The sequence below is a fragment of the Leifsonia soli genome (genome assembly GCF_013408745.1).
In the GTDB taxonomy this organism is placed as follows: Bacteria; Actinomycetota; Actinomycetes; order Actinomycetales; family Microbacteriaceae; genus Leifsonia; species Leifsonia soli.
Genome location: NZ_JACCBJ010000001.1, coordinates 2088183 through 2143359 on the forward strand (window position 1 = coordinate 2088183; position 55177 = coordinate 2143359).

At 71.4% G+C, this 55177-nt stretch carries 54 protein-coding genes, 1 tRNA gene and 2 pseudogenes (2 of these 57 only partly in view); 31 read left to right on the forward strand and 26 right to left on the reverse strand.

Annotation, left to right across the window (positions count from 1 at the left end; all coding sequences use genetic code 11):
• Positions 1 to 20: the 5' end (the start) of an EVE domain-containing protein gene (locus BJ963_RS10145; protein WP_218857054.1), read on the reverse strand. 478 nt of this gene lie to the left of the window's left edge; only the first 20 of its 498 coding nucleotides appear in the window; the start codon lies at positions 18 to 20; its stop codon lies beyond the left edge, outside the window.
• Positions 21 to 120: 100 nt separating this feature from the next.
• Here BJ963_RS10145 and BJ963_RS10150 point away from each other — a divergent pair, with 100 nt between their 5' ends.
• From BJ963_RS10150 to BJ963_RS10165, 4 genes are read left to right on the forward strand one after another with little or no spacing between them, the layout of a single operon-like run.
• Positions 121 to 456, forward strand: a complete 336-nt coding sequence (locus BJ963_RS10150) for a YciI family protein (protein WP_089908452.1) — start codon at positions 121 to 123, stop codon at positions 454 to 456.
• Entirely contained in the window at positions 453 to 1733 is a 1281-nt protein-coding gene (locus tag BJ963_RS10155; RefSeq protein WP_179456360.1) for an RNA polymerase sigma factor, read from the forward strand. The genes BJ963_RS10150 and BJ963_RS10155 overlap by 4 nt, the downstream gene beginning before the upstream one ends.
• Before the next feature lie 53 nt (positions 1734 to 1786).
• On the forward strand, positions 1787 to 2353 hold the full coding sequence (locus BJ963_RS10160; protein WP_179456362.1) for a hypothetical protein: 567 nt from the start codon (positions 1787 to 1789) through the stop codon (positions 2351 to 2353).
• A complete protein-coding gene (locus tag BJ963_RS10165) occupies positions 2350 to 3060 on the forward strand; it encodes a DUF1684 domain-containing protein (protein WP_246298025.1) in 711 nt (236 codons plus the stop codon). The genes BJ963_RS10160 and BJ963_RS10165 overlap by 4 nt, the downstream gene beginning before the upstream one ends.
• A gap of 107 nt (positions 3061 to 3167) precedes the next feature.
• Here the strand turns inward: BJ963_RS10165 and BJ963_RS10170 are convergent, their stop codons facing one another.
• Entirely contained in the window at positions 3168 to 5396 is a 2229-nt protein-coding gene (locus BJ963_RS10170) for a HelD family protein (RefSeq protein ID WP_179456364.1), read from the reverse strand.
• A gap of 258 nt (positions 5397 to 5654) precedes the next feature.
• On the opposite strand from BJ963_RS10170, the gene BJ963_RS10175 reads away from it, so the two are divergent.
• Entirely contained in the window at positions 5655 to 7247 is a 1593-nt protein-coding gene (locus tag BJ963_RS10175; RefSeq protein ID WP_179456366.1) for a DEAD/DEAH box helicase, read from the forward strand.
• Positions 7248 to 7307: 60 nt separating this feature from the next.
• On the opposite strand, the gene wsfD is transcribed toward BJ963_RS10175, so the two are convergent.
• The 4 genes from wsfD to BJ963_RS10195 all read right to left on the reverse strand — a co-directional run bounded on the left by wsfD (position 7308) and on the right by BJ963_RS10195 (position 11102).
• Positions 7308 to 8873 carry a glycan biosynthesis hexose transferase WsfD gene (gene wsfD / locus BJ963_RS10180; RefSeq protein ID WP_179456368.1) on the reverse strand — a complete coding sequence of 522 codons (1566 nt, stop codon included), beginning with the start codon at positions 8871 to 8873 and terminating at the stop codon, positions 7308 to 7310.
• Between the two features lie 139 nt (positions 8874 to 9012).
• Positions 9013 to 9597 (reverse strand): WHG domain-containing protein, encoded by a 585-nt coding sequence (locus BJ963_RS10185; RefSeq protein ID WP_179456370.1) that lies wholly within the window; start codon positions 9595 to 9597, stop codon positions 9013 to 9015.
• A complete protein-coding gene (locus BJ963_RS10190) occupies positions 9590 to 10453 on the reverse strand; it encodes an alpha/beta fold hydrolase (protein WP_179456372.1) in 864 nt (287 codons plus the stop codon). Before BJ963_RS10190 ends, BJ963_RS10185 begins: the two co-directional genes overlap by 8 nt.
• A 67-nt stretch (positions 10454 to 10520) precedes the next feature.
• Positions 10521 to 11102, reverse strand: coding sequence for an NUDIX hydrolase family protein (locus tag BJ963_RS10195; RefSeq protein WP_018192021.1), 582 nt, complete (start codon positions 11100 to 11102; stop codon positions 10521 to 10523).
• 115 nt (positions 11103 to 11217) lie between these two features.
• Here BJ963_RS10195 and BJ963_RS10200 point away from each other — a divergent pair, with 115 nt between their 5' ends.
• From BJ963_RS10200 to BJ963_RS10210, 3 genes are all read left to right on the forward strand, one after another.
• Entirely contained in the window at positions 11218 to 11868 is a 651-nt protein-coding gene (locus tag BJ963_RS10200) for an alpha/beta hydrolase-fold protein (RefSeq protein ID WP_179456374.1), read from the forward strand.
• A 63-nt stretch (positions 11869 to 11931) separates the two neighbouring features.
• On the forward strand, positions 11932 to 16686 hold the full coding sequence (locus tag BJ963_RS10205) for an Lhr family ATP-dependent helicase (protein WP_179456376.1): 4755 nt from the start codon (positions 11932 to 11934) through the stop codon (positions 16684 to 16686).
• Positions 16687 to 16713: 27 nt separating this feature from the next.
• Positions 16714 to 17490: an Fpg/Nei family DNA glycosylase gene (locus BJ963_RS10210; protein WP_179456378.1), complete on the forward strand. Its 777-nt coding sequence runs from the start codon at positions 16714 to 16716 to the stop codon at positions 17488 to 17490.
• 27 nt (positions 17491 to 17517) lie between these two features.
• On the opposite strand, the gene BJ963_RS10215 is transcribed toward BJ963_RS10210, so the two are convergent.
• On the reverse strand, positions 17518 to 18105 hold the full coding sequence (locus BJ963_RS10215; RefSeq protein ID WP_179456380.1) for an NADPH-dependent FMN reductase: 588 nt from the start codon (positions 18103 to 18105) through the stop codon (positions 17518 to 17520).
• A gap of 80 nt (positions 18106 to 18185) precedes the next feature.
• On the opposite strand from BJ963_RS10215, the gene BJ963_RS10220 reads away from it, so the two are divergent.
• The 3 genes from BJ963_RS10220 to BJ963_RS10230 all read left to right on the forward strand — a co-directional run bounded on the left by BJ963_RS10220 (position 18186) and on the right by BJ963_RS10230 (position 21112).
• Complete coding sequence (locus BJ963_RS10220; protein WP_179456382.1) at positions 18186 to 18731, forward strand: hypothetical protein; 546 nt, start codon at positions 18186 to 18188, stop codon at positions 18729 to 18731.
• Between the two features lie 25 nt (positions 18732 to 18756).
• Positions 18757 to 19263, forward strand: a complete 507-nt coding sequence (locus BJ963_RS10225; RefSeq protein ID WP_089908414.1) for a MarR family winged helix-turn-helix transcriptional regulator — start codon at positions 18757 to 18759, stop codon at positions 19261 to 19263.
• A 130-nt stretch (positions 19264 to 19393) separates the two neighbouring features.
• Complete coding sequence (locus BJ963_RS10230; RefSeq protein ID WP_179456384.1) at positions 19394 to 21112, forward strand: LCP family glycopolymer transferase; 1719 nt, start codon at positions 19394 to 19396, stop codon at positions 21110 to 21112.
• Here the strand turns inward: BJ963_RS10230 and BJ963_RS10235 are convergent.
• Together BJ963_RS10235 and poxB are read right to left on the reverse strand one after the other, a co-directional pair.
• A complete protein-coding gene (locus tag BJ963_RS10235; RefSeq protein WP_179456386.1) occupies positions 21109 to 22566 on the reverse strand; it encodes an SGNH/GDSL hydrolase family protein in 1458 nt (485 codons plus the stop codon). The genes BJ963_RS10230 and BJ963_RS10235 overlap by 4 nt on opposite strands.
• A 162-nt stretch (positions 22567 to 22728) precedes the next feature.
• A complete protein-coding gene (poxB, locus tag BJ963_RS10240) occupies positions 22729 to 24462 on the reverse strand; it encodes a ubiquinone-dependent pyruvate dehydrogenase (protein ID WP_179456388.1) in 1734 nt (577 codons plus the stop codon).
• Between the two features lie 130 nt (positions 24463 to 24592).
• On the opposite strand from poxB, the gene BJ963_RS10245 reads away from it, so the two are divergent.
• On the forward strand, positions 24593 to 25222 hold the full coding sequence (locus BJ963_RS10245) for a ScbR family autoregulator-binding transcription factor (RefSeq protein ID WP_179456390.1): 630 nt from the start codon (positions 24593 to 24595) through the stop codon (positions 25220 to 25222).
• A 207-nt stretch (positions 25223 to 25429) separates the two neighbouring features.
• The gene (locus BJ963_RS10250; RefSeq protein ID WP_179456391.1) at positions 25430 to 25810 is read left to right on the forward strand and encodes a DUF3566 domain-containing protein; all 381 of its coding nucleotides are present in this window, start codon (positions 25430 to 25432) and stop codon (positions 25808 to 25810) included.
• Here BJ963_RS10250 and BJ963_RS10255 read toward each other — a convergent pair.
• Positions 25791 to 26333: a TetR/AcrR family transcriptional regulator C-terminal domain-containing protein gene (locus BJ963_RS10255; protein WP_246298243.1), complete on the reverse strand. Its 543-nt coding sequence runs from the start codon at positions 26331 to 26333 to the stop codon at positions 25791 to 25793. The genes BJ963_RS10250 and BJ963_RS10255 overlap by 20 nt on opposite strands.
• A gap of 152 nt (positions 26334 to 26485) precedes the next feature.
• Between BJ963_RS10255 and BJ963_RS10260 the strand changes: the two genes are divergently transcribed.
• Genes BJ963_RS10260 through BJ963_RS10275 form a run of 4 tightly spaced genes read left to right on the forward strand, consistent with a single transcriptional unit; the run spans position 26486 to position 28783 of the window.
• On the forward strand, positions 26486 to 27130 hold the full coding sequence (locus BJ963_RS10260) for a biotin transporter BioY (protein ID WP_179456395.1): 645 nt from the start codon (positions 26486 to 26488) through the stop codon (positions 27128 to 27130).
• 14 nt (positions 27131 to 27144) lie between these two features.
• On the forward strand, positions 27145 to 27861 hold the full coding sequence (locus BJ963_RS10265) for an energy-coupling factor ABC transporter ATP-binding protein (protein WP_179458098.1): 717 nt from the start codon (positions 27145 to 27147) through the stop codon (positions 27859 to 27861).
• A complete protein-coding gene (locus BJ963_RS10270; protein ID WP_179456397.1) occupies positions 27855 to 28466 on the forward strand; it encodes an energy-coupling factor transporter transmembrane component T family protein in 612 nt (203 codons plus the stop codon). Before BJ963_RS10265 ends, BJ963_RS10270 begins: the two co-directional genes overlap by 7 nt.
• Positions 28463 to 28783 (forward strand): CHY zinc finger protein, encoded by a 321-nt coding sequence (locus BJ963_RS10275; RefSeq protein WP_179456399.1) that lies wholly within the window; start codon positions 28463 to 28465, stop codon positions 28781 to 28783. The genes BJ963_RS10270 and BJ963_RS10275 overlap by 4 nt, the downstream gene beginning before the upstream one ends.
• 79 nt (positions 28784 to 28862) lie before the next feature.
• Here the strand turns inward: BJ963_RS10275 and BJ963_RS10280 are convergent, their stop codons facing one another.
• On the reverse strand, positions 28863 to 33626 hold the full coding sequence (locus tag BJ963_RS10280; RefSeq protein ID WP_179456402.1) for an ExeM/NucH family extracellular endonuclease: 4764 nt from the start codon (positions 33624 to 33626) through the stop codon (positions 28863 to 28865).
• Between the two features lie 165 nt (positions 33627 to 33791).
• Here BJ963_RS10280 and BJ963_RS10285 point away from each other — a divergent pair, with 165 nt between their 5' ends.
• Together BJ963_RS10285 and BJ963_RS10290 are read left to right on the forward strand one after the other, a co-directional pair.
• Entirely contained in the window at positions 33792 to 34667 is an 876-nt protein-coding gene (locus BJ963_RS10285) for a LysR family transcriptional regulator (protein ID WP_179456404.1), read from the forward strand.
• Positions 34668 to 34783: 116 nt separating this feature from the next.
• A complete protein-coding gene (locus tag BJ963_RS10290; protein WP_089908377.1) occupies positions 34784 to 35266 on the forward strand; it encodes a DUF805 domain-containing protein in 483 nt (160 codons plus the stop codon).
• 47 nt (positions 35267 to 35313) lie between these two features.
• Here the strand turns inward: BJ963_RS10290 and BJ963_RS10295 are convergent, their stop codons facing one another.
• Both BJ963_RS10295 and BJ963_RS10300 read right to left on the reverse strand, forming a co-directional pair.
• Positions 35314 to 35796: a nucleoside/nucleotide kinase family protein gene (locus tag BJ963_RS10295; RefSeq protein ID WP_179456406.1), complete on the reverse strand. Its 483-nt coding sequence runs from the start codon at positions 35794 to 35796 to the stop codon at positions 35314 to 35316.
• A gap of 77 nt (positions 35797 to 35873) precedes the next feature.
• The gene (locus BJ963_RS10300) at positions 35874 to 36236 is read right to left on the reverse strand and encodes an META domain-containing protein (RefSeq protein WP_089908372.1); all 363 of its coding nucleotides are present in this window, start codon (positions 36234 to 36236) and stop codon (positions 35874 to 35876) included.
• A 219-nt stretch (positions 36237 to 36455) separates the two neighbouring features.
• Here BJ963_RS10300 and BJ963_RS10305 point away from each other — a divergent pair, with 219 nt between their 5' ends.
• The 3 genes from BJ963_RS10305 to BJ963_RS10315 all read left to right on the forward strand — a co-directional run bounded on the left by BJ963_RS10305 (position 36456) and on the right by BJ963_RS10315 (position 38318).
• The gene (locus tag BJ963_RS10305; RefSeq protein WP_218857055.1) at positions 36456 to 37625 is read left to right on the forward strand and encodes a toxic anion resistance protein; all 1170 of its coding nucleotides are present in this window, start codon (positions 36456 to 36458) and stop codon (positions 37623 to 37625) included.
• A 49-nt stretch (positions 37626 to 37674) separates the two neighbouring features.
• A complete protein-coding gene (locus tag BJ963_RS10310; protein WP_179456408.1) occupies positions 37675 to 38049 on the forward strand; it encodes a DUF2200 domain-containing protein in 375 nt (124 codons plus the stop codon).
• A 95-nt stretch (positions 38050 to 38144) separates the two neighbouring features.
• Entirely contained in the window at positions 38145 to 38318 is a 174-nt protein-coding gene (locus tag BJ963_RS10315) for a hypothetical protein (RefSeq protein WP_172824167.1), read from the forward strand.
• A gap of 6 nt (positions 38319 to 38324) precedes the next feature.
• On the opposite strand, the gene BJ963_RS10320 is transcribed toward BJ963_RS10315, so the two are convergent.
• The 3 genes and pseudogenes from BJ963_RS10320 to BJ963_RS10330 all read right to left on the reverse strand — a co-directional run bounded on the left by BJ963_RS10320 (position 38325) and on the right by BJ963_RS10330 (position 41197).
• The gene (locus tag BJ963_RS10320) at positions 38325 to 38993 is read right to left on the reverse strand and encodes a class I SAM-dependent methyltransferase (protein ID WP_179456410.1); all 669 of its coding nucleotides are present in this window, start codon (positions 38991 to 38993) and stop codon (positions 38325 to 38327) included.
• Positions 38994 to 39094: 101 nt separating this feature from the next.
• Positions 39095 to 40150: an alpha/beta fold hydrolase gene (locus tag BJ963_RS10325; RefSeq protein WP_179456412.1), complete on the reverse strand. Its 1056-nt coding sequence runs from the start codon at positions 40148 to 40150 to the stop codon at positions 39095 to 39097.
• A pseudogene (locus tag BJ963_RS10330) lies at positions 40137 to 41197 on the reverse strand (NAD(P)H-dependent flavin oxidoreductase). The gene BJ963_RS10325 and the pseudogene BJ963_RS10330 overlap by 14 nt, the downstream one beginning before the upstream one ends.
• A gap of 125 nt (positions 41198 to 41322) precedes the next feature.
• On the opposite strand from BJ963_RS10330, the gene BJ963_RS10335 reads away from it, so the two are divergent.
• Together BJ963_RS10335 and BJ963_RS10340 are read left to right on the forward strand one after the other, a co-directional pair.
• Positions 41323 to 42021: a GAF and ANTAR domain-containing protein gene (locus tag BJ963_RS10335; protein ID WP_179456414.1), complete on the forward strand. Its 699-nt coding sequence runs from the start codon at positions 41323 to 41325 to the stop codon at positions 42019 to 42021.
• Complete coding sequence (locus BJ963_RS10340) at positions 42018 to 42728, forward strand: GAF and ANTAR domain-containing protein (RefSeq protein WP_179456416.1); 711 nt, start codon at positions 42018 to 42020, stop codon at positions 42726 to 42728. The genes BJ963_RS10335 and BJ963_RS10340 overlap by 4 nt, the downstream gene beginning before the upstream one ends.
• Before the next feature lie 9 nt (positions 42729 to 42737).
• Here BJ963_RS10340 and BJ963_RS10345 read toward each other — a convergent pair whose 3' ends face one another.
• Entirely contained in the window at positions 42738 to 43088 is a 351-nt protein-coding gene (locus BJ963_RS10345) for an ArsR/SmtB family transcription factor (RefSeq protein ID WP_089908358.1), read from the reverse strand.
• A 113-nt stretch (positions 43089 to 43201) separates the two neighbouring features.
• Here BJ963_RS10345 and BJ963_RS19400 point away from each other — a divergent pair, with 113 nt between their 5' ends.
• On the forward strand, positions 43202 to 43333 hold the full coding sequence (locus tag BJ963_RS19400) for a hypothetical protein (protein WP_281363850.1): 132 nt from the start codon (positions 43202 to 43204) through the stop codon (positions 43331 to 43333).
• Here BJ963_RS19400 and BJ963_RS10350 read toward each other — a convergent pair.
• Together BJ963_RS10350 and BJ963_RS10355 are read right to left on the reverse strand one after the other, a co-directional pair.
• A complete protein-coding gene (locus BJ963_RS10350) occupies positions 43317 to 43703 on the reverse strand; it encodes an SHOCT domain-containing protein (RefSeq protein ID WP_179456418.1) in 387 nt (128 codons plus the stop codon). The two genes, BJ963_RS19400 and BJ963_RS10350, sit on opposite strands and share 17 nt — an antisense overlap.
• Before the next feature lie 96 nt (positions 43704 to 43799).
• A complete protein-coding gene (locus BJ963_RS10355; RefSeq protein WP_179456420.1) occupies positions 43800 to 44312 on the reverse strand; it encodes a GNAT family N-acetyltransferase in 513 nt (170 codons plus the stop codon).
• A gap of 54 nt (positions 44313 to 44366) precedes the next feature.
• Between BJ963_RS10355 and BJ963_RS10360 the strand changes: the two genes are divergently transcribed.
• Positions 44367 to 45221, forward strand: a complete 855-nt coding sequence (locus tag BJ963_RS10360) for an SDR family oxidoreductase (RefSeq protein WP_179456422.1) — start codon at positions 44367 to 44369, stop codon at positions 45219 to 45221.
• A 32-nt stretch (positions 45222 to 45253) separates the two neighbouring features.
• Here BJ963_RS10360 and BJ963_RS10365 read toward each other — a convergent pair whose 3' ends face one another.
• Complete coding sequence (locus BJ963_RS10365) at positions 45254 to 45550, reverse strand: DUF7882 family protein (RefSeq protein WP_484497034.1); 297 nt, start codon at positions 45548 to 45550, stop codon at positions 45254 to 45256.
• A gap of 133 nt (positions 45551 to 45683) precedes the next feature.
• Here BJ963_RS10365 and BJ963_RS19595 point away from each other — a divergent pair.
• Both BJ963_RS19595 and BJ963_RS19140 read left to right on the forward strand, forming a co-directional pair.
• Positions 45684 to 46079 (forward strand): annotated as a pseudogene (locus BJ963_RS19595) (GNAT family N-acetyltransferase); the annotation flags it as partial.
• A 324-nt stretch (positions 46080 to 46403) separates the two neighbouring features.
• A complete protein-coding gene (locus tag BJ963_RS19140) occupies positions 46404 to 47048 on the forward strand; it encodes a DUF1269 domain-containing protein (protein ID WP_246298026.1) in 645 nt (214 codons plus the stop codon).
• A gap of 78 nt (positions 47049 to 47126) precedes the next feature.
• Here BJ963_RS19140 and BJ963_RS10375 read toward each other — a convergent pair.
• Both BJ963_RS10375 and BJ963_RS10380 read right to left on the reverse strand, forming a co-directional pair.
• A tRNA-Ser gene (locus BJ963_RS10375) sits at positions 47127 to 47216 on the reverse strand.
• A gap of 61 nt (positions 47217 to 47277) precedes the next feature.
• Entirely contained in the window at positions 47278 to 49317 is a 2040-nt protein-coding gene (locus BJ963_RS10380) for an acyltransferase family protein (RefSeq protein WP_179456428.1), read from the reverse strand.
• Positions 49318 to 49448: 131 nt separating this feature from the next.
• On the opposite strand from BJ963_RS10380, the gene BJ963_RS10385 reads away from it, so the two are divergent.
• On the forward strand, positions 49449 to 50240 hold the full coding sequence (locus BJ963_RS10385; RefSeq protein WP_179456430.1) for an SGNH/GDSL hydrolase family protein: 792 nt from the start codon (positions 49449 to 49451) through the stop codon (positions 50238 to 50240).
• 15 nt (positions 50241 to 50255) lie between these two features.
• Here the strand turns inward: BJ963_RS10385 and BJ963_RS10390 are convergent, their stop codons facing one another.
• Positions 50256 to 51182: an alpha/beta fold hydrolase gene (locus BJ963_RS10390; RefSeq protein WP_179456432.1), complete on the reverse strand. Its 927-nt coding sequence runs from the start codon at positions 51180 to 51182 to the stop codon at positions 50256 to 50258.
• A gap of 166 nt (positions 51183 to 51348) precedes the next feature.
• Here BJ963_RS10390 and radA point away from each other — a divergent pair, with 166 nt between their 5' ends.
• Both radA and BJ963_RS10400 read left to right on the forward strand, forming a co-directional pair.
• Positions 51349 to 52713, forward strand: coding sequence for a DNA repair protein RadA (gene radA, locus BJ963_RS10395; protein WP_089908337.1), 1365 nt, complete (start codon positions 51349 to 51351; stop codon positions 52711 to 52713).
• A 70-nt stretch (positions 52714 to 52783) separates the two neighbouring features.
• Positions 52784 to 53131, forward strand: a complete 348-nt coding sequence (locus BJ963_RS10400) for a YciI family protein (RefSeq protein ID WP_179456434.1) — start codon at positions 52784 to 52786, stop codon at positions 53129 to 53131.
• Here BJ963_RS10400 and BJ963_RS10405 read toward each other — a convergent pair.
• The 3 genes from BJ963_RS10405 to BJ963_RS10415 all read right to left on the reverse strand — a co-directional run.
• A complete protein-coding gene (locus BJ963_RS10405; protein ID WP_179456436.1) occupies positions 53118 to 53753 on the reverse strand; it encodes a hypothetical protein in 636 nt (211 codons plus the stop codon). The genes BJ963_RS10400 and BJ963_RS10405 overlap by 14 nt on opposite strands.
• A 95-nt stretch (positions 53754 to 53848) precedes the next feature.
• Positions 53849 to 54367 (reverse strand): amino-acid N-acetyltransferase, encoded by a 519-nt coding sequence (locus BJ963_RS10410; protein ID WP_089908328.1) that lies wholly within the window; start codon positions 54365 to 54367, stop codon positions 53849 to 53851.
• Positions 54368 to 54455: 88 nt separating this feature from the next.
• On the reverse strand, positions 54456 to 55177 hold the 3' portion of the coding sequence (locus BJ963_RS10415; RefSeq protein ID WP_089908325.1) for an ATP-dependent Clp protease ATP-binding subunit. 1801 nt of this gene lie beyond the right edge of the window; 722 of the gene's 2523 nt are visible here — the last part of the coding sequence; its start codon lies beyond the right edge, outside the window; it ends in the stop codon at positions 54456 to 54458.

The following is a 55177-nucleotide window of genomic DNA, read 5'->3' on the forward strand; positions in this document are numbered from 1 at the left end:
AGCCAGTAACGGATCGCCATGCTCCCGTTGTAGCGCACACCACCGTCAGCCGTGTCGAAACCGGCGCATCCCGTTCGACGCAGGGATGACTCCACACGCGTTCGACGAGAGGATGGGACCATGCGTTACGTGCTGATGGCGCAGGCCGAGGAGGGCGACGGCGCCGAGCCGGCCGTCCGGGACCGCGCCGCGCTCGACCGGTACGAGCAGGAGCTCGTGCGCGCCGGTGTGCTGCTCGCGGCCGAAGCGTTGGAGCCCGTCGGGACCGGCGTGCGCATCCGCTTCGACGGCGAGAGCCCCACGCCGGACCGCTCTCCTGACGCGGGCACCCGGGTGACCGCCCTGTGGACGCTGCAGACGGCCGGCGAGGACGAGGCGCTGGAGTGGGCCCGCCGGCTGCCGCTGACGAGCGGGAGCGTGGAGGTGCGCCGCGTGGCGGGCGACGCGGGGCGATGACCGACGGCGAGCGGCGCGACGAGACCCGTCGCACGGTCGAGTCGGTGTGGCGCATAGAATCCGGGCGCCTCATCGCGGGGCTCGCCCGCTCCACCGGCGACGTCGGCCTGGCCGAGGAGCTGGCTCAGGATGCGCTCGTCGCCGCCCTCGAGCAGTGGCCGGTCAGCGGCATCCCGCGCAATCCCGGCGCCTGGCTGACCACCGTCGCGAAGCGCCGCGCGGTCGACGGATGGCGCAGGCGGGAGCGCCTCGACGACCGCTACGCCGCCATCGCCCACGACCTCGAGCAGGAGCTCGGATCGGACGACCCGGCACGCGTCGCGCAGGAGCCGATCGGGGACGACCTGCTCCGCCTCGTCTTCGTCGCATGCCATCCCGTCCTCCCGCAGGCGGCCCGCGTCGCCCTCACCTTGAAGCTGCTCGGCGGCCTCTCGACGGAGGAGATCGCCCGGGCGTTCCTCGTCCCGCCCGCGACCATGGCGCAGCGCATCGTCCGGGCCAAGCGCACCCTCAGCGCGGCCGGCGTGCCGTTCGAGGTGCCGGAACGCGCGGAGTTCCCCGAGCGGCTCGCCTCGGTGCTGGAGGTCGTCTACCTGATCTTCAACGAGGGGTATTCGGCCACAGCGGGCGACGACTGGATGCGACCCGACCTCTGCCGGGAGGCGCTGCGGCTCGGTCGCGTGCTCGCCGAGCTGACGCCGCGCGAACCTGAGGTGCACGGACTGGTCGCGCTGATGGAGTTCCAGGCATCCCGGCTCGGAGCCCGGACCGCGGACGACGGCACCCCCATCCTGCTGCAGGATCAGGACAGGGCCCGCTGGGACCGCCTTCTCATCGGCCGCGGCGTCGCCGCCCTGGAGCGTTCCGACGCCCTGCGGCTCAGCAGGCGGCCGCCGGTCAGCCGCGGGCCGTACGCGCTGCAGGCGGCCATCGCGGCCTGCCACGCGACCGCCCCGACCCCGGACGCGACGGACTGGGAGGAGATCGTCGCGCTCTACGGCGCCCTCGGCGAGCTGCGGCCGTCCGCCGTCGTCGAGCTCAACCGCGCGGTCGCCCTGTCGATGGCCTACGGACCGGAAGCCGGGCTCGAAGTCGTCGACCGGCTGGCGATCGATGGCACCCTCGCTTCGTACCATCTGCTGCCGTCGGTGCGCGCAGACCTGCTGCTGCGGCTGGGCCGCCGGGACGAGGCGCGGCAGGAGTTCCAGCGCGCCGCCGCCATGACCGGCAACGCCCGCGAACGGGAGCTGCTGCTGGCGCGCGCCGACGAAGCCTGAGGAACCGCCCATCCCTCGGCCCGCTGCGGCCGGGTTGGGGAGACACTGGGATCATGCGCGTGCTCCTCAAGCTGACGCTCGACTGCGATCCGGATGCCGCCTGGCGTGCCCTGCAGAGCCCGACGGCGTTCCGCGAGGTCGCCCTGCCCTGGCTCGACTTCCGGTCGGATGAGCCGGGCGGGTTCCCGACGCGGTGGGGCTCGGAGCACCGCGTGCGGGTGAAGGCGCTCGGTGCGTTCACCGTCGGCACCCAGGCCATCCGGCTCGACACGCTGCGGTCGACCGATCCGCGCGAGCGGGCGACGCGCATCCTGCACGACAGCGGCGGCGGCACCGGAGGGATGCTGTCCGCGATTCCCCGCCTGGACCACCGGATGGCGATCGCCCCGGACCCCGCCGGTCCGGACGAGCACGGGCGGCTGCGAACCCTCTACCGCGACCAGCTGATCGTCCGCGCCGGCGCGCTCACGCCCGTCGCCTGGTACGCCTTCTGGCTGTTCTGGCAGTGGCGCGGCCTGCGCCTGCGGCAGCTGGCGCCCACCTGGGCCTACGATCCCGAAGTGCGGACTCCGGCAGACGCGGAGGCCGCGGGCGACACCACGAAACCGGAGGACAGATGACGAACGCCGAACCCCTCACCGGTGGAGACGTGCCCGGAGGAGACGTGCCCGGCGGACAGACCGGCGCCGTGACCCGTGCGGTCACGGCCGTGCAGACCGCGGACTGGCGGCGACGGGTGTTCGCCCTGTACGCGTCCGTCCGCCGGCTCGCCGGTCACGACCCGGCCGAGGCCCACGCGCACTGGGTGTCGTGCCGCAACGACCTGTTCTCGTCGCATCCCGCGTCGCCGCTGCTGCCCGAGGACCGCGAGGGCTTCACCGGGCTCCCGGTGACGCCGTACGACCCCGACTGGCGGTTCGAGCTGCCGATCCGCCCGGCCGCCGAGGCGACGCGGATGGACGTGGAGACCGGCACGGACGGCGTCGTCCCGTTCGAGCTGCTCGGGACGGTCCGCGTCCCGCTGGCGGGCACGCTGGACGTCTGGCGGCTGTCGTCGTACGGCGGCGGCCTGTTCGTCCCCGTCAAGGACGCCCTGGCCGGGCGCCCCGGAGGCACGTACGGCGGCGGGCGCTACCTGATCGACACCATCAAGGGCGCCGACCTGGGGCTCGACACGGATGAGGGCGAGGCCTCGCTGGTGCTCGACTTCAACTTCGCCTACAACCCGTCGTGCGCCTACGACCCCGCCTGGGCGTGCCCGCTCGCGCAGGCCGGCAACACCCTCCCCGTCGAGATCCCCGTCGGCGAGCGCTACCCCGGCACCTGACCCGCACCCCGCTCCCCGCTCCCCCGCACCCCCCACCGTCGAGTCCGCGAATTTTGTACGTTTTCGCGGGGCCCCGCGTGCAGTTTTTGCGGACTCGACGGTGGGGGTCAGCGCGCGACGAGGGTGAGGCGCTGGGTCGGGCGGGTCATCGCGACGTAGAGGGATGCGGCGCCGCGCGGCGACTCGGCGGCCAGCGCATCCGGGTCGGCCAGCACCACCGCGTCGAACTCGAGGCCCTTCGCCTCGTAGCCGGTGAGCACGGCGATCGGGCGGCTCAGGCCGGTCGCGCCGCGTCCCGCTGCGTCTCCGAAGCGCTCCTCCACCGCGGCGGCGACCTCCGGCAGGTCCGACGCGGTCGTGATCACCGCGAGCGTCCCGCCGTCGTCGATGCCGCGATCGTGCGCGACGGCACCGGCGACGGCCGCGGCGAGCGCCGCATCCCCGCGCTCCGCCGTGACGCGGCGGATCGGCCAGTCGCCCTCGCGGACGGCACGCGTCGGCGTGATCGGCAGGCCGGCGGAGGAGGCGATGCGCTCCGCCTCGCGGGTGATCTGCGCGGGCGTGCGGTAGTTGACCGTCAGCTCCTCCAGACGCCAGGCGTCCTTGAAGATCGGGTTCAGCGCGTCCTGCCAGCTCGTCGCTCCGGAGGCGGACGCGACCTGGGCGATGTCGCCGACGATCGTGAACGACTTCATCGGGCAGCGTCGCACGAGCACCCGCCACTGCATCGGCGACAGCTCCTGCGCCTCGTCCACGACGACGTGACCGTACGTCCAGCTGCGGTCGGCGGCGGCCCGCTCCGCCGTCGTCCCGCGGTCGGCCTGCTCGGCGAAGCCGTCGGCCAGCTGCTCGGCGCTCACCAGCCCCTGGACGCCCATGTTGCGGATGGCCGCCCGCGCGTTCTCCAGGTCGCGCTTGCGCTGGCGGTCGCGCTCCCGGTCGGCGGGGTCGGGGCGGCCCGGGAAGTCGCCCAGCAGCTCGGCGGCCTCGTCGAGCAGGGGGACGTCGGAGACGGTGAAGGGCTCGGTGCGGTCGCGGTGCAGCGCGTCCCTCTGCTGCTCCGTCCAGCGCGGCGCCAGCTCGGCGAGCCAGGCGGGACGGGCGTAGAGGTCCTGCAGCAGCTTCTGCGGCGTCAGCGGCAGCCATGCCGTGTTGAGGAGCACGCGCACGTCGTACGAGGTGCGCAGGTCTTCGCGCAGCACCTTCAGGTCGGCGTCGTCGATCGTCGAACCGGAGGCGCGCAGCTGCGCCGCCAGCTGATCGGTGAGCTCAGCGAGGGCGTGCTTGACGAACGTCACGCGCGCGACGTTGTGCGGCTTGCCGGTGCGCTGGGCCTTGGCGATGGCGCGCTGGATGAGGTCGGGCGCGACCACCAGACGCTCGTTGTCGACGACGATGGTCTGCTCGTCGGCCGGCGCCTTCTGCCGCGACTTCACGGCCCGCGAGAGCAGCCGGGCCATCTGGGCAGAGCCCTTCAGGATGGCGGCCTCCGGTGCATCCTCCGCGGTCGCCTCGACGCCCGGGAACAGCTCACCGAGCGTCGACAGGACGACGCCGGTCTCGCCGAGCGACGGCAGGACGGCCTCGATGTAGCGCAGGAACGCCGTCGACGGGCCGACGACCAGGACGCCGGAGGTGCTCAGCCGCTGACGGTTCGCGTACAGCAGGTAGGCCGCACGGTGCAGGGCCACCGCGGTCTTGCCGGTGCCGGGGCCGCCCTGCACGACCAGCGCGCCGCGGAGGTCGGAGCGGATGATGCGGTCCTGCTCGGCCTGGATGGTCGCGACGATGTCGTGCATCCGGCCGGTCCGCTGCGCGGTCAGCGCGGCGAGCAGTGCGCCCTCGCCCTGCACCTGCTCCCCAGCGCTGCCGCCGTCGAGCAGGGACTCGTCGAAGACCTCATCGTCGATGCGGGTCACCTGGCGGCCCGACATCGTCAGGTGCCGCCGCGCGCGCACGCCCATCGGCTCGCTCGCCGTCGCCTGGTAGAAGGCGCCGGCCTGCTGCGCGCGCCAGTCGACCAGGAGGGAGCGCTGGTCGTCGTCGCGCAGGCCGACGCGGCCGATGTAGCGGTGGTCGCAGCCGTCCACCGGCTCGTCCAGCAGCAGACGGCCGAACACCAGACGTGCGTCGACATCCCGCAGCTGGGTGAGCTGGTCCTCGTAGAGGCGCGCGAAGGCGTCGCGCTCGCTACGCGCCTGATGGTTGCTCCCCACGCTGTCGCGGCGCACGCGGGCCAGCCGCTCCTCCGTCTCGGAACGCAGCTCGTCCAGCCGCTGATACAGCCCAGCGACCACGGCGCGCTCGCGTTCGAGCTCCGATTCCAGCACGCCCATGGCCACCTCTCGTTTCCGGGCCGACAGTCTACGACCTCGGGATGAGAGTGCGCTCCCAGCACTCGTACGGCCGGATGCTCTATGGTGGAGGAAGCGGGCGACGAATCTGCCCGCGGCGTCGTAGAACGCTTCGCGTCGCGCCGGGCCAATGGCCCCGCCGCGCTTCTCTTCATACGGCGAACGATCGCGCCGCTCGGTGCGCTCGCCATTTCCCCGGTCCGCCCCTGCCGACCGGGTCGATGCCTGAAAGGCACATCCTTGACTCTCTCCTTCGCCGAACTCGGCGTACCCGCTCCGCTCGTCGCCGTCCTCACGGCCGACGGCAAGACGACCCCGTTCCCGATCCAGGCCGACACGCTTCCCGACGCCCTCGCGGGCAAGGACGTGCTGGGCCGCGGTAAGACCGGCTCCGGCAAGACCATCGCCTTCGCCCTGCCGCTCGTCGCGCGCCTCGGAACCGTCCTCGCCGGCGGTCGCCGCCGTCCCGGACGCCCGCTGGCCCTCGTGCTGGCGCCGACCCGCGAGCTCGCCACCCAGATCGCGACCGCCTTCCGTCCACTCGCCGACGCCTACGGGCTGCGCGTCTCGACCGTCTTCGGCGGCGTCTCGCAGAACAAGCAGGTCGCCGAGCTGAAGGCCGGCGTCGACATCCTCGTCGCCTGCCCCGGCCGCCTCGAAGACCTCATGAAGCAGGGATTCGTGAACCTCGACGCCGTCGAGATCACCGTGCTCGACGAAGCCGACCACATGGCCGACCTCGGCTTCCTGCCGGTCGTCACGCGCATCCTCACCGCAACGCCCGCCGACGGGCAGCGCCTGCTGTTCTCGGCCACGCTGGACAACGGCGTGGACAAGCTCGTCAAGCGCTTCCTGCACTCCCCCGTCCTGCACTCCGTCGACGACGCGAACAGCCCCGTCGAGGCGATGACCCACCACGTGCTGCAGGTGGAGACCCCGGAGGAGAAGAAGGACCTGGTGGAGGCGCTCGCCTCCGGCACCGGTCGCCGCATCCTCTTCACCCGCACCAAGCACCAGGCGAAGAAGCTCGCCAAGCAGCTCACCGCGTCCGGCATCCCGGCCGTCGACCTGCACGGCAACCTCGCCCAGGCCGCGCGCGACCGCAACCTGGCCGCCTTCGGCCAGGGCGACGTGAAGGTGCTCGTCGCGACCGACGTCGCCGCCCGCGGCGTGCACGTCGACAACGTCGAGCTCGTCGTCCACGTCGACCCGCCGGCGGAGCACAAGGCGTACCTCCACCGCTCCGGGCGCACCGCCCGCGCGGGCAGCGCCGGCGACGTCGTGACCGTCATGCTCTCGGCCCAGGCGGGCGACGTGAAGACGCTGCTCCGCAAGGCCGCCATCGACGCCACCCCGCAGCGCGTCACCGCGACCTCGACCGCCGTCGTCAGCCTCGTCGGCGACGTGGCGCCCCGCGTCGCGCCGTCGCTGCACGTGCCGCAGTCGACCGGCGGCGGGATGTCGCAGGGCGCGAACGCGCAGCGCAAGCGTGCGCGCCGCTCCGGCGGCCAGGGTGCCGGCACGGCGTCCGGCTCCGGCCGTGGCGGCCAGGGCGGCGGCTCCGGCCGTGGCGGCCAGGGCGGCGGCAACGGCCGTGGCGGCCAGCCTGCAGGTAACGGCTCCGGTCGTGGCGCAGGCAACGGCTCCGGCTCGCACGGCGCTGCCGCGGGCGGCGGAACCGCGGGCGGCTCGCGCCGTCGCGGCGGATCCCAGCGTCCCGCCGGCGCGCAGTCGGCCGGCGCGTCCCGCTCCGGCGGAGCTCCGCGCGCGACCGCGGGCCACGGCGACACCTCGGTGCGTCGCGGCAACGGCTCGCGCCGCGCCCAGGGCTGACGCCCCTTCGCTCCCGACCGCTGACGCGGGCGTTCCGATGGAACGCCCGCGTTCGTCGTTTCACGGCTCGGTGTCCGCCGCCCGGCCCTCCTCGGAAGCCACCGCCCCGTCGGCCGGCGCGTCCTCCCCGGGTGCGCCGTCGCCATCGAGCTTCCCCGTGGGCTGGAGCAGGGAAACCGCGATGAACGGGACCACGAGTGTGCTGGAGAGGATCGCGAACACCAGGTGCTTCGTGTTCTCGATCGCCTCGCCGAAGACCGCGGTGATGAACTGCACCACCGTGAACGCCGCCATCAGCAGCGCGGCATTGGCGAACCCCCAGGCGGGCGAGCCGCGTTGCGACCTCCGGCGCGCGAGCGCGCCGAGGGTGAACGCGAGCGCCCCGCCCACCACGAAGAAGTGGAGGCCGTTGATGGCCTTGCCGACGGCGGCGATCAGGGAGAAGGCCGGCTGCTTCTTCGGGCCGTGGCCCGGTTCGTTCGCACCCATGTAGGTCGGCTGGGCGACGAAGAAGTCGTACGCGCCCGTGTTGAACAGCGGCCAGACGCGGTCCGGGTGGGCGAGCAGGAACCGGGCGACGGTCCCGTAGTTCATCCGGTCGCCGTACTCCCGCCACTCCGGAGTGTGCATCACGGACCCCTCGTCGCCTGCCGTCTTCCCGGCATACTTCGCCATCTCGGCAGGGAACCCCATCTCCTCGAGATCCTGCGCCGGGGTGTGACTCGGCCCGAGGATGCCGACGGAGATGAGTTCCCAGGGATTGATCTGCTGGAACTCCTTCGGGTTGTTGGACAGCATCCACCCGGCAGACGCGACGAAGACGACGACCATCGCGGCCCCGATGATCCGACCGGTGAACGCACCGGTCACGCTGCGCCGTCTCCGCCGCCCGCGCCGGCTCGAGATCGGGATCCACAGCAGCATCGCCGCCAGGGGTACGAGCAGCGTGATCATCTGCACCTTCGAGGTCACGACCAGCCACCCGCCGGCCCCCACCAGCAGCACACCCCACCACTGCCGACCGAAGGTGGAGTAGTAGACCGTTCCCACCCCGACCAGAGCGACGCCGACCAGGCCGACGTACTCGCCCATCGGACCGGCCGCGTAGGACGCGAAGACGGGGTCGCTGAGGATCAGCAGCATCAGCGCGCTCCCCAGGAGCCGGACCGCCAGCGACGCCCGGTTGGCCGCCGACGCGAACAGCCCGACGATCAGACCGATGAGAAGCCCGTTCGCGATGACCAGCCAGTGGAAGTCGAGGGTGCCCGGCCGCCCGGAGATCGCGGACGAGAACCATTCGAGCGCCCGAAGCACCCAGATCTGCGACGACGGGTAGGGGATGCACGGGCTGGCCGGGGGCGATCCGGTGTGCTGCCACTCGAAGAGTGCGAAGTCCCAGTAACGCGGGGCGTCCTTCAGGACCGGCTCGACCGCGTCCGTCCCCAGCTGGCAGAGGTACCGGTCACCGTCGGGATGCGGACCCTGACCGGCGAACGTCGGTACGGTCGCCCGCAGCAGAGCGACGACCGCAGCGATCAGGCCGGTGGCGACACTGATCAGCGCGGACGGGAGACCACGGGAGAACCGCGACGACGCATCCATCGCTATGGAAGTGAACCTGGACACCTGACCCCTGCCTCGGCCGTGACGACCGGCCCCGGGAGGGGTCCCCCGGGAGAGAGACGCCGTCGCTTCTAGGGACGACCGTGCCCGCGGTTTCGTGACGCGGAGGCGCGTGATCCGCAGCGGACGTGTCTCTCGCGGGTCAGGCGGCCAGCCGCTCCACTCCGGCGATCACCCCATCGACGAGCACAGAGTAGCTGCGGTCCAGATCGTCGGAAAGACGGAAGCCTCCGCCCAGTTCGAGCGTGACGAACCCGTGCACCGCGCTGCGCAGCATCCGGATGGCATCGACCAGTTCGTCGTCGGGCAGGCCGAATCCGCGCAGCACGCCGGCCAGCACGGTCAGCGACTCGCCCGCCCGCGCGGCGAGTTCCGCATCGGCCGGGTCCGCGGCGTCAGCCGCCACCTGCGTCGCCGCGTAGCGTCCGGGGTGCCGGTGGGCGAATCCGCGGATGGCGTCCGCCGCGGCACGGACCGCCTCCGGCCCTGCCCGCCCGATGGTGGCGCCTGCCAGCACGCGGGTGAGTTCCGCGACCGACTCGGTCGCGACCAGGCGTCTCAGATCCCCGAGCGACGCCACGTGCTTGTACAGGCTGGGGACGGCGACGCCGGCACGGCCGGCGACGGCCGCGAGCGTGAGCCGCTCGAAGCCCGCCGTGCCGCCCTCGTCGACCAGCTCCAGGGCGACCGCGGTGACGGCAGCACGCGTGAGCCCGGCCCTAGGCACGGGCCGCCCAGGCCGAGCCGTCGCCGTCGCGCCGGGAGGCGATGAACGCCAGCGTCGTCGGCACGGTGAGGTCGGGTCGCTGTGCGTGCGGGTAGTGGGCGGCGTCGGGCACGCGCACGACCTCCGCGCCGATGGACTCCATCCAGGCGCATTCGGCCGGGAGGTCGCGGAAGTCGGGGTCGAGGTCGCCGACGAAGGCGAGCATCGGGGCCCGCACGTCGGCGAGGCGCGGCTCCACCACCGAGTGGGTGAGGGCGAGCGTGAGGCGCCGGAAGCTCCTGAGGCGCCCCGGTTCGCTCAGGGAGGCGCGGATCCGCGCCGTGTGCTCGGCGAGCCAGGGGGCCTTCCTCCCCCGGTTGAGGGTTCCGCCGTAGTAGCCGGCCCACGTGGCCGCACCCCACGGCTTCACGAACATCGCGCGGTAGAGCAGGTGCAGCAGGCCGGTGGCCGCGCGTCCCATCGCCGGGTCGCGGAGGAGCGGGCCGTAGAAGACGAGCCCGGCGACGAGGTCGGGACGTTCGGCGGCGGCCCACGCGGCCGCTGCGGCGCCCATGGAGTTGCCGAGGACGACGGCCGGGCCGCCGAGCTCCTCGATCAGCGCGATCACGTCGCGGCCGGTCGCGATGTCGCCGAACTCGGTGAAGGTCGTGTCCGAGTCGCCGTGCGCCCGCAGGTCGGTCACGGCCACGCGGTATCCGGCGGCCACGAGCGGACCGACCAGTTCGCGGTAGCTGGAGCGGAGGTCGCCCATGCCGGGCACCGCGACCACGAGGGGCCCGGAGCCCTCGACGGTGTAGCTCACGCGCCCGTCCGGACGCTGCAGGAAGTGGACCTGCGAATCGGTGGAAGTGTTCATAGCCATAAAGCTAATGCCATTAGCCGAAGCGCGCAAGAGGTGATTCGGCAGCCATCGCGCCGAACGCTCAGGCGATGCGGCCGAGCGAGGCCATCGCCGCCTTCACGAGCGCGCCGCGGCCCCCCTCGAGCTCCTCCGATACGGTGAGGGACACGGCCTCCTCCGGTGTCATCCAGGTCAGCTCGAGCGCATCCTGACGCGGATCGCACGTGCCGGTCACGGGAACGACGTACGCCAGCGAGACGGCGTGCTGCCGCTCGTCGGTGTACGGCGACACCCCCGGCATCGGGAAGTACTCCGCCACCTGGAACGGCACCGGGCTCGCCGGCAGCTGCGGGAACGCCATCGGGCCGAGGTCTTTCTCGAGGTGACGGAACAGCGCCTCGCGGAGCGTCTCGCCGTACATCACGCGCCCCGAGACCAGCGTGCGGGTGATCTGCCCGACCGCGTTTGCCCGCAGCAGGATGCCGACCTCGGTCACCTGCCCGAGCCCGTCGACCCGCACGGGCACCGCCTCGACGTACAGCAGCGGGAGCCGGCGACGGATCTGCTCCAGCTCGATGTCGGACAGCCAGGCAGGACCCGGCTGCGGCCCGTCGCCGGGCAGCGGGTCGGGAGTCGGGTCCGGATCCGGGGTGCGAACGCTCATGCATGCATCCTACGGACGGTGAGGGCGGCGGCCTACGGGGGACAGACGGATCTGTGGACGGGCGGCACTCCGACGGGGGCTGTGGACGACTTCGGGTCCTGGCGCAGAATGGAGGGTGCCTTTCCCCGCCCCCGACCTGCACATCGACCGCGACGCGGTCCTGTGGTCCGCCTCCGAACGCGACCGCGCGGGACGCCCGCTTCTCGTCCTCCTGCACGGCTACGCCTCCGACGAGGCCGATCTGTTCGGCATCTCGGCGTACCTGCCGCTCGAGCCGGTGATCGCCTCCCTGCGGGCACCCATCCCGGAGGGCGCGGGCTTCGCCTGGTTCTCCCGGTTCACCAACGTCCCGGGCGATCCTCTCGCGGGCAACGCGGACGCCGCCGCTCGCGCGGTGCTCGACTGGCTGGACGAGCAGCCGCGCGTGCCGACGGGCCTCCTGGGCTTCTCGCAGGGCGGCGCGCTGGCCCTCCAGCTGCTGCGCCTCGCCCCGGAGCGCTTCGACTACGCCGTTCAGCTCTCCGGCTTCGTCGTGAAGGGCGATCAGCCGCGGGATGCGGAGCTCGCCGAGGCGCGCGTCCCGGTCTTCTGGGGCCGCGGCACGCTCGACGACGCCATCCCGACGGCATCGCTCGACCGGACCGCCGACTGGCTTCCCGGCCACTCCTCCCTGGACGCCCGCATCTACGAGGGCATGGGCCACGCCATCTCCCCGCTCGAGCTGGGCGACATCTCGTCGTTCATCCGCACGAATCTGCCTCGCTGAGCGTTCTCCACCGGTCCTCCAGAAGCCCCTGACAGTGTCGGTGGCGGGGTGCAGGATGGAGGGATGGCCGACGTGCTGGATCGATTCTCCCCCGCGACCCGGGAGTGGTTCCGGGGGGCCTTCGCCGCGCCGACGGCCGCGCAGGAGGGCGCGTGGGAGGCCATCTCCCACGGCAAGCACGCACTGGTGATCGCGCCGACCGGCTCGGGCAAGACGCTGGCCTCCTTCCTGTGGGCGATCGACCGCCTCGCCAACGATCCGCGGCCCTCCGACGCAAAGCCCGGCACGCGCGTGCTCTACATCTCGCCGCTGAAGGCGCTCGGCGTGGATGTGGAGCGCAACCTGCGCGCTCCGCTGGTCGGCGTGACGCAGACCGCCAAGCGACTGGGGTCCGAGCCGCCGCACGTGAGCGTGGGCGTCCGCTCGGGCGACACGCCGGCCTCCGACCGGCGGGCACTGCTGAGCAGTCCGCCCGACATCCTGATCACCACGCCGGAATCGCTGTTCCTGATGCTCACCTCCCAGGCGCGCGAGACGCTGACGTCGGTCGAGACGGTCATCGTCGACGAGGTCCACGCCGTGGCGTCGACCAAGCGCGGCGCGCACCTGGCGCTGTCCCTGGAGCGGCTCGACCAGCTGCTGGAGCGTCCGGCCCAGCGCATCGGGCTGTCGGCGACGGTCCGCCCGCCGGAGGAGGTGGCGCGCTTCCTCGCGGGCAACGCCCCGGTGGAGGTCGTCGCGCCCCCGGCCGGCAAGCGCTTCGACCTGAGGGTCGTCGTGCCGGTGGAGGACATGAGCGAGCTCGGCACATCGACCTACGCCAGCGAGAACCCCGGCGACGGGTCTCCCCCGCAGGCCGGCTCGATCTGGCCGCACGTCGAAGAGGCGATCGTCGACCGCGTGCTCGAGAACCGCTCCACCATCGTGTTCGCGAACTCCCGCCGGCTCGCCGAGCGCCTGACGGCCCGGCTGAACGAGATCTACGAGGAGAGGATCCTCGGCGGGACGGCCGCCCAGACGGCCACCCGCGCCCCCGCCGAGCTGATGGGGGGCTCCGGCCAGACGCGCGGGTCGCAGACGGTCGCCGACGCGGAGGCGCTGGTGCTCGCTCGCGCCCACCACGGCTCGGTCAGCAAGGAGCAGCGGGCGCTCATCGAAGACGACCTGAAGTCGGGTCGCCTCCGCTGCGTGGTCGCCACCTCGAGCCTCGAGCTCGGTATCGACATGGGGGCCGTCGACCTCGTCATCCAGGTGGAGGCACCGCCGTCGGTCGCGAGCGGCCTGCAGCGCGTCGGCCGCGCCGGGCACCAGGTCGGCGAGATCTCGCGCGGCGTTGTCTTCCCCAAGCACCGTGCCGATCTCATCCACTCGGCGGTCGCGACGGAGCGGATGGCGGCCGGGCTGATCGAGTCGCTCTCGGTCCCGGCGAACCCGCTCGACATCCTCGCCCAGCAGACCGTCGCAGCGGCCGCGCTGGAGCCGATCGACGCCGACGACTGGTTCGACACCGTCCGGAAGAGCGCCCCGTTCTCGACCCTTCCGCGGAGCGCCTACGACGCGACCCTCGACCTGCTGGCCGGCCGCTACCCGTCGGACGAGTTCGCCGAGCTCCGGCCCCGGATCGTCTGGGACCGCGACACGGGAGCCATCACCGGCCGGCCGGGAGCACAGCGGCTCGCCGTCACGAGCGGTGGCACGATCCCCGATCGCGGGCTCTTCGGCGTCTACATGGTGGGCGAGAAGGCCAGCCGCGTCGGCGAGCTCGACGAGGAGATGGTCTACGAGTCGCGGGTCGGCGACGTCTTCGCGCTGGGATCGACCAGCTGGCGCATCCAGGAGATCACGCACGACCGCGTCCTCGTCACCCCCGCGTTCGGCGAGCCGGGCCGGCTGCCGTTCTGGAAGGGCGACGGGATCGGCCGGCCGGCCGAGCTGGGCCGGGCGGTCGGCGCATTCACGCGCGAGCTGAGCACCGCATCCCCGGCGGATGCGGAGCTGCGGTGCGTCGAGGCCGGCCTCGACGCCTGGGCGACGAACAACCTGCTGGCCTTCCTGCGCGAGCAGAAAGAGGCCACGGGCCACATCCCGACGGACAAGACGCTCGTCGTCGAGCGCTTCCGCGACGAGCTCGGCGACTGGCGCGTCGTACTGCATTCCCCGTTCGGCATGCAGGTGCACTCGCCCTGGGCGCTCGCCGTGCAGGCGCGCGTGCGCGAGCGGTACGGGATCGACGCGGGAGCGATGGCGGCGGACGACGGCATCGTGGTGCGCATCCCCGACACCGAGGCGCAGCCGCCCGGCGGAGAGCTGTTCGTCTTCGACCCGCAGGAGCTGGACGAGCTGGTCACGGCCGAGGTCGGCGGCTCGGCGCTGTTCGCCTCGCGGTTCCGCGAGTCGGCCGCCCGGGCCCTCCTGCTTCCCAAGTACAACCCGGGCAAGCGGTCCCCCCTCTGGCAGCAGCGGCAGAAGGCGGCGCAGCTGCTGGACGTCGCACGCAAGTACCCCAGCTTCCCGATCATCCTCGAGACCATCCGCGAGGTGCTGCAGGATGTGTACGACCTCTCCGCGCTGACGGACGTCGCGAAGCAGATCGAGCAGCGCAGCATCCGGCTGGTCGAGGCGGCGACCGAGACGGCGTCGCCGTTCGCGCGGTCGCTGCTGTTCGGATATGTCGCTGCGTTCATGTACGAGGGCGACAGCCCACTGGCCGAGCGCCGAGCGGCGGCTCTCTCGCTCGACACGGGCCTGCTCGCCGAGCTGCTCGGCCGGGCGGAGCTGCGCGAGCTGCTCGATCCGGCGGTCATCGAACGCGTCGAGCTGCAGCTTCAGCGGCTGGCGCCGGAGCGGCGCGTGCGCGGCGTGGAGGGCGTCGCCGACCTGCTGCGGCTCCTCGGCCCGCTCTCGGTCGAGGAGGTCGCCGAGCGCCTCGAGGCGGAGGGCGAGGCGGCGACAGCAGCGACGGGAAGCGCAGCGGGCGCCGAGAGCCCGGATGGCCCAGAAGCCCCCGATGGCCCAGAAGCCCCCGATGGTGCCGAGGACGCCGGGAACGGCGAGGCCGAGCCCGCCGCACCGCACGCGGACCGGGCCACCGCCGCCGGGCACCTCGTGACTCTGGTCGACACGCACCGGGCCCTGGCCGTCACCATCGCGGGCGTCGAACGCTTCTCCGCGATCGAAGACGCCGGCCGTCTGCGCGACGCCCTGGGCGTCCCGCTTCCGATCGGCGTTCCCGTCGCCTTCATCGAGCCTGTCGACGATCCCCTTGGCGACCTGGTGAGCCGCTTCGCCCGCACCCACGGACCGTTCGAGACGGCCGACATCGCGACACGTCTCGGGCTCGGCCCGGCGATCGTCCACGACGCCCTGCGGCGGCTCGCGCGCGACGGCCGCGTCGTCGAGGGCGAGTTCCGCCCTCACGCGCACGGCAGCGAGTGGAGCGACGCCGAGGTGCTCCGGCGGCTGCGGCGGATGTCGCTCGCGGCCCTGCGGCACGAGGTCGAGCCGGTCGACACCGCCACGTTCGGGCGGTTCCTGCCCGAGTGGCAGCACGTCGGTTCCACGCTGCGCGGTGTGGATGCGGTGGCCTCGGTCATCGAGCAGCTGGCCGGCGCGCGCATCCCGGCGTCAGCGTGGGAGTCGCTCGTGCTGCCGAGCCGGGTGGCCGACTACAGCCCGGCCATGCTCGACGAGCTGACGGCGACGGGCGAGGTGATCTGGTCCGGAGACGGCAGCCTGCCCGGCGACGACGGGTGGATCAGCCTCCATCTCGCCGATTCCGCCCCGCTCACCCTCGCGCCGCCGTCCGATCACGAGCCCGACGAGCTGCAGCGCGGCATCCTGGACGCCCTGGGCCGCGGAGGCGGGTACTTCTTCCGCCAGCTCTCCGACACGCTCGGCACGGAACGCGGCTCGGCGATCGACGATCCCGAGCTGGTGACCGCGCTCTGGGACCTGGTGTGGGCCGGACGCATCACCAACGACACGCTTGCACCGCTGCGCACGCTCACCGCCGGTGGCTCCGGGGCGCACAAGCGCCCGCGTCAGCCCACGCGAGCGCGCATGTACCGGGGCCGCGTGCCCACCCGCTCGGCGATGGTCACCCGGATGGGCCCGCCGACCGCGGCCGGCCGGTGGTCCCTCCTGCCGGAGCGCGACCTCGACTCGACCGTGCGGGCGCACGGGCAGGCGGAGACCCTGCTCGACCGCTACGGCGTCGTCACCCGCGGATCGGTGATGAACGAGGGGACGCCCGGCGGCTTCGCGCTCGCGTACAAGGTGCTCAGCGGATTCGAGGAGACCGGGCGCGCGCGCCGCGGCTACTTCATCGAGACGCTCGGCGGGGCGCAGTTCGCCAACGGGGCGACGGTCGACCGGTTGCGCTCCTACGCCCGCGACCACACACAGCGACGGCCGTACGAGGCGGTCGCTCTGGCCGCCACCGACCCCGCGAACCCGTACGGCGCTGCGCTGCCATGGCCGGCCGTGCCGGGCGAGAGCGGGACGGGTCACCGCCCGGGCCGGAAGGCGGGTGCGCTCGTGGTGCTGGTCGACGGCGAGCTGACGCTCTACGTCGAGCGCGGCGGCAAGAGCCTGCTCTGCTTCGTCGCCGCAGGCGAGCAGGGCGAGGCCACCGATGAGACCGGCCTCGTGCTCGCCGCGGCGGCGCGCGCCCTCGCCGCCCTGGTCACCTCCCGCCGCGTGGACAAGCTCGCGGTGGAGACCGTCAACGGCGGCTTCATTCTCGGCTCGCCGCTCGGCGACGCGCTCGGCGAGGCCGGCTTCCTTGCGACCCCACGCGGATTGCGGCTCCGGGCATGACGGGCCGTCCACGACAGCGGGTGCAGCATGCCTGAGGGCGACACCGTCTACCAGGCGGCCCAGCGCCTGCACCGCGCCCTGGCCGGCCGGATCCTCACGCAGACGGACTTCCGCGTCCCCGCGTACGCGACGGTCGACCTCTCCGGGCAGCGCATGGACGAGGTCGTCAGCCGCGGAAAGCACCTGCTGATGCACGTGGGCGACCACACCATCCACAGCCACCTCAAGATGGAGGGCTCGTGGGAGGTCTACCCGCCGGACGGCCGCTGGCGGCATCCCGGCTACCAGGCGCGGGCGGTGCTCCGCACGGCCGAGGCGCAGGCCGTCGGCTTTCAGCTGGGAGTGCTGGAGGTCCTCCCCCGCGACCGGGAGGACGACGTGGTCGGGCACCTCGGCCCCGACCTGCTCGGGCCGGACTGGGACGCCGGCGAGGCGCTCCGCCGGCTCGCCGAGCATCCGGACGTGCCCGTCGCCGTCGCGCTCCTCGACCAGCGCAACCTCGCCGGCCTCGGCAACGTCTACGCCAACGAGCTGTGCTTCCTCCGCGGGATGCTGCCGACGCGGCCGGTCCGGGAGGCGGATCTGGCAGCCGCGGTCGACCTCGGCCACCGGCTCATCACGGCCAATCGCGATCGGAGCGTCCGCGTGACGACCGGCGACACGCGTCGTGGCCGCAACACCTGGGTGTACGGCCGCCGCGGTCAGCCCTGCCGCCGCTGCGGCACGCGCATCCAGTCGTCGTCCCTCGGCCGGACCGAGCTCGAAGAGCGGGTGACGTACTTCTGCCCGGTCTGCCAGGCGTAGCAGACCGGGCAGAAGCCGGGAGGGACGTCAGGCCGCGGCCTCGTCCTCGTCCTGCTGTGCGCCCGAGCGAACGGTCTCGAGCGCCGCGGACCACGCCTCGAGCTGGTCGAACAGCGGGGTGAGCGCGGCGGTCTGCTGCTCGGTCGGCTTCAGCTGCCAGTTCTCGAAGTCGTGGGCGAGGCTGAGGCCCACGTGCGCGCTGACCGTGGCGACCTGGAGCTGCGAGAGCACCAGGCGCAGGTGCTCGACGGCGCGGGCGCCGCCGAAGACGCCGTAGCTGACGAACCCGGCGGCCTTGTTGTACCACTCGGCGCCGACGTAGTCGATCGCGTTCTTGAGGGCGCCGGAGGTGCTGTGGTTGTACTCGGGGGTGACGAACACGAAACCGTCGAACTCGGCGATCTTCGCGGCCCACGCCTTGGTGTGCTCACCGGCGTACTGCCCCATGGCGGCGGGCATGGCCTCGTCGAGGTGCGGAAGGTCCCAGTCCTTGAGGTCGACGAGCTCGTACTCGACGCCGGAGCGCTTGGCGGCGTTCTCGTAGACCCAGCGGGCGACGGCCTCGCCGTTGCGCCCCGGGCGCGTGCTTCCGATGATGATGGCGATCTTCGTCATGTCAGCCTTTCGTTTTTGATGACGTGTCATCCAACGCGAACCAGCCCGGTTCCTGATTCATTCCCGGCTAGGCTCGCCGCATGTCCGACCAGCGCGAACACCGGAACGACGACATCCATCTGCCCGCCGATGCGTCCGAGGACGAGCGGCGTCAGGCCGGCGACCGGCTGCGGGAGCGGATCTACGTCACCTTCACAGCGCTCGCCATCCTCATGGCGATGAACGCGCACGGCGAGGCGCTCGACTCCCCCACTGTGCTGTGGACGCTGGTCATCTCCGTCGTCGGCGTGCTGCTCGCCGGACTCGTCTCCGACCTCGTTTCGCACATGATCGCGCACAACACCCTCCCGTCGATCGCGGAGTTCCGGCACATGCTTGCGGTGTCGTCGCGCGCCCTCGGCGTGCTCGTGGTCCCGCTGATCGCCGTCGGGCTCGCCGTCTTCGATGTGATCGAGGACCGCACCGGGCTCACCATCGCGATCGTCGCCCTCATCGTGTCGCTGGCCGTCATCACGTGGATCGCCGTGTCGCGGACCGGACTCTCGGGCTGGCGCCAGCTCGCGGTGCTGGCGGCCGTGGTGGCGCTCGGCGTGCTCGTCGTCTTCCTCGAGGCCCTCGCCCACTGATCCCGCGCGCGTGTCAGGATGGCGTATGGCCACCGTGCGCACCCGTCCCGACCCGCGGAAGCTGACGGACGACGAGCTGGAGCTGTTCCGCGCCTTCCATCTCATGCGACGCGGGTTCGAACGGACCCTGGATGCGCAGCTGCAGCAGGACGACGGCATCTCGATCTCCGAGCTCGAAGTGCTGATGGCGCTGATCCGCTCGCCGGGGCGGCGACTGCGCGTCCGGGACCTGGTGGATGCGACGGGCTGGGAGAAGAGCCGCGTCTCGCATCAGGTCACCCGGATGGCGGCGCGCGGTTTCGTGGAGCGCCAGGAGTGCGCGGAAGACCGCCGTGCGACGTGGATCCATCTCACCGGGGAGGGCCGCCGCGTCGTCGTCCGCGCGTTGCCGAAGCACTCGGCGACGATCCGCCGCATCCTGTTCGACGCCCTCACGCCGGACCAGCAGGAGCACCTGCTCGGGATCGCACGGACGATGAACGCGGCCATCGACGCCGAGGAGTGCGAGCCGCCCGCGGACTGCGACGACTGAGCGTTCTCGCAGGCTGACCGCCGTCGCATCCCGGCCTCCGCTGTGAAGCCCGGGCGGAAAAGCTGGTGATTCCTCGGGAACACCGCGCGAAACCAGGCGGTTCCAAGCCGCCGCCCCCTAGCGTTTCGGTGTGCGACGCCCGAACTTCCCCGCCTCAGAGCCCGGTGCCGGCGGCAGCGACCAGCAGATGCCGCCGACGCAGGTCTTCGGCCGCGCGCCGTCGGCCGACCCGCGCCGGCCCGTGCGCGCGACCAGACCGGCCTCGGGCGTGCCGACCGGGAGCGGCGGCGCGCCGTTCGACCCGTTCGGGCTCGGCGGCGACGCCCCGGGTCTCGGCGGCGACGGCGCGGGACGCCGGGGCGGGCCCGGCGGCGGTAACGGCGGTAACGGAAACGGCCGTGGCGGTAGCGGCGGAGCCGGCGACGACGGCACCCCCACCCCGCCCCCGGGCGGCCGACGTGGCAAGGGTCCGCGCAAGCACCGCCGCGCGAAGCGCATCATCGGCTGGACCGCCGCGGCCCTCGCGGTCATCCTGGTCGTCGTCGGCGGGTACGCCGCCTACAGCTACTTCCGGTTCGTCGGCGGCGTCAAGCACGTCGACGTGATCTCCAAGCCCGCCAACGACGTGGACGGCCAGGACCAGAACATCCTGCTCGTCGGCGACGACCACCGGCCGGACGGCGCGTCGCAGGCCGAGCTCGATCAGCTGAGCACGACCGACGACGGCGGCGGGACCAACACCGACACGATGATGATCCTGCACATCCCCGCGAACGGGAAGTCGGCGACCCTGATCTCGCTGCCGCGCGACTCCTGGGTGGATGTGCCCGGCCACGGCATGAACAAGCTCAACGCCGCCTTCTCGCTCGGCGGCGGTGCGACCGATGCCTCCAGTGGTGCGAAGCTCCTCATCCAGACCGTGCAGAACCTCACCGGCCTGAGCATCGACCACTACGTCCGCGTCTCGCTTCTCGGGTTCTACACGATCGCGCAGGCACTCGGCCCCGTACAGGTCTGCCTCAACAACGCGGTCGACGACCCCTACTCCGGAGCGAACTTCCCCGCAGGAGTGTCGACCCTCGACGCGAAGCAGGCGCTGTCGTTCGTGCGTCAGCGGCACGGCCTCCCGCGCGGCGACCTCGACCGCGTGGTGCGGCAGCAGTACTTCCTGTCGGTGGAGGCGCACAAGTTCCTCTCCGCCGGGACGCTGCTCGACCCCGGCAAGCTGACGAAGGTGCTGGATGCGGTGAGCGGCTCGCTGGAGACCGATCCCGGCCTGAACTTCCTGCAGCTGGCCGCCCAGCTGCAGGGCCTGACCGGCGGCAAGATCCAATCCGCCACCATCCCGATCTCCGGCACGCCGACGATCACCGTGGACGGGTCGGACCTCTCGATCGTCGAGGTGGACACAGCGGCGATGCCCGCGTTCATCCAGAGCCTGATGGGGACGCCGACGGCCTACGACAAGGCGACGGCGGCGAAGCCGGCGGACACCAGCGTGACCGTGCTCAACGGCGGCAGTGCGAACGGCGCCGCGACGACGGCGACGCAGACCCTCGCCGCCGCCGGTTTCAAGACCGGAACCCCTGGCGACGCGGACACCCGCGCGACCACCGTCATCCAGTACCCGGCCGGCCAGGAGGCGCAGGCCAAGGCCGTCGCCGCGTTCCTGCCGGGCGCGGCCGTGCAGGAGACCTCCGGCGTGAGCACGGTCACCGTGATCCTCGGCGACGACGGCATCATGCCGGCCGCCCCGTCCGCGGGCGGAGCGGCGACCGCCCCGCCGGCGCCCGCACCCACCCCGTCCGGCCCGGCCGCCAACTACAGCTCCACGGTCTGCATCAACTAGCTCAGCGTCTGCTTCTCCCCCGTGCCGCCCACATCGAGGGTGACGACGTCGCCCGGGTTCACCGTCACGGCTTGGCGGTACACCCGGTAACCGGGGACGCTCGACAGCGAGAGATACCAGGCGTGCTCACCGGCCACGTGCGAGAGGTAGTGCCCGTTGTTCCGTGCCGTCACCCCGGGGGTGGTGTACAGCGTGTTGATCGGCACCCAGATTTCCAGCACGGAGGACGTGCCGCCCGTGTGCACGAGCTGGCCCGTCACCCCCTGGAAGGAGTCCGGGAGCGAAGTGAGCACCTGTCTCGTGCCGTTCTGGTGGACGCGCAGCTCGACCTGATCGCCCGGCGTGACCGTGATCGTGTTGTAGTAGGTGCGCGTTGCGGCCCCGGTGCGCTGGTACAGGTAGTAGTACTCGGAGCCCTTCACGGTTCCCAGGTACTCGCCGTTCTTCGTCGCGGCAACGTCCGGCACGGACGTCAGGCTGCGCGGCACAATGATCTGCAGCTGGTACTGGTCGCCGCCGAGGGGCGCGAGCTGGCCGCGGATGCCCTGGAACGCATCTCGCGGCTGGAGTGCCGCCGCGACGGCCTGGCCTGTCGCCTTCAGGCCCGCTGCATTGGGGTGGAAGGACTGCGGGGTCGCTCCGGAGAGGCCCTTCAGCTCGAGCGATCCGATGTACGGCTGCCCGGATGCGGAACAGACCGTGTGGTCGGCGGCCGTCGTCAGCTGCGACAGGTACTCCGCGCCCGTGTTCTCCGCCGCCTGCTGAAACTGGACGTCGACGGTGCGCTGCACCGAGTGCATCCACTCGAGGTCCGTTGTGACGAACGGGAAGGTCGTCCCCTGCAGCGTCAGCTTCTGGAAGCAGCCGCCGGCCGGGGTGTGAGCGGCATCCGGCATGAGAGGCAGGTAACCGACGACGAGGATGCGGGCCTTCGGGTAGGTGGTCCTCAGCTTCGCGAGCGTCGCCTCGAACTTCGGCGTCACCTCGTTCGTCAGCTTCTGAACGATGTCGTCGACGCCCCCGCTGGTGTGCTTCTCGCGGCAGGACGCCGCCCCGTCGGTGATCGGTCCCGTCGCCGAGACGGCGAGGCAGTTCGTGAGCACCGAGCGGAAGCCGAGGTCGTTGCCGCCCATCGAGAGGGTGATCAGTCCGATCGAGTCCGCCGGCGCGCCGGCCTGCGGTGGCCGGCCGGCCGACGACGTGCTGAACACGTCGTCCAGCACCGCGCCGCTGCAGGTGTTGTCGGTGAGGGCGAGGCCGAAGTCGGCCGCGATCTGCGAGGGGTAGCTCGCCGGGGACCGCAAGCATGCCGGATCCGCTCCCTTCGCACCGCCGATCGCCTGGCCTGTGGCATACGAGTCGCCGAGCGCGAGGTAGCCGTTCGGTGCGGCGGACGCGGGCGCGGCCGTCAGCAGGGACGCGGCGAGCGCGGCCGACGCGGCCGCGGCCGCCAACCACCTGGCACCGCGGCCCCTTCTGACCGCGGGGTGAACGATTCTTCGAGTTGCGTGCATGATCCGTCCCTTCGTCACGACCGCCGTTCGAAGGCAGCCGTCACTCTGTAGACGGGTCAGTACACCGTTTGATAACGGAGGAACGAGAAAATACCGGCGATGTCAGTCGAACAGGCGCCGGAAGACGTTCGTGTCGGCCAGGTCGATCAGCTCGTCGCCGCGTCCGCTCATGATCGTCCTGAGCGCGTACAGCGTGAACCCGCTGACCTGCTTCGCCGTGATCGCGGGCGGGATGCTGAGCTCCTGACGGGCGGTCACGACCTCCACCAGCGCCGGGCCGTCGTGGGCGAAGGCCGTGCGCAGGGCGTCCTCGAGGTCGTCCGGCTTCTCGACGCGCTGGCCGTGCAGTCCGATGGCCCGGGCGACCTCACCGAAGTCCGGGTTCTCCAGCCCGGTGCCGAAGTTGACGAACCCCGCCGCCTTCATCTCGACTTCGACGAAGTTCAGCGACGAGTTGTTGAAGACCACGATCTTCACGGGCAGCTTGTTCTGCCGGAGCGTCAGCAGCTCGCCGAGCAGCATGGCCAGGCCGCCGTCTCCGGCGAGCGCGACCACCTGCCGGCCCGGGAACGCCGTCTGCGCCCCGATCGCCTGCGGGAGGGCGTTCGCCATGCTGCCGTGCGAGAACGAGCCGATCAGTCGCCGGCGTCCGTTCATGCGCAGGTAGCGTGCCGCCCAGACGACCGGCGATCCGACATCCGGGATGAACACGGCGTCCTCCGCAGCCAGCTCGCTCACCAGCCGGGCGACGTACTGCGGGTGGATGGGCGTGCGGTTGCGGTCGTTGACCGCCAGGTCGTCCAGACTCTTCCGGGTCTTGGCGTAGTGCGAGAGCGATGCGTCGAGGTGCTTGCGGTCCTTTCGGCCTTTCAGCAGCGGCAGCAGCGCCTCGGCCGTGTCCCGCACGCTGCCGACGAGGCCGAGGTCGAGCGGGACCCGGCGACCGAGGTTCTCACCCCGGATGTCGACCTGGATGACCTTCGCCTTCGACGGGAAGAACTGCTGGTACGGGAAGTCGGTCCCGAGCATGAGGAGCACATCGCACGACTCCATCGCCCGGTAGCCGGAGGAGAAGCCGAGCAGGCCCGTCATCCCCACGTCGTAGGGGTTGTCGTACTCGATGAACTCCTTGCCGCGCATCGCGTGCACGATGGGCGCCTGGAGGGCACCGGCGAGGCCGACCAGCTGCGCGTGCGCGCCCTCGGCTCCTGCTCCGGCGAGGATGGTGACCCGCTTGGCGTCGTTGAGGATGTCGGCGGCGGCCTGCAGCTCGGGGTCGGTCGGCCGGGTGACGCGCGGCGAGAACGTGATCGGGGCCGACTTCTTGCGGCCGGCGCTGTCGGCGAGGAAGATGTCGCCGGGCACGACGATCACGGCGACGCCCCGGCGCTCGATGGCGGTGCGCATGGCGATCTCGAGGACCCGCGGCATCTGGTCCGCCTGGCTGACAAGCTCGGTGTAGACGCTCGCCTCGCGGAACAGGTCCTGCGGGTGCGTCTCCTGGAAGTACGCGCTGCCGATCTCGGCGCCCGGGATCTGGGCGGCGATGGCGAGCACGGGGACGCGGCTGCGGTTGGCGTCGTAGAGACCGTTGATGAGGTGGGTGTTGCCCGGGCCGCAGCTGCCGGCGCAGACGGCGAGCTCGCCGGTCAGCGCCGCCTCGGCGGAGGCCGCGAAGGCCGCCGCCTCCTCGTGCCGCACGTGCTCCCACGTCACGCCGTCGGTGCGGCGGATGGCGTCGGTGAAACCGTTGAGCGAGTCTCCGGGGATGCCGTAGATGCGGGTCACCCCCGAATCCCTCAGGATCTCGACAGCGGTATCGGCGACTGTGGGCACAGCGGTCTCCCCTCGATTCGGATGCGGTGCTTCCGGCCCGCAGCGAACGGCCCGGCAGACCCAACGCTACGCCGGGGAGGTGAATCGTCGCATCCTCCCCGGAGCAACTGTGCGTTAACGTGAGCGCATCATGGTGAAGCAGGAGCGGGCCCAGGTGACGCGGGGGACGATCGTCTCCGGAGCCGCCGCGGTGTTCGGCCGCCGGGGGTACGGCCTCGCCTCGATCGCCGACATCGCCGCCGAGGCGGGCGTGACCAAGGGCGCGCTGTACTTCCACTTCCCGTCGAAGGACGAGCTGGCCCGCGCGGTGATCACCGAGCAGCACCGGCGGACGATGGTCGCGGCCGCCGAGGTGGTCGAGCAGGGCCTCCCGGGGCTCGAAACCGTTGTGCGGCTGAGCGCAGTGCTCGCGCACCAGCTGCTGACGGACCCCGTGGTGCAGGCGGGGATCCGGCTGACCACGGACGTGTCGATGTTCGATCCCCCGGTGACGGAGCCCTACGAGGACTGGCTGCGGACCACGGAGGCCCTGTTCCGCCAGGCCGCCGAGGAGGGCGATCTCCGTCCGGACCTCGACCCGGGGATGCTGGCGAGCGTCGTCGTCCCGGCGTACACCGGCGTGCAGCTGGTCTCGGAGACGGTGGCGCGCCGGGCCGACCTGCTGGAGCGCCTGCGCGATCTGTGGACGGTCCTGCTCCCCGGAATCGTGCCGCCGGGCGAGCTCGAGCGACTGCGTCGCCTGCCCGACCTGATCCACTGAGACGGGCCGGACCGACGGGCCGGTCCGACCCGGCCGCAGCGCCCCCAATCCGCTACGGCCGCGCCGGAATACCTCTATATTCTACTCCAGAACCGGACGATCGGTATGGACTCTCGGAGGACGCCCAGCGGGTCGGCCGGGGCACGGTCCCCTAGACTTGGCCGACGGGGAACGCCGGAGACGGCGGGAGCAACAGGGGGAGGCCGGATGCCGTCTCGGGGCAGCAAGCAGAAGAAGCGCGCGACGATGCGGCTGGTGTACATCGACTTCTGGTCGGCGCTGAAGATGTCGTTCCTGGTCAGCATCATCGTTGCGGCGATCACCGTGGTGATCGGCCTGCTCATCTGGAGCGCGCTCGAACGTTTCGGCCTGGTCGCCGCCGCCAGCAACTTCCTCGAGGACATCGCGGGGGCGCAGGGCGCCGACCTCGTCGCCGGCCTGACCTTCCCCAATGTGATGACGTTCACGCTCGTGGTCGCACTGCTCGAGGTCATCGTGGTGTCCGCGCTCGGGGCGATCTTCGCCGCCCTGTTCAACCTCGCCGTCCACGTCGTGGGCGGCTGGAAGGTCACCTTCGGGAGCGACTGAGCTCCAGTCCGCCGACCAGCAGGTCGACGCCGAAGGCGAACGCCGCGGCGGGGTCGTCCTCGTCGAGCGGGGAGCTGTCGCCCGTGGCCAGCACGCCGAGCGAGTCGTACTGCAGGCGCTGCTGCTCGTGCGAGACGTGGCCCAGCACGAAGTGCAGCAGCGCGGTCGCGGCGCGGCGGGAGGTCTCGGCGTCGAAGCCGCCCCGCGCGACCGCGCGGGCGAAGCGGTCCACCGTCTCCGGCGACCCCAGGCCGAGCGCCAGGGTGCTGGAGACCACCTCGGCGCCGTCGCGGTACGCCAGCAGGGCGTCGCGCAGGGCGGCGGCCTCCGAGCGGACGGAATCCGCCCAGTCCGTGTCGGCGCCGCCCGCAGCCTCCGGGCCCGCGTCCTTACCGGCAGCACTCCCCTCCGGCCGCGTCGCGACGATGCGGTCGGCGAGCTCGGCGAGCAGCGTCTGCTTGTTCGGGAAGTGCCAGTAGAGCGCGCTCGGCTGCACATCCAGGGATGCCGCCAGCCGCCGCATGGTCAGGTCGGGCAGCCCGAGGTCGTCGAGGATGCGCAGAGCGGCCTCCGCCACATCGTCGCGCGAGTGCCGCCGTCCGGTTTCGTTCCCTGCCACGTTCTCACTATAGTGAACACCGTTCAGGTGAACAGTGTTCAGGTAAGGATGTCCGCATGACCGTCAGCACCCCCATCGCCCCTCGCCGCCGCCTCGACGCGACCGACCTGGCGCGCGTCGCCGTCTTCGCCGCGCTCGTCGCGGTGCTCGGCCTGCCGTCCGGCGTGACCGTCTTCGGCTCGGTGCCGATCACCGCCCAGACTCTCGGCGTGATGCTGGCCGGCGCCATCCTCGGCCCATGGCTCGGAGCACTGAGCATGGCCGTGCTGCTCGCTCTGGTCGCCGTCGGACTCCCCCTGCTCGCGGGCGGCCACGGCGGCATCGGCGCCTTCGTCGGACCGTCGGCCGGCTACCTGTTCGGCTGGATCGCCGGCGCGCTCGTCATCGGCCTGATCGTGCACGCCGGCCGCCGCACGCCGGTCTGGTGGCGGACGCTGCTCGGGATGATCGTGGGCGGCATCCTCGTCGTCTACCTGTTCGGCGTTCCCGTGCAGAGCCTGGTGACCCGTCTGCCGCTCGACGCCACCGCCCTCATGAGCCTCGTCTTCGTACCGGGCGACCTGGTGAAGGCCGTCATCGCGACCGCGGTGGTGACCACCCTGGTGCGCGCGTACCCGCGGGCCTTCCGCCGCACCTGGGTGACCGACCAGCGCGGCGTGGCGGCCGACGCCCCGGCTCCGGCGGACTCGAGCGTCCCGTGACCGGACGCGTCCCGATGCCCGGCAGCCTCCCCGCGCCGGACGCCGTCCCCGCCCTGCGGCTGGACGGCGTCGGCGTTCGCCTCGGTGAGGTGGACGCGCTCCGCGACGTCAGCCTGGCCCTCGACGCGCGCACCGTCGCGGTGATCGGCGAGAACGGCTCCGGCAAGTCGACCTTCGCCCGCCTGCTCGCCGGGCTGGTCGCCCCGGGCGCCGGCGTCACCCGCATCCTCGGCCTCGACCCGGTGCGGCAGGCCGCCGAGCTCCGGCGGCGCGTCGCCGTGGTGTTCAGCAACCCCGACGCTCAGATCGTGATGCCGACCGTCGCGGAGGACGTCGCCTTCTCGCTCCGGCCCGAGCGCCTCGGCCGCGACGAGCTGCGACGGCGGGTGGATGCGGCGCTCGAGCGCTTCGGGCTCTCCGCGCTGCGTGAGCGCTCGTCGCACGACCTGTCGGGCGGCCAGAAGCAGCTCCTCGCCCTCGCCGGTGCGTTCGTCCGCGAGCCCGAGCTGGTCGTCGCCGACGAGCCGACGACGTACCTCGACGCCCGCAACGCGCGCCGCGTCTCCGACCATCTGCTGGCCGACACCGGGCACCGCCTGGTGCTCGTCACCCACGACCTGGCGCTCGCCGAGCGCTGCGGGGCCGCCGTGCTGTTCGCCGGCGGCCGGGTGGAGGCGGTCGGACGACCCGCGGAGGTCATCGCGGACTACGAAGCGGCGCTCGCATGCTGAGCCTCTACCGCCCCGGCGACGGCCTCCTGCACCGCCTCCCCGCGGGCCCGAAGCTGCTCCTGCTGCTCGTCGTCGTGCTCGCCGTCTCGCTGCTCCCCTCCGCGTGGTGGGCGGTGGGGGTGGCCGCTGGCACCGCGGTCGTCGCGTACGCGGTCGCCGGGCTGCGGGACGGGATGCTCGGGATGCGCGAACTCGCTCGCCAGCTCGTCGCCCTGCGCTGGCTCATCGTCGTCACGCTCGCGGCCCAGCTGATCTTCCTCGGGCCGGAACCGGCGGTGTCCAACACCGCGCGCGTGACCGCCGCCGTCGTGCTCGCCGGTCTGCTGGTGCTCACCACGCGGGTCGGCGACCTCCTGGACGCCGTCGAGCGCGGGCTGCGACCGCTCGACCGCTTCGGGTTCGACTCCGGGCGGGCGGCGGTGCTGCTCACGGTCGCGCTGACCACGGTGCCGGTGCTCGGGCGGCTGGCGGGCGACGTCCGCGAGGCGCAACGCGCGCGAGGTGCCCGGCCGGGACTGCGCTTCTTCGCGGTGCCCTTCCTCATCCTGTCGCTCAAGCACGCCGACCAGCTCGGCGAGGCGCTCGCGGCGCGGGGTGTGCGATGAACGGCCGGCCCCCGGTGCTCGGCGCGGTCGTCGACGACGAGACACGCTGCATCCACTACCGGTCGCCCCTCGACGTGATCGCGATCCGCTTCGCGTGCTGCGGTGAGTACTACCCGTGCCACCTGTGCCACGCCGAGGCGGCCGGACACCCCGCCCGGCAGTGGCCCGCCGACCGCCGGGACCAGCGCGCCGTGCTGTGCGGCGTCTGCGGCCACGAACTGACCATCGCCGAGTACCTCGCCACCGACGACTGCCCGGAGTGCGGCGCCGGCTTCAACCCCGGCTGCCGGCTGCACACGCATCTCTATTTCGAGTAACCGACACCCCGGCGCACGGCCCCCCGAACGCACGGATGCCGGGCACGCGCCCGCGTGCCCGGCATCCGTCAGGGTGTCGCTAGAACCAGCCGAAGAGGCGGTCCAGCAGGTCGAGCAGCCAGTCGATGACCGGGATGCCCGTGTGCGGCTTGTCGGCCTTCACCTTCAGGGCGGTCCAGCCGATCACCTGGTTGGACGCGTCCTGCACCGACAGCTTGTGCTGACCGTTGCCCGCATCCTTCGGAAGGGTGAGTGTCAGCACGCCGTCCGCCGGCACCTGCACCCATCCCCCGCTGAGGTTCTGCGGCTTCGAGTACAGCCAGACCGACACCCACTCACCGGCGTGCTTCGCGCCGACGGTCACCCGGATCGCGTCACCGGGGCGGTAGGTGTCCTTGTCGACGGTGACCTTGTCTTCGAGCGCCTTCTTGAGCGCCGACTCCTTGGCCGCCTTCGGGTCGGTTCCCGGCTTCGGGTTGGTCGGGGCGTCCGCCACGGTGAGCGGGACGCGGACCGTCGTGCCCGAGTCGGGAGCGGTCAGCACGAGCGCACTCGCGCCGGCCGCGTCCGCCGGGACGGTGAAGGCGACGGTCGCGCTGCCCGCGGCATCCACCGGCACCGAGCCGATCGGGGCCGAGCCGTTCCAGGTGAGGTCGAGCTTCGTGTTCGCCGGGCTGCCGAGCGAGGTCAGGTTCAGCTTGGACACCTGGAGGGTGACCTGCTGACCGCGCTGCAGCGTCCCGGTCGGCACGCCGCTCACGGCGACGCCGCGCTTGGCGAAGCTGGGCGAGAGCGGGCTGTTCTTCTGGATGTAGCTGATCCACGCGTCGCGGTCGATCAGCCCGGAGTCCTTCGTGTTGGCCCCCGCCGCGAAGGCGCGGAAGTTGTCGCCGCCCTGGAGGAGGAACGAGAAGGACCCGATGCGGTACGACTTCGCCGGGTCGATCGGCTGGCCGTTCACGACGATGCTCGTGATGCGGTCGCCCTCCGGCCGGGAGGCGTCGTACGTGTAGCTGACGTTCTTCGACAGTCCCAGGTTGAGGAACGGCCGGCTCGGCACGGTGCCGTCGGCGTTCCGCTGCCACTGCTGCTCGAGCGCCTGCTTGAACTGCGCCCCGGTGAGGGACGTGGTCCACAGGTTGTTCACGAACGGCAGCACCGCGTTGGCCTGCGCGTAGGTGACGGTCCCGTCGGTGCCGTACAGCAGCTCCGCCCGCAGTCCGCCCGGGTTCACCACGCCGATCTCGGCGCCGCCGAGCTCCTGCGAGGAGAGAGTGGACAGCAGCGAGTCGGCGACCAGGTTGCCCAGGGTCGACTCGCTCGAACGGTCGTCGCGCGCTCCGTTGAGGTAGGCGGTGGTGATGTCCTTCGTCACCGAGCCGACCTTCTGGTTGCCGATCACAGCCGCGTCGGCGAGCGCCTTGTCGACGATCGTCTTGACGGCGGCGACCCGCGGGTACGCGGCGACGAGGGCGGCGTCGGCGTCGGTGGTCCTGGCGACGTTGCGGGCGGTGTACGAGGTGACCTTCTCGGTCTCCGGGTCCACCGTCAGCTTCACCTGGCCGATGTTCTCGCCGTAGCTGCCGGTCTGGAGGATCGGGCGGGTCTTACCGTCGACTCCCGGCACCGGGGCGTCCCAGGCGTACTGCTTGTGCGTGTGGCCGGTGAAGATCGCGGCGACCTTCGCGCTCGTCTTGGTGACGATCTCCGCGAACGCGCCGCCTGCGGCGACCTCCTGGTCGAGCGTCGCCCCCTCCGGCGTGCCGAAGCCGGCGCCCTCGTGGTACTCCGCGACCAGCACGTCGGCTTCGCCGTTGGCGGGGTCGCCGTCGGTCAGCTCACCGGCGACGCGGTTGACCGCATCCACCGGGTCGCCGAAGTCGAGCGACGAGACGCCGCCCGGCGAGACGAGCGTCGGGGTCTCCTGCGTGACGGCTCCGATGACGCCGACGGTCAGCCCGTCGATGTCGAAGGTGGCGTACTCGGGAAGGGCCGGGGTCGTCGTGCCCTTCTCGTACACGTTGGCGCCGAGGTACGAGAAGTCGGCCGCATCCTTCACGCGTCCGGTGAGGTCGGCGTAGCCCTTGTCGAACTCGTGATTGCCCACGGCGCTCGTCTTCAGCTGCAGCGTGTTCAGCACGTCGATGGTCGGGATGTCGCCCGCCGTCGCCGAGGCGAACAGCGATGCGCCGATGTTGTCGCCGCTGGAGAGGAAGAGCGAGTTGGCCTCGCCCGACTCCGCCTTGAGCTTCTCGATCGTGCCCGCGAACTTCACGGTGTTGGCGTCGATCCTGCCGTGGAAGTCGTTGATGTTCAGCAGGTTGAGGGTGACCGGCTTCGCCGTGAGGCCGAGGCCGACGACGATCGGGTCGTGGTCGCTCGACCGGTAGGGGTCGGCCGCGTAGAAGTTCGTGACGTTGTAGTTGTAGCGGCTGTACTCCAGCGCCACCGACTCGCCCGAGTTGATGTTCCACACGTCCGCGCCCGCGATGGCCGCATTGGCCGCCGGGGATGCCAGCACGTGGTCGAGCGAGCCGACCGTTCCGCCGAAGGAGTAGGTCGCCTTCGCCGTGCGGGTGCTGACCTGGTCGACGTAGCCGGCGTCCGTGAGGACCTTGATCGGGTCCTCCTTCAGGTACGCGTTGAAGTCGCCGATGAGGAGCACCTTGTCGGTCTTCAGCGCGGCCTTGCGCTCGTCCGCGAACGCGACGAGGGCGGTGGCCTGCTTGACGCGGGAGGCGTTCGACGCTCCCTGGCCGTCGCCCTGGTCGGCGTCCGCGCCGGTGCCGGACCCCTTCGACTTGAAGTGGTTGACGATGGCGAGGAACGCGGACGAGTCCTTCGCGCCGACCTTCTTGAAGGCCTGGGCGAGCGGCTGGCGTGCGTTCGAGAACGCCGGGTCGTCGAGGATCTTCGCGTCGCCGACCGGGGTGGCGTTCGCCTTCTTGTAGATGAACGCGGTGCGGATGACGTCCTCCGTCGCCGGGAGGGTCGCCGGCGACTTCACGTACGCCCACACCTCGGATCCGGCGGCCGCGTTCAGCGCGGTGACCAGGCTCGCGAGAGCGGAGTCACGGTTCTCGCCGAAGCGGGCAGAGTTCTCGATCTCCTCCAGCGACACCACGTCGGCGCTCAGGCCGTTGATCGCCGCGACGATCTTGTCCTGCTGGCGCTTGAGGTTGGCCGCATCGGCGGCGCCGCGAGCGTCGCATCCGCTGTTGACCGTGATGGGGTTGCCGTCGCGGTCGGTGTAGAAGGTGCAGCCGCTGAGCTGGTCGCCCGTCGTGGTGAAGTAGTTCAGGACGTTGAACGTCGCGAGCCGCAGGTCGCCTCCGACGTTCTCTGGGGCGGCGGTCCGGGTGTTCGTGAACGTGACCGGCTGCACGGCATCGGCGTTGGCCGGCGTGAGCTCGCCGGTCGGCTGGAACTTCCAGGCGTTGTTGCGGTAGTCGAGCACGACCGGCTTCGTGAACGCGACCGGCTCGCCGACGCGGACCGGGTTGCTCAGCGAGAGGTACGGGAGCGGCTTCGACTTGTTGGCCGCGCTCAGGAAGTTGGTCGAGGCGCCGTCGTCGAGCGTGACCGCGCGGGCCGCGTTGTCCGCGACGACCGCGGCGTACTCAGGCGAACCCGGACGGGCCGCCTCGGTCGGCTGCACCAGCGGCTTGTCGCCGGCGGCGAGGCCGATCTCGCCGTACTGGTTGGCAGCGTAGACGTCGGTGACGGTGAACGCGCCCTGCGGCGCGAGCAGCATGCCCTCGAGGCTCTCCCGCTGGGCGGCCGTTCCCGGCAGGCCGACCGTGGCCGGCACCGGCGCGGTGACCGTCGACGCGTCGAGCTTGGTGACGCCCGTCGCCGTGATCTCGGTCAGCCCGTTGAACTCGCTGACCGCTCCGGTGACCTTCACGTAGTCGCCCGCGGCGACCGTCCCGGCGAAGGACGAGCCGTAGACGAAGACCGCGTCGGAGGCCGTGTGCGTCGGGAGGTCGATTGCGCCGCCCGTGCCGGGTGTCTGGATGTAGAAGCCGTTGAAGCCGCCGGTCGCGTACTGCGCCGTCACGACGCCGACGGTGGTGACCGTCGTGCCCGCCTTCGGGCTGGTGTCGCCGGTGCCCTGGATCTCCGCGATCGGGGTGGTGGCGCCGTCGCCCGGCGTGCCGGGGTCGCCGGGGTCGCCCGGGTCACCCGGCGCGCTCGCGGCGTTCTGCGGGGTGATCGTCGCGCTGAGGGTGAAGTCGGCGCTGTTGTCGTCGGTGTCGGCAAAGTTGGTGCGAACCAGCGACTTGACGTCGGTGTTGCCCGACGGCGCCGTCGCCTTCGCCTTCTCGAACGTGTTCGACGTTCCGTAGCCGAGGAGGTCGGCGACGTTCGCGTCGCCCGTGATCGAGCCGGTCGGCAGCGTCAGCGCCGAGGCGGTCTTCGCGAGGACCAGCGTCCCCGTCGTGCCGCTCGGGTTGAGGGCGCCGCTCGCCACGTCCGGGGCGGGCAGCGCCTGCCCGTTCGTTCCGTTCGACCCGCCGGCGACGAGGTAGTAGCCCTTGGCGCCGATCGAGCCGGTCAGCGGAACGACGCCGGTCGATGCGCTCGTCCCGGTCGCCGGGCGGTACTGGATGCTCCATCCCGCCAGGCTGACAGCGCTGTCACCGGGGTTGTAGAGCTCGACGAACTTGTTCGTGAAGGCGGCGCCGGCGCTCCCGCCGGACAGGTAGGCCTCGTTGATGACGACACCGGTGCCGTCGGTGCTGGCGAACGCCGGGGTCGCGACGAGCGAGCCCGCGGCGAGGCCGGCCCCCGCGAGCGCGGCGGCGGCGACGCGCGCCAGCCTGCCGAATCTGGTTGACATTGTTCTCCTCGGTCGGTGAGGTGTGGGATGAGTCCGCGCCCACGGTAGGGACGGCGTGAAACGGGACTGTTTCTCGTGTGTGAACGTACAGAAAACTCGTTCAGGGGTAGACCGCTCATTTGAGCACCACACGGGGGAACGCGCCGATACGCCATGATGAGAGGCATGCGGATCGACGAGATCGCCCACTTCCGGGCGCTGGCCGCGGAGAGCCATCCTGCTCTCGCCGCCGAGACCCTCGGGGTGTCGCAGTCGACCCTCACGCGATCCCTCGCCCGCCTCGAGCACGAGATGGGCGTCGAGCTGTTCGACCGCCGTCGCGGCCACCTGGAGCTCAACCAGTACGGCGAGATCCTGCTCGCGCACGCGGTGCGGGCCGAGTCGGAGCTGGAGAACGCGCGGGCCCGCATCGAGGCGCTCCGGGACCCGTCGGGCGGCACCGTCTCGGTCGCCTACGTCTCGTCGTTCGGCGGGTGGCTGATCCCGAAGGTCATCAGCGAGTACCGCGGCCTGTTCCCCGACATCCGCTTCGTGCTGAGCGGCGGCACGGCGGACACCGTGCTGGATGCGCTGCGCGACGGCGCGGCCGACGTCGCCTTCCTGAGCCCCGATCCCCGCGACCCGGAGATCGAGTGGGAGCCGTTGACGGCCGAGCGCCTCGTGCTGGGCGTGCCGGAGGGGCACCCCCTCGCCGGAGCGGCGGCGGCGAGCGTCCCCGACCTCGAGCCGTACGACCTCGTCGCCCTGCGCACCGGGTCGGGCCTCCGGCACATCGCCGACGCCTACTTCGCCGCCCACGGCGTCGTGATGAACCCGGTCATCGAGGTCACGGAGCTGTCGACGCTCCGCGGTCTCGTGCGCGACGGGGTCGGCGCTGCGCTCATCCCCGACACCCCCGCCGAACCGGGCATCGTCGCTGTCCCCCTGCGGGACGAGGCCACACGCATCATCGGGCTGGCACGCAACCGCACCCGCTCGCAGTCCGCGGCGGCCGCGCAGTTCGCCCGCTTCGTCCGCGAGGAGCTCGACTCCCTCGGCTGAGCCCACTGGGCCACCCGGAGGACACGCCGCGTCACAAGAGACGCACAGCGGCCTCCCATGCGCTTGACTATGGCCGCTCCACCTCACCGAACACGTGTCTTGGAAAGGACTCCCTCGTGACGTCTCCGCAGTACCCGACAACTCCCGCCGCCGCACCGACCGGCGAGACCCCGCTCTGGGCGCCGCTCTACGGGGCGTCGTTCGGCCAGTCCGTCCAGCGCTTCTTCAAGAAGTATGCGGACTTCACCGGGCGCGCCAGCCGCAGCGAGTACTGGTGGTGGATCCTGTTCTCGGTCATCGTCGCGATCGTGCTCGAAGTCCTGGCGCTCGTGCTCGGATCGATCGGCGCGACCGTGAACGACGACGGCACCTCGACTCCCGGCCCGCTGTTCTGGCTGGTCGGCGTGCTGATCCTCGCCTGGGGGCTCGGCACGATCGTCCCCCACCTGGCGATCGTCTGGCGCCGCCTTCACGACGCGAACCTGGCGGGCCCGTTCTTCTTCCTCAGCTTCATCCCGTTCGGGAGCATCGTCGTGCTCATCCTGACGATCCTGCCCTCGAAGCCCGAGGGCGCGCGCTTCGACCGTCCCCGCGCCTAGCGGGAGCCGGGCCGGCTCAGCGGGAGCGCATCCTCAGCGGGTGCGCCTCAGCAGGAGTCGGCCCACAGCCGGCGCGGCCGCTCGGGGTCGGTGTCGTCCAGCAGGACCGACGCCACCTCGCGCGGCGCGCCGAGCGGATCCTTCTGCCCGGTGGTGACGAACGACCAGTCCGGGCTCCGCTCCGGGTCGTGCTCGACCCACAGCGAGAAGTTCCAGAATCCGCGGAACTCCGCGTCGAGCAGGCCGCGGCCGTCGACGACCAGCACCCCGTCTCGGGAGCGGAAGGGCGTGACGACCGCATCGCGGAACGCGTCAGCTCCTGTGGCCGGGTCGACAGTCGCACGCTCGACCTGCTGGCCGGCGTCGCGCAGCGCTCCCGCGAGTGCGTCGGCCACGCGCGCGGTGTCAGCGGCCGGGACGCCCGTCACGGCGACGAACCGCGGCCCGCGCGTGTAGTGCTGCAGGAACTCGGTCGCCACCCCGGCGAAGAACTCCGCAGCCTCCGTCGACGTCTTCTCCGTGTCGGTCATCGTCCGCTCCTTCCGATGCGCTCACCGTCTCGAACGCTACGCGCAAGGCGGCCATTCCGGGAGCGCAGACGCCGAGCTCAGTCGTCGCGGTCGATCGTCCCGATGCGCGCGCCGGACGAGTCGTAGACCGTCATCACATTGCCGTCCACCTTCCCGCTCGCGGCCGTCGACATCCAGGTGTCCACTCCGTTGCAGACCTTCTTCGTCATGGCGACGGTGCCGAGGTCGATGGTGTTGCCGGAGATCGTGCCGGTGCCCTTCATCGTGTTGCAGCCGTCCGATCCGGAGTACGAGCCGTTCGCGTTGATGATGAGGTTCGGTTCTCCGGGGTCGGTGCTGCCCCACTTCCCCGGGACGTCACCGCCCTGCGGGGTGCACGCCGTCAGGGCGAGGCCGGCGGCGAGGATGGCCGTGAGCGCGGCCGAGCGTGTCCTGTTCATGGCCCCGGAGGATACGCGCGTCGCCGACGGGCCGAATAGACAGTCGTCGGGTCGCGTCGTCGCCATCCCTTCTCGTCCTGTTGCGGGCATGCCTCCGTTCCGCGCCGGCGGGTCGGGCCCGTCGCCCGTACGCGCCTGAGGGTTCGCTGCAACCCCTCCACGCGGCGCGCAACGCGATCTATCCTCGTCGCAACGAGGACAGCGGGGAGGGGACGGCTCATGGACGAGGCACCCGAGGAGACCCTGCGCCCACCGGACGCCGTGCCGGAACTAGCGGAGGAGCAGGCTGTGGAGATGGTGGCCGTCTCGGCCGAGCGCGAGGCGGAGCTCGAGCAGCGCGCCCGCGACTTCATTCGCGAACTCGCGGCGGCGGAGCCGGGATCGGACGCGTTCACGCGCAAGATCGTCGGCTTCTCACACCTGGGAGAGGCCGAGATGCGCGCCTCCAGCGACGCATCGCGCCAGCTGCTGGAGCGGCCGGCCAGCTCGCTCGCCGCGGCCCGCGGCAAGGCAGTGCGCACCGACCCGCAGTACGGCGTCATCCGCACGCTGCAGGATCTCCGCGCCACCGTCAGCGACTTCGACCCGCAGCACCTCACCGGCCGCAACCGGATGCTGTCGCGCGTGCCCGGCGGGCGCCGGCTGCGCCAGTACGTGCAGCGGTTCGAGTCGGCGCAGAAGCAGCTCGACGGCATCGTCGAAGCGCTGGACCATGGCCAGGAGTGGCTCGCCCGCGACAATGTGGAGATCGAGAAGGAGCGGGCGTCGCTCTGGAAGACCACGGAGCGGCTCAATGAGTACGTCGTGCTGACCGCAGCGCTCGACCGGGCGACGGTGGAGGCGGCGGCCGAATTGCGGATGACCGATCCGGCACGCGCGACCCTGCTGGAGAAGGAGGCGCTCTTCCCGATCCGGCAGCGCCGCCAGGACCTGACCACGCAGATCGCCGTCTCGGTGCAGGCGTATCTCGCGCTCGACGTCATCAAGAAGAACAACGTCGAGCTGATCAAGGGCGTCGAGCGCGCGAAGACGACCACCGTCTCGGCTCTCCGCACGGCCGTCGTCGTCGCCCAGGCGCTGGAGAACCAGAAACTCGTCATCGACCAGCTCGGCGCGCTGCACGACAGCACCAACGCACTGATCGGGCGCACGGGCGAGGCTCTCAGGACGCAGACCGAGCAGGTGCAGAAGGAGCAGACATCGTCGGCGGTCGACGTGGAGGTGCTGCAGCGCGCCTTCGACAACGTGTTCGCGACGATGGACAGCATCGACACCTACCGCACCGAGGCCGTGGCGCGCATGGCGACGACGGTGGACGCGCTCGACCAGCAGGTCGCCCGGTCGCGCGCCTACCTGAAGCGATCGCGCCCGACGGAGCCGCCACGGTAGGCGAGATCCACCGGTCACGCTCGGGGCCGTGCGCGCTACCGTTGACGCCATGAGCCACCGGATCTTCGCCATGCCGTTCGCCGACATCTACCCGCTCTACGTGACCAAGGTGGAGCGCAAGGGGCACGGCAAGGACGAGGTGGACGAGGTCACCCGCTGGCTGACCGGCTACGACCAGGCGGGCATCGATGCGGCCATCGCCGACCGGATCGACCTCGAGACCTTCTTCGCCGCCGCGCCGCACTGGAATCCCAACGCAACGCTTATCACCGGAGTCATCTGCGGCGTCCGCGTCGAGGAGATCGAGGACCCGCTGATGCAGAAGGTCCGGTACCTCGACAAGCTCGTCGACGAAGTGGCGCGCGGCAAGAAGATGTCGTCGATCCTCCGCGGCGAGACGGCGGCCCCCGCATCCCGCAGCTGAACCGAGCGCCGGAGCATGGCCATCGGCCGCCGCGCGTATTAGCCTCGTCGCAGGCGGTCCCACCCGGGGACCGGCGCGAGGGTGGGAGGACAATCGTGGACGACCTTCACGGCTCAGCGGCGGAGCGGCTCCGGCAGCTCGACGACCTCGTCTCGGCCGGGGAGCCGTCGAACGAGTGGCTGACCCGGCACCTGCGCCAGACGCTGAGCGAGCTGGCCGAAGCCGAGCCGGTGGTCGACGCCGAACGGGACCGCCGCGAGGACTACTGACGCCCGTCAGGTGCGGGCCACGCCCGCGATCTGCGTGTTGAACGGCAGGAACGGGGTGTGGAGGCGGTAGCGCTCCACCTCCACGGCCGCGAACCCGGCCGATCGGATGGCGTGCTCCAGGTCGCGCTCGCACGAGCATCCCTCGAAGGTCCACGCCCACGGTCGGCGGACGAGGCGCTGGGATGCGCGGGTCGGCGTCCCGCTCGGGGCGGCGACGTGCTCCACGAACCGGAAGGCGCCGCCCGGGCGCAGGATGCGGCGGATCTCGGCGAGCACCGCGTCCGGGTCCTGCACGGAGCAGAGCACCAACGACGAGATGACGCTGTCGACGCTGGCGTCGGGCAGGCCGGTCCGCTCGGCCGTCCGCTCCCGCAGGTCGAGTGCGACGCCCGCGCGGAGGGCGGCGGCGCGCAGGCCGTCGTGCATGGAGCGGTTGGGCTCGATGGCGACCAGCGCCGCTCCGGCGGGAACGTAGGGGAGGTTCGCACCGACTCCCGGGCCGATCTCGGCGACCTCACCCGCCAGCCCCGCGAACACGCGCCTCTTGCGCGGTCGCAGCGACGCCTCCAGGTACGGCCCCATCACCCGGAAGAAGGCGGCGTTGAAGCGTCCGCGTCCGGGATGCTGCACGAACCCCGCCGTCGCTTCGTCGCCTGTCGCGGTCGTCCTGGTCATGGCCTCTCCTGCCCTCGGGTGGTGCCGTCGGGACGACTCTGCCTCGCCTCGGATGCTCGATCAGGCGGGGAACTACCCCACTTCGCCCGTCGCGGCGCCGATCACGGTGCCGGCGGAGCGGCCGGCCGCTCGCCCTGCGCCGCCCACCAGGACGCGATCTGCGCACGCGACCGGAACCCCAGCCTCAGCCGGATGCGCTCCACGTGCCCCTCGGCCGACCGCTCGTCGATCCCGAGCCGCTCGGCGATCTCGCGGTTCGTCCGCCCATCGCTCACCAGGGCGGCGACCTCGCGCTGGCGCGGCGTCAGCCCTCCCTCGGCCGCTCCGACCGGGCGCAGACCGAGGAAGCGGCGGATCGTGGCGGCGAGCGCCACGGCATCCCCGGCCCAGGGCAGGTGCGAGCGCCCGGGGAGGACGACGAGCTCCGCTCCGGGGATGCCGCGCGCCAGCTCCTCCGCCTGCGCGAGAGGCGCCGCGCGATCCCGCTCCCGGTGCACGACGAGCGTCGGCGAGCGCACCTCCGCCAGCAGCGGGCCGACATCGAGCGCGTAGCTCAGGGCGAGGAGCGACTGCGCGGTCGCCGCGTCGGACGCGGCGCGCTGGTAGCGGCCGAACTCCGCGCGGGCGGCGGCGGACGCATCCGGGGCGAACAGATCGGTGAGGACGTCCGACCCGAGACCCCAGTGCGACCCGACGAGAGCCAGCACGTGCTCGCGTGCGCTCGGCGGCGAGACCGCGGCGCCGGAGACCCAGCCGCCGTAGAGCACCAGCCGCCGGACCGTCGCGGGATGGGCGGCCGCCCACGCCACCGCGACCAGCGCGCCCAGCGAGACGCCGACGAGGTCGAACGGCTCCGAGCCGAGCGGTGCGACGACCGCCGCGAGCTGCTCCAGCTCGGAGGCGAGGGAGGGAGGCTGCCGGGCCGGACCCGACATCCCGCACCCGGCCCGGTCGTAGCGGATCAGGCGGCAGCCGCGTGCGAGGCGCCGGTAGAAGGCGCGCTCGTCGGGAAGCCGCCACCCGTGTTCGAGATGGCTCAGCCAGCCGGAGATGTAGACGACCGGCCGGCCCGCGCCGATCGACGCGACGGCGATGACGGTGCCGTCGGCGGTGGTGACGCTGTCGAGGTGCTGCCGGTCCGACTCAGGCGTGACCATCCGGCACCCCAGCGGCCAGTTCGGCGAAGACCTCGCGTGCGTCGTCGTGCCGCGACAGCCCGGCGCTCTGCCCCATCCAGAGGCTCAGCAGGTCGGCGTCCCCGATCTCGGCCGCTCGCCGGCGGAAGATCCCGGTGAGGATGTTCTGCAGCGGGAAGGGGGCGATGGCGCCACCCTGCTCGATCGTCCGCACCGCGCGGTTCGGCAGTCCCCGCGCCGCGCGCCCGCTCATCGCACGGGTCAGCACGGTCTCGTGGGCGAGCGCGGTGCGGATGCGGTCCCGGTGGAGGGCGGGCGCCGCCGACTGCCGGGTGGCGAGGAACGCCGACCCGACCTGCGCGCCCGAGGCGCCGAGGGCGAACGCGGCGGCGACACCGCGCCGGTCGGCGATGCCGCCGGCGGCGATCACCGGAACGCTCACCGCGTCGACCACCTGCGGGATGAGCGCGAGTCCGCCGACCAGGCTGTCGGCCGGATCGGACAGGAACGATGGGCGGTGGCCGGCGGCCTCCGAGCCGGACGCGACCACCGCATCCACCCCGCCCGCTTCGAGCGCCTGCGCCTCCGGCACGGTCGTCGCCGTGCCGATCACCCGGATTCCTCGCGCGTGTGCCGCCTCGACGACGTCGGCCGGCGGGACGCCGAAGACGAAGCTCAGCGCCGCCGGCTGCGCGTCGAACGCCGCCGCGAGCTGGTCGTCGAAGTCCGGAAGCGGGGCGACCGGTCCCTCGGGAACGGGAGCTCCGGCCTCCTCGAACAACGGTCGCAACGCGGCGAGCGCGCGGTCGACGTCGTCGCGCGGGAAGCCGCCTCCCGGCTCGGGCTCGCCGGGGCCCCGGAAGGGCAGCCACAGGTTGAGGGCGAACGGCCGGGCCGTCCGCCGGCGCACGTCGTCGCCGACGGCCCGGATGCGCTCAGCGCTCAGGCCGTAGAGGCCGTACGAACCGAGACCTCCGGCCTCGCTCACCGCCGCGGTCAGCTCCTCGGAGGACATGCCCCCGAACGGTCCGACACGATCGGAGTCTCGATGCCGAGCAGCTCACGCAATCCCACGGGTCTTGTCTACACCCGCCAGGACGATGCGGACTCTGGACTTTCCCCCACGGAGGGCGCACGCTTGACCCACCGAAGCTATCGACCGGTAGCGTTGGTGGAATGGACAGCGGCACCGGATGAACGAGAGCATCGTGGATGCGCGCCCCGGTGACGCGCAGCAGGCGGAGTACTGGCGCCCCTTCATGGAGGCGCTCCCCGTCACGGGGACGGCCGTCTCGACCATCGGGGACCTGCTGGGCACGGAGACGGTCTCGGCCAGCGATGCGGTGGCCGCCCGCCTCGACGAGCTGCAGTTCGACCTCGGCGAAGGCCCGTGCTGGGACGCCCTGACCCTGCGCCGTCCGGTGCTCGAGCCCGACCTGCAGGGCCGTCCGCGTCGCGCGTGGCCCTCGTTCACGGCCGCCGCGATCGATGCGGGAGTCGGCGCCCTGTTCGCCTTCCCGATGCTCGTCGGACCGCTGCGGATCGGAGCGGTCGACCTGTACGCGCGCGAAGCGCTGCCCCTCGACGAGGCCCACACACAGGCGGCGACGCGGCTCGCGAAGGCCGCCGGGCGCACGCTGCTGAGACGCGCCCTCGCCGCCGCGGGGCGCGAGGAGCCGCCCGAGGACGCGAACCCCTTCTCGCGCCGTGTCGTGCATCAGGCGACCGGGATGGTGCTCGCCCAGCTGGATGTCAGCGCGGACGACGCACGGATGGTCATCCAGGCGCATGCGTTCGCGACGGAGCGGTCGATGATGGAGGTCTCCCGCGACATCCTCGATGGGCGGCTCGACCTGTCGGAGCTCGATCGCGAGGAGGGTCCGGAGCGATGACCCTCACGCGCGAACAAGGGATCCTGCGGGCGTTCGCCCAGCTGGCCGACACGCTCGTCGACGACTACGACGTCGTCGACCTGCTGCAGAACCTCGTCGACCTCTCCAGCCGCTTCCTCGGCGCGACCGCCTCCGGTGTGATGCTGGCCGACGAGCACGGCGATCTCGACGTGATCGCCTCCACCAGCGAGGCCAGCCGGCTGGTCGAGGTCATGCAGCTGAGCGCGTACGCCGGGCCGTGCATCGAGAGCTTCGAGACCGGGGCGGTGGTGTCCGTCGCCGATATCGTGCAGGTGCCCGACCGCTGGCACGCGTTCCGCGACCGGGCTCTGGAGCAGGGCTTCGTCGCCATCGACGCGATCCCGCTGCGCCTGCGCACCCAGACGATCGGCACCCTCAATCTGTTCCGCGACAGGGTCGGCGACCTGCCGGAAGACGACCTGGTCGCCGCCCAGGCGTTCGCGGATGTGGCGACCATCGGCATCCTCCACCAGCGGAGCCTCGCCGAGAGCGACGCCATCCGCCGCCAGCTGCAGTTCGCCCTGAACAGCCGGATCATCATCGAGCAGGCCAAGGGCGTCGTCGCCCAGACCCGCGGGGTCCCCATCGATCAGGCGTTCACGCTCATCCGCGACTACGCGCGCCGCAACCAGCGCGGCATCTCGCTGGTCGCCTCCGACATCGTGGAGCGCCGGCTGGGACTCTGAGCGGACCCGTCAGACGGACGTCAGGAAGGACGACACCGTGTCCAGCGAGCCGGGCACCAGCCGGTAGTACGCCCAGGTGCCCCGCTTCGATCTGCTGAGGAAACCGGCGTCGACCAGGATCTTGAGGTGATGCGAGACCGTCGGCTGGGAGAGCCCGAGCGGCTCGGTCAGATCGCAGACGCACGCTTCTCCCCCGTCGTGCGCGGCGACCATCGAGATCAGGCGGAGGCGGGCAGGATCGGCCAGCGCCTTCATCGCCCGCGCCACCGAGTGCGCGTTCTCCTCACTGAGCACCTCTTTCGTGAGCGGTGAGCAGCAGGCCTGCAGGTCGCGCAGCGGGAGGAGTTCGGTGATCGCCATACGTCGATTCTCATCCATGCATTGACAAACGTCAATGTATGCGTCCATCGTAGTTCATCGATGCTTATCGATCAAGAAGGGAGGGTCATCATGGGATGCTGCGACACCGACGAGTGCCAGACGCTGCCCGACGGCTCCTGCGCGCCGGACTGCTGCTGACGGCCGAGGCCGAGGCCGTCGTCGTCGCGGGTGCGACGGCGACGGCCCGGCATCGGGGCGCGGTCGGGCTCACGCGGCGCCGCTGAGCGCCTTCCCCTTCAAGGTCTCGAACTCGGCCGGCGTGATCGCGCCGCTGTCGAGCAGGCGCTTCGCCGACTCGATCTCCGCAGACGGCGAGCTGGTGCCCGCCACCGCGCGGACGTGGTCCGCGGCCGCGGCCTGCGCCTCCATCGCCCCCGCAGCGCTCCGCTGCGCCATGCGGCCGCCGCGAGCGATGAGGTAGATGAAGGCCGCGAGGAACGGCACCAGGACGAGGAACAGGACCCACAGTGCTTTCGCCCAGCCGTTCAGCTCAGGATCCCGGAAGACGTCGATGATCACGCGGATGAAGATCGTGATGCAGACGACGACCAGGTAGAACCAGAACGTCCAGACGATGAAATCCCAGAAAGTCATAGCAACTCCTCTCAGTGGGCGGAGCGGCCAGCACTTCGCGTGGCCTGAAGCTACGACTCGCGGATCATCCGCGGCTAGTAGGCAGATTCGGTCGTCTCAGGCCCCGACGTCGCGGACGAAGGTGAGCAGCTGGAGGCTCCTGCCGTCCGGCAGCTCGACGATGCCCTCGCGGTCGGGCTCCCGGCGGAACCCGAGCTTCCGGTAGAGGGCGTGCGCACCGACCATGACCGGGCCGCTGTTCATCACGACCGCTCGCTGACCGCGCTGCGCCGCCTGATCGAGTGCGAACTGCGTGAGGGCGATCCCGATCCCCCGCCCGCGGGCCGACGGGTGGGTCGCGAGCAGCCGGAAGTACAGCTCGTCCTGCGCGATCTGGCCGCCCTGGTCGCGGCCCGGCCGGAGCAGCGCGATGGTGCCGAGCAGCTGTCCGGTCCCTGTGTCCTCCGCCACGAAGAACTCGAAGTCGTCGAGCAGGGCTTCCGGATGCTTCAGCTCGTCGCGGTAGTGGGGCGAGAGGTCGGTGTAGTCGGTGGTGTACGCGGCGTGGGTCAGCTCCCCGATCGCCGGGTACTCGTCCGGCCCGGCCGGCCGGATGAGCGGAGTGGTCATCCCTCCAGTATCACCCGCATCGTGGGCCGCTTCCGACGGTGCGAGGATGAGCCCATGACCTCCTCTCCCGTCCTCCTCATCACCGGCACATCCTCCGGCATCGGCCTCGCCACCGCCATCGCGGCAGCGCGCCGCGGTTTCCGCGTGATCGCGACCATGCGCGACCTCGCGAAAGCCGGGCGGCTGCGCACCGCAGCGCTGGACGCCGGGGTCGAGCTCGACATCCAGCGCCTCGATGTCACCGATGAGGAGGCCGTCGCGGCCGAGCTCGACCGCATCCGTGGCGCGTACGGCCGGCTCGACGCCCTGCTCAACAACGCGGGAGCCGGGCACGTCGGCACGGTCGAGCAGGAGTCTCTGGACGAGGTGCGCGCCGTGATGGAGGTCAACTTCTTCGGGGTGGTGTCCGTCACCCGGGCCGCACTCCCCCTGCTGCGCGAGAGCCGCGGCCGCATCGTCACGGTGTCGAGCGTCGGCGGCGTCGTCGGCCAGCCTTTCAACGAGGCGTACTGCGCGGCCAAGTTCGCCGTCGAGGGGTTCCTGGAATCCCTGACCCCGGTCGCGGCCGGTCTCGGCGTGAAGGTCACCATCGTCGAGCCCGGTGCTGTCGGGACGGAGTTCGTGGCGAATGTCGGCCTGGAGGAGACGCCCGCCGCCTTCGGAACCCCCTACGAGGACGCCCTCCGCGCGTACCTCGCCCGCACCGCGGCTGCGTTCGACCCGGCCGCCGCGCAGACCCCGGAGAGCGTTGCCGACGTCATCGTCGACGTGCTCGCCGCCGAGAACCCGCCCGCGCGCATCCAGACGTCGGAGAACGCCCGGCGCTTCGCGGCCATCAAGCTGTCCGACCTGGACGGCGCGCACGTGCAGGCGGTCACCCGCCGGTGGGTGGCACCCGCCGAGGCGTGAGCCCGCCGCGGGCCGCCTGAGACGTCGCCCCGTCAGCCGGCGACGCGATCAAGTTGCGGCACGTCGACCGGTTCTTCGGTCACCACGAGTCCTGTCTTGCTCGTGGCCGCCCGCAGCATGTCCTCGATCCACCGCCTGTTCAGCTGCGGCGCACGACTGCCGAAGAACTGGAACCGGAGGTCGGTGGTCGGCGAGATCCAGATGGTCTCGCGTCCGTATCCCTCGTTCATCGCTTGGGTGAAGGTGAACGCGACTCCCTGGCCGCTCCGGAGGAGTGTGAGGATCACGACTTTGACGTGTGCGAGCGTCCGGTCGTCGACGCCCGCGATCGGGGTCCGGGATCGGGTTCACTCTACCGCCGCCGCCGTGCGTCACGGCCAATCTCAGCCGGTCCGACGAACCCCGTCATCTGGCGGAGGACGACGAGCGGCCAGGTAGACGAGCCGCGGCCAACGGCGGAGCATGGTGACCGTGAGAGCCGAGTTGGAGGTCGTACGGGCCGGCGCTGTGCCGTGGCCCGATATCCTCAGGCTGTTCGGGCCGGCTGGGGCCTCGAATGGATGCTGGTGCCAGTACTGGCTCCTGGGCCCGGACTACCATCGGCTCGACCGCAAAGCGAATCGCGACGACCTCCATCACCAGGTCGACGCGGATCGCGCCGGCATCGTGGCGCTGAGGGACGGCGAGCCGGTGGGATGGGCACGGCTGACGCACCGGTCGCAGCTCGGCTACCTGACACGGCGGTTCGCCCGCTATCCCTTCCCGGACGACGACCCGCTGTCGCTTGCGTGCTTCTCCGTACGCCCTCAGGCGCGCGGCGGGGGCGTGATGTCGGCGCTGATCGACGGCGCCCTGCGCGAGGCCGACCGCGCGAAGACACCATTGGCGACCCGGCCGCTCCGTCGGCGACGAAGAACCGCTTCTCGGGGGTCCTTCCGGTGTTCCTCTCGCTCGGCTTCACCGAGATCGGGCGCTTGTCCGAAGACGCGCGGTCGTCCGCTCCGACTGAGACGCGGCGTCCTCCGGCGGCGCATCGGCCAGCCGGGAGAGCGCGAAGAGCTCGAGGGGGCCACAACATCCGGAGGGGTTGCTTGCCGGCGCCGATCCGGCGTAGCCGCGAGCGAAGTCCGCTCCTATACTTTCGCCCGAACGGCAGTCGCCGCTCTTCTGAGGAGGCTCGACATGACCGATGCAACATCCACTCCCGCCGACAAGACCGGCGCGGATGACGAGGCCGTCAGCGTGGAGGCGGCGGCCATCAGCGACGGCGCGTACACGCTCATCGCTGCCGATTTCGCGGACACCGACGTCGCGATGGAGGCATACGAAGCGCTCAAGAAGGTCGAGGACGGCGCGACGGTCAAGATCGACGGAGTCGTGGTCGTCAGACGGAATGCGGGCGGCAGACTCGAAGTGCAGAAGGCCACCGACCACAGCACGCGCGAGGGCCTCACCTGGGGCGCCGTCGGCGGTGCCGTGCTGGGCGTCCTGTTCCCGCCTTCGATCATCGGCAGCGCTCTCGTGGTGGGCGCAGGCGGCGGTCTCATCGGCAAGCTGCGTGAGCTCCATCACAAGAAGGAGCTGGCGAAGGAGCTCGAGGACGCCATCGAACCCGGCCACTCCGGCATCGTCGCCCTCGTCTCCAACCCCGGCGAAGTCAAGATCCGCGCAGCGCTCGAGAAGGCCGACCGTATCGTCGAGAAGGCCATCGACAATGCCGCCGCTGCGGACATCAAGGCAGCGGGCAAAGATGCAGACAGCGCGTCCGGTTCCGGTGCCGCGACCGATGCATCCGCCGCCGAGGGCGGTGCTGCCGACACGAAGTAGAAGCCGCATCCGGTGCCGATTCGGGAAACGAGAAGCCCCCGGATCCCTGATGAACAGGGGATCGCGGGGGCTTGCACGTGGCGGTACCGGTGGGATTTGAACCCACGGTGGGCTTTCACCCACACAACTTTTCGAGAGTTGCACCTTCGGCCGCTCGGACACGGTACCGCGGACTATCGTACGCGATTCGCGCGGCCGTCTCCAATCGGGAGAGCGGCCACGCACCGGGTCACCCGGAGGCGCGCTTCGTCGAGGCGCGGGCCATCTCGTTCTCCAGCCAGGGTGCCAACAGGGCCATGCCTGTCGCGTTGAAGTGCGCACCATCCCGGTAGATGCCTTGGCCGTTCGCGTCCTTGTCGAGGCACGGACCCTCAGGACAGACTGCCTTCTCGAGGTCGAGGGTGACGATGTTGGAGTGACGGGCCGCGGCGTCCGCAGCGACGCGGTTCACGCAGTCGAGCCTCTCGCGGCTGAGCGGGCCGTCAGGAGCGCGCGGGTGGTCGTTGGAGAGGAGGATGACGGGCTTGTGTCCGGAGGCATCGCCGATCGATACCAGGAGGTCGAGCTGAGAGGCGTAGCGCTGCTGCCACTGCGGAGTACACGGGCCGACCCACTCCCCGTCGATGAGCTGGTCGTTCGCATCCCAGAGATTGTGGACGACGTAGGCGTCCACCGGCTGCTCGGCACTCGCCGAACGCAGCTCGGGCTGCCACTTCCAGCACAGGTTCTTCGAATCCATGATGTAGCCCTCACCCGAACGGGCCTTCTCGGCATCGATGATGCCGCAGCCGCCGACCGTCACATCCACCGCGGCCACGGCCGGCGAGCCGTACTGGGTGAGGGCGTCGTACATGTTCTCGGCGACCGAGTCACCGATCACGGCCACGCGGAAGGGACCGCCACCCGCACCCGCGGGCAGCGCTGTCGGATTCTTCAGGGCGAGAGGCACGGGTGCGGGGGTCGGTGCTGCCTCTCCACGGAACCCGGACGTGGGCCGGCTCTCCTCAAGAGCCGCGGCATGCGACTTCGGATGGCCCTCACGCTCCAGCGGCAGCAACCAGGCCGCAGCGAGCACCGCACCGAACGCGATCGCGATCGTCAGCACGGCGGACAGCGGCCGCCACGTCCTCTTCCGAAGCGGCTCGGTGACGAGATGGTGCAGCACCACCGCCGCAAGCCAGGTGATCAGCCCGCCGACGAGGAAGAGCACGAGGGGCGGCATGCCACCCCTCGCCTGCTGCTGCACGATCCAGAACACGGGCAGATGCAGCAGGAACATGGAGTAGGAGACCACGCCGATCGCCGCGAACGGACGCCAGGCGAACACATGCATCACGGCGTTCGCACGCAGGCAGAGTGTGGCGACGAAGATCCCGGCAGCGACCGCGACCACGGCCAAGCCACCCCGGTACAGCCACGGGTCCTGGTAGCTCACCGTCGCGATGCTCGCAGCGACCACCACGCCGAGTGACAGTATGCTCACCGCCGTCACGGCCGCGCGTGCCCAGGCGCCAGGGCGGTCACCCGCCCAGGCCCCTCCGCTCCTGCGCAGCCAGGCCACGATCGCCGCGCAGGCACCACCGGCGACGAAGGCGACGGCTCGCGCGTCGGTGCCGAGGTACAGGCGGTCCTGATTGGAACCGTCGAAGAGCAGGGGCGAAACCAGAGCCGAGAGGACGAGGAGCACGAGCAGGGCGACAGCGAGCCGACCGATCCGGCGGCGGCAGGCGAACCAGAGCGCGGCCAGAAGGAGCGGCCAGACAAGATAGAACTGCTCGGTGGCGGACAGCGACCACATCTGGCCGAGAGGCACCAGCGCGCCGCTCGATTGCTGGTAAGCGATGTTCGCGTCGAGCTGCTGCCAGTTGGCGACCTGGAACACCGAAGCGATGGCGGTCGCCACGGCATCCTGCAGCTCCTGCAGCGACCCCGCCCACCAGAGGATCAGGAGGACGGCGAGCAGGGTGATCGCGAGCCCGGGAAGCAAGCGCTTCGCCCGTCGCGCGTAGAAACGCCCGAAGCGGATGCGGCCCTTCGCCTCCGCCTCTTTGATGAGCAGGAATGTGATGAGAAAGCCTGAGATCACGAAGAAGACGTCGACACCGAAGAGCCCTCGACTCGACCAGCCGGTGTGATACAGGAGGACGGAGACGATGGCGATCCCGCGGGCGCCGTCCACGCCGGCGAAGTGCTCCGCGGCGGCACGTCGTCGTGCTGCCCGCGTATCGGGCTGCACCGCATCCGGCACGATCTCCCGGATACCACTCATAGTCATCCCCCGATCAGAGCGGGAGCCCGGCAGGTGAGAGGCTCCGCTTCTTAAAGAGACCTCGGCGTGCACCGTTCCATGACGCGCCGAATCCCCGGCGACGGTCGGCAGGCCGGGGTACCCTTCCGTGCATGGAAGCTCTCGGTCGTATCCTCGCGGTGGTCTTCGGTATCGCGACAGGCAGCGTTGTCGCCGCCGTCGGGTGGCGGCGCGTCCAGGCCACGCGGGCCGCCGTCGCCGAGGGTCGGGTCCGGCTCAACGAGATGCTCCCGGTGCACTCGAAGTGGTGGCGGGATGCCGAGAAGGACCCGGGAGAGCTGCTCTACGTGGCCATCGGCGACAGCGCCGCCCAGGGGATCGGCGCCTCGGCACCGAAGAACAGCTACGTCGGCGTGATCGCCGACCACCTCCGATCGGTGACCGGCCGATCGGTCCGGATCGCCAACCTCTCCGTGTCGGGCGCCACGGTCGCCCTCGCGGTCGCGGACCAGCTGCCCCGCTTCGCGAAGCTGGAACCCGACATCGTGACCGTCTCCATCGGCGCCAACGACATCGCGGCGTTCGACCCCGAGCGGTTCCGCGAGGGGATGCGCGCGGTGTTCGCCGCGCTCCCGCCGCACGCCATCGTGGCGGACCTCCCCTACTTCTACCTGCCCTGGAACGAGCGGCTCGTCGCTGAGGGCAACCGCATCCTGCGCGAGGAGGCCTCCGCGCGCGGGCTGACGGTCGTGCCCCTTCACGCGACCATGCGCCGGCAGGGGCTGCGCGGGGCGTTCACGCAGTTCGCCGAAGACCTCTTCCACCCGAACGACCACGGCTACCGGGTGTGGGCGTCCGCGTTCCTCCCCGCCGTGACCGCCCGTGCGCGCGAGCTGTACCCGCGGCACGGCGAGGCCGCGACGCGGGAGGCGCTCAGCGCCTAGGGCAGTGCCACCGCCTCAGTGCGTCACGCGCGCCGGGGCGACGTGCGAGAGGACGCGTCCCCAGGTCGGGACGATGGCCAGATGTCCGGCGCCCGGCACCATCTCCATCCGGGCGTCCGGTAGCGACCGCTGATACCAGGCCGCGTGCGCGTGGCCGGCGAGCGCGTCCGCCTGACCGGCGATCACCAGCGTCTTCGCCGTGACGTCCGCGAGATCGAAGCCCCACGGGCGTGCGGTGTAGCTCAGGATGTCGCCCGCCACGCCCCCGGTGCCCTGACGGAACGCGTCGATCAGCATCCGGCCGAGCCGATCGCGCACGCCAGGGAGAGCCAGCGCCGACGCATCCACGGCGCCGATGCCCAGCGCATCCAGCGGCACCTCGCCCGGCTCGGCGGCTGCGGCGACGGCGTCCGCCTGCGGCTGGAGCATCGCCGAGAGGCGGCCCATCGCCTCCTCCGGCGCCATCGCGGCGAGCTGATCGGACACCTGCTGCAGCTGCGGATCGATCCACGGCACCGCCTCGTTCGGAGCGGGTGTTCCGACGATCGCGACCCGGTCGACGAGCTGGGGATGGCGTGCGGCTAAGGCGAGAGCGACCCGGCCGCCTGCCGACCATCCCACCACGCCGACCGTCCGTGGGCGGGTGACGCCGATCACGGTCTCGGCGACGACGACCGAGCGCACGTACTCCGCGATGTCGTCGGCGGCCTGGACGATGCTCGGCCAATGCCCGGACGGCCACGGGTCGCTCGACCCGTAGCCCGGCCGGTCGAGCGCGACGATGTGCGCGCGGCGCTCGGCCGACGCGTCGGGGTCCGGATCGAACACCGACGACCCCGGAGCGGGGTGGCAGAAGATCACGAGCCGCTCGGCGTCGGAGTCGCCGAAGCCGGTCAGCCCGACCACGCGGCCGGAACGGAGAGTGAACGTACGGTCAGCCATGCGGCCCATTGTGCACGCCGCGGCCGACACGCAGAAGGGCCGCACGCAGAACCGGCCGGCGGATGTGCCCACAGCGTGGGCGCGCGGCGACTTGTGCACGGCCTCCGCGATCCTCCCTCCGATGACAGTGGCTCACCGTAGTGTTGACCCCGATCGAGGAGGTGCCGTGCCGAAGGCGTCTGTCAACTACCGCTGCTCCGACTGCGGGTGGTCCACCGCCAAGTGGGTGGGCCGCTGTCCGGAATGCCAGGCCTGGGGCACGGTGGCCGAGACGGCGCAGCCGACCGGGGTGCTCCGCGCGCTCAAGCCGGTGACGATCGCGGCAGGCCGGGAGGCGCGGGCGATCACCGACATCGACCCCGCCGACGGCACCAACCGTCGGCCGAGCGGCATCGGCGAGTTCGACCGCGTGCTCGGCGGCGGCATCGTTCCCGGGGCGGCCATCCTGCTGAGCGGCGAGCCGGGCGTCGGCAAGTCCACCCTCCTGCTGGAGGTCGCCTCCCGCGCCGCGCGGGCGCGCAACCGCGTGCTCTACGTCAGCGCCGAGGAGTCGGTGAGCCAGGTCCGGATGCGCGCCGAGCGCACCGGCGCCGTCCACGACGAGCTCTACCTCGCCTCCGAGACCGACCTCTCCACGATCGTGGCGCAGATCGACGCGGTCGACCCGTCCCTCGTCATCGTCGACTCGGTGCAGACCGTCTCCAGCAGCTCCGCCGAGGGCATCGCCGGCGGCCCGAGCCAGGTCCGCGAGGTGGCGAGCGCGCTGATCCGCATCGCGAAGGAACGCGATCTGCCCGTGCTGATCGTCGGCCACGTGACGAAGGACGGCTCGATCGCCGGTCCGCGCCTGCTGGAGCACCTGGTCGATGTGGTGTGCCAGTTCGAGGGCGACCGGCAGACGGCGCTGCGGTTCATCCGCGCTCTGAAGAACCGGTTCGGGCCCACCGACGAGGTCGGCTGCTTCGAGATGACCGGAGACGGCATCGCCGAGGTGCCCGACCCGAGCGGCCTCTTCCTCAGCCGCACCACGACACCGGTCTCCGGCACCTGCGTCACCGTCGCCATGGAGGGCCGCCGTCCTCTGCCCGTCGAGGTGCAGGCGCTCGTCGTCGGCACGACCGCCCCCAACCCGCGCCGGGTCACGAACGGCGTGGATGCGTCCCGCGTCGCCATGCTGCTGGCCGTCCTCGAGCGCCGCGCCGGCATCCGTCTCGGCGACAAGGATGTCTACGTGTCCACGGTCGGCGGCGTGCGCCTGACCGAGCCGGGGGCAGACCTGGCCATCGCGCTGGCCATCGCCTCGGCGGCAACCGAGCGCGCCATCCCCCACACCCTCGCCGCGTTCGGCGAGATCAGCCTCGCGGGCGAGATCCGCCCGGTCGTCAGCGGCAAGCAGCGCACCGCCGAGGCCGCACGCCTGGGCTTCGCCACGAGGGTGGACGACCGCAGCGCCACCGTGCGCGAAGCGCTCCGTGTCGCGTTCACGGCGGCGAGCACCGATCGGGAGCGCGAGCTCGACGCCGCATTCTGACACACAGTCGAAAAGCGCGGATGCCAGACGACGCCCTGGTGACGACATCCGTCAGACGGAAGGACCGACCATGCCGCAGTACGCCATCCTCATCTTCTCCGACCCCACCGCGGAGCACGACGCCGCAGAGCTCGCCGAGCACGACGCGCACTCCGCCGACCTCATCCGATCCGGCGCGCTCGCGGCCGCCTATGCGCTCGCGCCGCGGACGGCCGCCCGCTCGGTCCGCGCCGAGAGCGTCACCGATGGACCGTTCACCGAGAGCAAGGAGCTGATCGCCGGCATCGGCATCATCGAGGCTCCCGACCTGGACGCGGCCCTCGCCATCGCGCGCCGCAATCCGGCGACACGGCACGGAGCCGGCGTGGAGGTGCGCGAGATCGAGAGCGCCTACCTGCGCGAAGCTACTGCAGGATGAACTGCTTCGTCTCCGCGCTCTTGATGCCCGAGACGGTGGTCTCCAGGTGGTACGAGGCTCCGGCCGCCGGCACCTGCTCGCGGCTCGCCTGACAGGTGGACGGGTCCGAGCGGGTGCGGTCCCACGTGATCGGCGCCTTCGAGGAGATCGTCTTGGCGGGCTCCAGCAGCACCTCCGCATCCACCTTGTCGCTCTGGCAGTCCGTCGACTTCCAGTAGACCTCCGACCCGCTGGTGATCGTGAACACCTGCTGTGCGGTGCCCGCGTCGATCGTGCACGCCTTCGAACCGGTGTTGGTGAGCGCGACCGACAGCTGCGGGAGCTCGCCGGCGGCATACACGGCCTTGTCCGTCACGGCCTCCACCTTCACATCGGCGGGCTTGCACGGCTGGCCGTCCGCCGTGGCGCTGGTGGTCGGGATGCTCGTCGCCACAGCGGCCGGGGTGGTGGTGCTGCCCGGCGCGGGCTTCTTGCCGGCGGGCTCTCCGTTCGAGGCGCCGGGACGAACGACGATCAGGACGATGACGATGACGACGGCGATCACGCCGAGGAGGACGATGAGCCTGCGGCGCCAGTAGACGCCGCTGGGCTGGGGGCCGACCGGGTTCTTGAACGTCGACATGCCCGCACTATAGCCAGCGCACGGCGGCGCGCCGGGCAGGCGCGCCCGGCGTTCCGCGAGCCCTCAGCGAGCGACCGGAGGCGCTGCGACGCGACTCAGAGCCGCTTCAGCATCCGGGTGTTGCCGAGCGTGTTCGGCTTCACGCGCGCAAGGTCCAGGAACTCCGCGACGCCCTCGTCGTGCGAGCGCACGAGCTCGGCGTAGAGCTGCGGGTCGACCGTCGACTCCCCCATGTCCTCGAAGCCGTTGCGCGCGAAGAAGTCGACTTCGAAGGTCAGGCAGAACAGGCGGTTCAGGCCGATTTCGCGCGCATCCGCCTCCAGCCGGCCGAGCAGCGCCCTGCCGACCCCCTTGCCGAGCCAGCCGTCGGCGACCGCGAGCGTGCGCACCTCGCCGAGGTCGCTCCACATCACGTGCAGCGCGCCGCAGCCGATCAGGCTGCCGTCGGCGTCCTCCGCCACCCGGAACTCCTGCACCGACTCGTAGAAGGTGACGGTCTCCTTGCCGAGCAGGATGCGTCGCTGCACCAGAGGCTCCACCAGCTCCTGGATGCGGGGGACATCGCCTGTCCGCGCCCGCCTGATGCTGAACCCTGGTCCGCTCTCACCGCTCACCGTTCCACCCTACCGAGCCAGAACACGGCGGAAGGGCCGGCCTCCGAGGAGACCGGCCCTTCCGTGTGTCACGCTGTCGCGACGACGATCACTCGTTCGCGGCGAGGTCCGGCGTCGCCGGCCCGGTGCCGATCGCGGCCGTGGCGTTGATCCCGGCGCCGATGGGCTCCTTGCGCGCGGTCGTCGTGAAGACGAACTCGCCGTCGGCGAAGTCGACGTGGACGTGGTCGCCCGCGTTCAGCTCACCGTGCAGGATCCGCTCGCTCAGCCGGTCCTCGATCTCGTGCTGCACCGCGCGGCGGAGCGGGCGGGCGCCGAGCGTCGGGTCGAACCCGACCTCGATCAGCCGCTCCTTCGCCGGGACGGTCAGCTCGATGGTCATGTCGCGGTCGAGCAGGCGGGTCGACAGCCGCTTGATGAACAGGTCGACGATCTGCAGGAGCTCGCTCTTGTCCAGCTGCGGGAAGACGATGATCTCGTCGACACGGTTCAGGAACTCGGGCTTGAAGTTCTTCTTCAGCTCCTCGTAGACCTTGCCGCGCATCCGGTCGTAGCCGGTCTGCGGGTCGCCCTCGATCTGGAACCCGACGGGGCCGCCGGAGATGTCCTTCGTTCCGAGGTTCGTGGTCATGATGATCACGGTGTTCTTGAAGTCGACCACGCGTCCCTGGCCATCCGTCAGACGTCCCTCCTCCAGGATCTGGAGCAGCGAGTTGAAGATGTCCGGGTGCGCCTTCTCGATCTCATCGAACAGCACGACGCTGAACGGCTTGCGGCGGACCTTCTCGGTGAGCTGGCCGCCCTCCTCGA

Coding starts and splice junctions, on each gene's coding strand:
- BJ963_RS10305 (WP_218857055.1), top strand. CDS start 36,456: ATGGACGAGGCACCCGAGGAGACCCTGCGCCCACCGGACGCCGTGCCG.
- BJ963_RS10195 (WP_018192021.1), bottom strand. CDS start 11,102: ATGAGCGTTCGCACCCCGGATCCGGACCCGACTCCCGACCCGCTGCCC.
- BJ963_RS10300 (WP_089908372.1), bottom strand. CDS start 36,236: ATGAACAGGACACGCTCGGCCGCGCTCACGGCCATCCTCGCCGCCGGC.
- BJ963_RS10270 (WP_179456397.1), top strand. CDS start 27,855: ATGCTGAGCCTCTACCGCCCCGGCGACGGCCTCCTGCACCGCCTCCCC.
- BJ963_RS10210 (WP_179456378.1), top strand. CDS start 16,714: ATGCCTGAGGGCGACACCGTCTACCAGGCGGCCCAGCGCCTGCACCGC.
- BJ963_RS10150 (WP_089908452.1), top strand. CDS start 121: ATGCGTTACGTGCTGATGGCGCAGGCCGAGGAGGGCGACGGCGCCGAG.
- BJ963_RS10325 (WP_179456412.1), bottom strand. CDS start 40,150: ATGGTCACGCCTGAGTCGGACCGGCAGCACCTCGACAGCGTCACCACC.
- BJ963_RS10170 (WP_179456364.1), bottom strand. CDS start 5,396: ATGGGCGTGCTGGAATCGGAGCTCGAACGCGAGCGCGCCGTGGTCGCT.
- BJ963_RS10215 (WP_179456380.1), bottom strand. CDS start 18,105: ATGACGAAGATCGCCATCATCATCGGAAGCACGCGCCCGGGGCGCAAC.
- BJ963_RS10340 (WP_179456416.1), top strand. CDS start 42,018: ATGACCCTCACGCGCGAACAAGGGATCCTGCGGGCGTTCGCCCAGCTG.
- BJ963_RS10355 (WP_179456420.1), bottom strand. CDS start 44,312: ATGACCACTCCGCTCATCCGGCCGGCCGGGCCGGACGAGTACCCGGCG.
- BJ963_RS10350 (WP_179456418.1), bottom strand. CDS start 43,703: ATGACTTTCTGGGATTTCATCGTCTGGACGTTCTGGTTCTACCTGGTC.
- BJ963_RS10285 (WP_179456404.1), top strand. CDS start 33,792: ATGCGGATCGACGAGATCGCCCACTTCCGGGCGCTGGCCGCGGAGAGC.
- BJ963_RS10400 (WP_179456434.1), top strand. CDS start 52,784: ATGCCGCAGTACGCCATCCTCATCTTCTCCGACCCCACCGCGGAGCAC.
- BJ963_RS10275 (WP_179456399.1), top strand. CDS start 28,463: ATGAACGGCCGGCCCCCGGTGCTCGGCGCGGTCGTCGACGACGAGACA.
- BJ963_RS10255 (WP_246298243.1), bottom strand. CDS start 26,333: ATGCGGCGGCTGGCGGCATCCCTGGATGTGCAGCCGAGCGCGCTCTAC.
- BJ963_RS10265 (WP_179458098.1), top strand. CDS start 27,145: ATGCCCGGCAGCCTCCCCGCGCCGGACGCCGTCCCCGCCCTGCGGCTG.
- BJ963_RS10310 (WP_179456408.1), top strand. CDS start 37,675: ATGAGCCACCGGATCTTCGCCATGCCGTTCGCCGACATCTACCCGCTC.
- BJ963_RS10380 (WP_179456428.1), bottom strand. CDS start 49,317: ATGAGTGGTATCCGGGAGATCGTGCCGGATGCGGTGCAGCCCGATACG.
- BJ963_RS10280 (WP_179456402.1), bottom strand. CDS start 33,626: ATGTCAACCAGATTCGGCAGGCTGGCGCGCGTCGCCGCCGCCGCGCTC.
- BJ963_RS10260 (WP_179456395.1), top strand. CDS start 26,486: ATGACCGTCAGCACCCCCATCGCCCCTCGCCGCCGCCTCGACGCGACC.
- BJ963_RS10390 (WP_179456432.1), bottom strand. CDS start 51,182: ATGGCTGACCGTACGTTCACTCTCCGTTCCGGCCGCGTGGTCGGGCTG.
- BJ963_RS10190 (WP_179456372.1), bottom strand. CDS start 10,453: ATGAACACTTCCACCGATTCGCAGGTCCACTTCCTGCAGCGTCCGGAC.
- BJ963_RS10405 (WP_179456436.1), bottom strand. CDS start 53,753: ATGTCGACGTTCAAGAACCCGGTCGGCCCCCAGCCCAGCGGCGTCTAC.
- BJ963_RS10320 (WP_179456410.1), bottom strand. CDS start 38,993: ATGACCAGGACGACCGCGACAGGCGACGAAGCGACGGCGGGGTTCGTG.
- BJ963_RS19140 (WP_246298026.1), top strand. CDS start 46,404: ATGACCGATGCAACATCCACTCCCGCCGACAAGACCGGCGCGGATGAC.
- BJ963_RS10205 (WP_179456376.1), top strand. CDS start 11,932: ATGGCCGACGTGCTGGATCGATTCTCCCCCGCGACCCGGGAGTGGTTC.
- BJ963_RS10220 (WP_179456382.1), top strand. CDS start 18,186: ATGTCCGACCAGCGCGAACACCGGAACGACGACATCCATCTGCCCGCC.
- BJ963_RS10245 (WP_179456390.1), top strand. CDS start 24,593: ATGGTGAAGCAGGAGCGGGCCCAGGTGACGCGGGGGACGATCGTCTCC.
- BJ963_RS10345 (WP_089908358.1), bottom strand. CDS start 43,088: ATGGCGATCACCGAACTCCTCCCGCTGCGCGACCTGCAGGCCTGCTGC.
- BJ963_RS10165 (WP_246298025.1), top strand. CDS start 2,350: ATGACGAACGCCGAACCCCTCACCGGTGGAGACGTGCCCGGAGGAGAC.
- BJ963_RS10225 (WP_089908414.1), top strand. CDS start 18,757: ATGGCCACCGTGCGCACCCGTCCCGACCCGCGGAAGCTGACGGACGAC.
- BJ963_RS10360 (WP_179456422.1), top strand. CDS start 44,367: ATGACCTCCTCTCCCGTCCTCCTCATCACCGGCACATCCTCCGGCATC.
- BJ963_RS10335 (WP_179456414.1), top strand. CDS start 41,323: ATGAACGAGAGCATCGTGGATGCGCGCCCCGGTGACGCGCAGCAGGCG.
- BJ963_RS10295 (WP_179456406.1), bottom strand. CDS start 35,796: ATGACCGACACGGAGAAGACGTCGACGGAGGCTGCGGAGTTCTTCGCC.
- BJ963_RS10385 (WP_179456430.1), top strand. CDS start 49,449: ATGGAAGCTCTCGGTCGTATCCTCGCGGTGGTCTTCGGTATCGCGACA.
- BJ963_RS10250 (WP_179456391.1), top strand. CDS start 25,430: ATGCCGTCTCGGGGCAGCAAGCAGAAGAAGCGCGCGACGATGCGGCTG.
- BJ963_RS10155 (WP_179456360.1), top strand. CDS start 453: ATGACCGACGGCGAGCGGCGCGACGAGACCCGTCGCACGGTCGAGTCG.
- BJ963_RS10160 (WP_179456362.1), top strand. CDS start 1,787: ATGCGCGTGCTCCTCAAGCTGACGCTCGACTGCGATCCGGATGCCGCC.